This window comes from Herbiconiux oxytropis (assembly GCF_024979315.1).
Lineage (GTDB): Bacteria > Actinomycetota > Actinomycetes > Actinomycetales > Microbacteriaceae > Herbiconiux > Herbiconiux oxytropis.
Genome location: NZ_JANLCK010000018.1, coordinates 1 through 46,356, shown reverse-complemented (window position 1 = coordinate 46,356; position 46,356 = coordinate 1). Strand labels below are relative to the sequence as shown.

General features: G+C 68.7%; 40 protein-coding genes and 1 pseudogene. 15 read left to right on the top strand and 26 right to left on the bottom strand.

Going from position 1 to position 46,356, the window contains the following annotated elements:
• The first annotated feature begins 153 nt into the window (after positions 1-153).
• Positions 154-1,668, top strand: coding sequence for a glycerol kinase GlpK (gene glpK / locus N1028_RS19135; protein ID WP_259531124.1), 1,515 nt, complete (start codon positions 154-156; stop codon positions 1,666-1,668).
• Here glpK and trpD read toward each other — a convergent pair whose 3' ends face one another.
• On the bottom strand, positions 1,669-2,721 hold the full coding sequence (gene trpD / locus N1028_RS19130) for an anthranilate phosphoribosyltransferase (protein WP_259531123.1): 1,053 nt from the start codon (positions 2,719-2,721) through the stop codon (positions 1,669-1,671).
• A 142-nt stretch (positions 2,722-2,863) separates the two neighbouring features.
• Here trpD and ctaE point away from each other — a divergent pair, with 142 nt between their 5' ends.
• From ctaE to N1028_RS19105, 5 genes are all read left to right on the top strand, one after another.
• The gene (gene ctaE, locus N1028_RS19125; protein ID WP_259531122.1) at positions 2,864-3,454 is read left to right on the top strand and encodes an aa3-type cytochrome oxidase subunit III; all 591 of its coding nucleotides are present in this window, start codon (positions 2,864-2,866) and stop codon (positions 3,452-3,454) included.
• Positions 3,455-3,503: 49 nt separating this feature from the next.
• Positions 3,504-4,298, top strand: a complete 795-nt coding sequence (qcrC, locus tag N1028_RS19120; RefSeq protein ID WP_259531121.1) for a cytochrome bc1 complex diheme cytochrome c subunit — start codon at positions 3,504-3,506, stop codon at positions 4,296-4,298.
• A gap of 54 nt (positions 4,299-4,352) precedes the next feature.
• Positions 4,353-5,423, top strand: a complete 1,071-nt coding sequence (gene qcrA / locus N1028_RS19115) for a cytochrome bc1 complex Rieske iron-sulfur subunit (protein WP_259531120.1) — start codon at positions 4,353-4,355, stop codon at positions 5,421-5,423.
• Positions 5,420-7,141, top strand: a complete 1,722-nt coding sequence (gene qcrB, locus N1028_RS19110) for a cytochrome bc1 complex cytochrome b subunit (RefSeq protein WP_259531119.1) — start codon at positions 5,420-5,422, stop codon at positions 7,139-7,141. The genes qcrA and qcrB overlap by 4 nt, the downstream gene beginning before the upstream one ends.
• Before the next feature lie 199 nt (positions 7,142-7,340).
• Positions 7,341-8,600 (top strand): cell wall-binding repeat-containing protein, encoded by a 1,260-nt coding sequence (locus N1028_RS19105; protein ID WP_259531118.1) that lies wholly within the window; start codon positions 7,341-7,343, stop codon positions 8,598-8,600.
• A 714-nt stretch (positions 8,601-9,314) separates the two neighbouring features.
• Here the strand turns inward: N1028_RS19105 and ctaF are convergent.
• From ctaF to N1028_RS19080, 5 genes are all read right to left on the bottom strand, one after another.
• The gene (gene ctaF / locus N1028_RS19100; RefSeq protein ID WP_259531117.1) at positions 9,315-9,734 is read right to left on the bottom strand and encodes an aa3-type cytochrome oxidase subunit IV; all 420 of its coding nucleotides are present in this window, start codon (positions 9,732-9,734) and stop codon (positions 9,315-9,317) included.
• 3 nt (positions 9,735-9,737) lie between these two features.
• Entirely contained in the window at positions 9,738-11,477 is a 1,740-nt protein-coding gene (ctaD, locus tag N1028_RS19095; RefSeq protein WP_259531116.1) for an aa3-type cytochrome oxidase subunit I, read from the bottom strand.
• Between the two features lie 9 nt (positions 11,478-11,486).
• Entirely contained in the window at positions 11,487-12,365 is an 879-nt protein-coding gene (gene ctaC, locus N1028_RS19090; protein ID WP_259531115.1) for an aa3-type cytochrome oxidase subunit II, read from the bottom strand.
• Positions 12,366-12,523: 158 nt separating this feature from the next.
• Positions 12,524-12,904, bottom strand: coding sequence for a HesB/IscA family protein (locus N1028_RS19085; RefSeq protein ID WP_259531114.1), 381 nt, complete (start codon positions 12,902-12,904; stop codon positions 12,524-12,526).
• A 60-nt stretch (positions 12,905-12,964) separates the two neighbouring features.
• Positions 12,965-14,386 carry a dipeptidase gene (locus N1028_RS19080; protein WP_259531113.1) on the bottom strand — a complete coding sequence of 474 codons (1,422 nt, stop codon included), beginning with the start codon at positions 14,384-14,386 and terminating at the stop codon, positions 12,965-12,967.
• Between the two features lie 36 nt (positions 14,387-14,422).
• Between N1028_RS19080 and N1028_RS19075 the strand changes: the two genes are divergently transcribed.
• Entirely contained in the window at positions 14,423-14,998 is a 576-nt protein-coding gene (locus N1028_RS19075; RefSeq protein WP_259531112.1) for a DUF3043 domain-containing protein, read from the top strand.
• 117 nt (positions 14,999-15,115) lie between these two features.
• Complete coding sequence (locus tag N1028_RS19070) at positions 15,116-15,613, top strand: MarR family winged helix-turn-helix transcriptional regulator (protein WP_259531111.1); 498 nt, start codon at positions 15,116-15,118, stop codon at positions 15,611-15,613.
• On the opposite strand, the gene N1028_RS19065 is transcribed toward N1028_RS19070, so the two are convergent.
• From N1028_RS19065 to N1028_RS19020, 9 genes are all read right to left on the bottom strand, one after another.
• Positions 15,598-16,659: a quinone-dependent dihydroorotate dehydrogenase gene (locus N1028_RS19065; protein WP_259531110.1), complete on the bottom strand. Its 1,062-nt coding sequence runs from the start codon at positions 16,657-16,659 to the stop codon at positions 15,598-15,600. The two genes, N1028_RS19070 and N1028_RS19065, sit on opposite strands and share 16 nt — an antisense overlap.
• A complete protein-coding gene (nrdR, locus tag N1028_RS19060) occupies positions 16,656-17,168 on the bottom strand; it encodes a transcriptional regulator NrdR (RefSeq protein ID WP_259531109.1) in 513 nt (170 codons plus the stop codon). The genes N1028_RS19065 and nrdR overlap by 4 nt, the downstream gene beginning before the upstream one ends.
• Before the next feature lie 58 nt (positions 17,169-17,226).
• On the bottom strand, positions 17,227-18,534 hold the full coding sequence (gene hisD, locus N1028_RS19055; protein WP_259531108.1) for a histidinol dehydrogenase: 1,308 nt from the start codon (positions 18,532-18,534) through the stop codon (positions 17,227-17,229).
• A gap of 349 nt (positions 18,535-18,883) precedes the next feature.
• Entirely contained in the window at positions 18,884-22,348 is a 3,465-nt protein-coding gene (gene dnaE / locus N1028_RS19045; RefSeq protein WP_375163417.1) for a DNA polymerase III subunit alpha, read from the bottom strand.
• A 132-nt stretch (positions 22,349-22,480) separates the two neighbouring features.
• Positions 22,481-23,428: a PDR/VanB family oxidoreductase gene (locus tag N1028_RS19040; RefSeq protein ID WP_259531105.1), complete on the bottom strand. Its 948-nt coding sequence runs from the start codon at positions 23,426-23,428 to the stop codon at positions 22,481-22,483.
• Between the two features lies 1 nt (position 23,429).
• A complete protein-coding gene (locus N1028_RS19035; protein ID WP_259531104.1) occupies positions 23,430-24,053 on the bottom strand; it encodes an MSMEG_1061 family FMN-dependent PPOX-type flavoprotein in 624 nt (207 codons plus the stop codon).
• A 66-nt stretch (positions 24,054-24,119) separates the two neighbouring features.
• On the bottom strand, positions 24,120-24,554 hold the full coding sequence (locus N1028_RS19030; RefSeq protein ID WP_259531103.1) for an Hsp20/alpha crystallin family protein: 435 nt from the start codon (positions 24,552-24,554) through the stop codon (positions 24,120-24,122).
• Between the two features lie 228 nt (positions 24,555-24,782).
• The gene (locus N1028_RS19025; protein WP_259531102.1) at positions 24,783-25,526 is read right to left on the bottom strand and encodes an enhanced serine sensitivity protein SseB C-terminal domain-containing protein; all 744 of its coding nucleotides are present in this window, start codon (positions 25,524-25,526) and stop codon (positions 24,783-24,785) included.
• Positions 25,519-26,223 carry a TetR/AcrR family transcriptional regulator gene (locus N1028_RS19020; protein WP_259531101.1) on the bottom strand — a complete coding sequence of 235 codons (705 nt, stop codon included), beginning with the start codon at positions 26,221-26,223 and terminating at the stop codon, positions 25,519-25,521. Before N1028_RS19020 ends, N1028_RS19025 begins: the two co-directional genes overlap by 8 nt.
• Positions 26,224-26,341: 118 nt before the next feature.
• Here N1028_RS19020 and N1028_RS19015 point away from each other — a divergent pair, with 118 nt between their 5' ends.
• The 4 genes and pseudogenes from N1028_RS19015 (at position 26,342) to N1028_RS19000 (ending at position 30,142) form a co-directional block, all read left to right on the top strand.
• Entirely contained in the window at positions 26,342-27,871 is a 1,530-nt protein-coding gene (locus N1028_RS19015) for an MFS transporter (protein ID WP_259531100.1), read from the top strand.
• 64 nt (positions 27,872-27,935) lie between these two features.
• Positions 27,936-29,027, top strand: a pseudogene (locus N1028_RS19010) (S-(hydroxymethyl)mycothiol dehydrogenase); the annotation flags it as partial.
• Complete coding sequence (locus N1028_RS19005) at positions 29,004-29,654, top strand: MBL fold metallo-hydrolase (protein WP_259531125.1); 651 nt, start codon at positions 29,004-29,006, stop codon at positions 29,652-29,654. The pseudogene N1028_RS19010 and the gene N1028_RS19005, both read left to right, overlap by 24 nt.
• Entirely contained in the window at positions 29,654-30,142 is a 489-nt protein-coding gene (locus tag N1028_RS19000; protein WP_259531099.1) for an SRPBCC family protein, read from the top strand. Before N1028_RS19005 ends, N1028_RS19000 begins: the two co-directional genes overlap by 1 nt.
• Before the next feature lie 9 nt (positions 30,143-30,151).
• On the opposite strand, the gene N1028_RS18995 is transcribed toward N1028_RS19000, so the two are convergent.
• The 7 genes from N1028_RS18995 to N1028_RS18965 form a co-directional block, all read right to left on the bottom strand.
• On the bottom strand, positions 30,152-30,358 hold the full coding sequence (locus tag N1028_RS18995) for a hypothetical protein (RefSeq protein ID WP_259531098.1): 207 nt from the start codon (positions 30,356-30,358) through the stop codon (positions 30,152-30,154).
• Between the two features lie 102 nt (positions 30,359-30,460).
• Positions 30,461-32,455 (bottom strand): cell wall-binding repeat-containing protein, encoded by a 1,995-nt coding sequence (locus N1028_RS18990; RefSeq protein ID WP_259531097.1) that lies wholly within the window; start codon positions 32,453-32,455, stop codon positions 30,461-30,463.
• Between the two features lie 347 nt (positions 32,456-32,802).
• Positions 32,803-35,163: an arylsulfatase gene (locus N1028_RS18985; RefSeq protein ID WP_259531095.1), complete on the bottom strand. Its 2,361-nt coding sequence runs from the start codon at positions 35,161-35,163 to the stop codon at positions 32,803-32,805.
• 29 nt (positions 35,164-35,192) lie between these two features.
• Positions 35,193-36,089, bottom strand: a complete 897-nt coding sequence (locus N1028_RS18980) for a formylglycine-generating enzyme family protein (RefSeq protein ID WP_375163416.1) — start codon at positions 36,087-36,089, stop codon at positions 35,193-35,195.
• 254 nt (positions 36,090-36,343) lie between these two features.
• Positions 36,344-38,056 (bottom strand): SulP family inorganic anion transporter, encoded by a 1,713-nt coding sequence (locus N1028_RS18975; RefSeq protein WP_259531093.1) that lies wholly within the window; start codon positions 38,054-38,056, stop codon positions 36,344-36,346.
• Positions 38,001-39,338 carry a DUF1214 domain-containing protein gene (locus N1028_RS18970; protein ID WP_259531092.1) on the bottom strand — a complete coding sequence of 446 codons (1,338 nt, stop codon included), beginning with the start codon at positions 39,336-39,338 and terminating at the stop codon, positions 38,001-38,003. The genes N1028_RS18975 and N1028_RS18970 overlap by 56 nt, the downstream gene beginning before the upstream one ends.
• A 416-nt stretch (positions 39,339-39,754) precedes the next feature.
• Entirely contained in the window at positions 39,755-40,792 is a 1,038-nt protein-coding gene (locus tag N1028_RS18965; protein ID WP_259531091.1) for an LLM class flavin-dependent oxidoreductase, read from the bottom strand.
• Positions 40,793-40,854: 62 nt separating this feature from the next.
• On the opposite strand from N1028_RS18965, the gene N1028_RS18960 reads away from it, so the two are divergent.
• Positions 40,855-41,043, top strand: a complete 189-nt coding sequence (locus tag N1028_RS18960) for a DNA-binding protein (RefSeq protein ID WP_259531090.1) — start codon at positions 40,855-40,857, stop codon at positions 41,041-41,043.
• A 24-nt stretch (positions 41,044-41,067) separates the two neighbouring features.
• Here the strand turns inward: N1028_RS18960 and N1028_RS18955 are convergent, their stop codons facing one another.
• Positions 41,068-41,394, bottom strand: a complete 327-nt coding sequence (locus N1028_RS18955) for a hypothetical protein (RefSeq protein ID WP_259531089.1) — start codon at positions 41,392-41,394, stop codon at positions 41,068-41,070.
• A 202-nt stretch (positions 41,395-41,596) separates the two neighbouring features.
• Between N1028_RS18955 and N1028_RS18950 the strand changes: the two genes are divergently transcribed.
• Positions 41,597-42,895: an SGNH/GDSL hydrolase family protein gene (locus N1028_RS18950; protein WP_259531088.1), complete on the top strand. Its 1,299-nt coding sequence runs from the start codon at positions 41,597-41,599 to the stop codon at positions 42,893-42,895.
• A gap of 27 nt (positions 42,896-42,922) precedes the next feature.
• Here the strand turns inward: N1028_RS18950 and N1028_RS18945 are convergent, their stop codons facing one another.
• Positions 42,923-43,447 carry a hypothetical protein gene (locus N1028_RS18945; protein WP_259531086.1) on the bottom strand — a complete coding sequence of 175 codons (525 nt, stop codon included), beginning with the start codon at positions 43,445-43,447 and terminating at the stop codon, positions 42,923-42,925.
• A gap of 89 nt (positions 43,448-43,536) precedes the next feature.
• Between N1028_RS18945 and N1028_RS18940 the strand changes: the two genes are divergently transcribed.
• Positions 43,537-44,199, top strand: a complete 663-nt coding sequence (locus N1028_RS18940; RefSeq protein ID WP_259531085.1) for a hypothetical protein — start codon at positions 43,537-43,539, stop codon at positions 44,197-44,199.
• 15 nt (positions 44,200-44,214) lie between these two features.
• On the opposite strand, the gene N1028_RS18935 is transcribed toward N1028_RS18940, so the two are convergent.
• Entirely contained in the window at positions 44,215-45,483 is a 1,269-nt protein-coding gene (locus N1028_RS18935; protein ID WP_259531084.1) for a DUF3500 domain-containing protein, read from the bottom strand.
• Positions 45,484-45,517: 34 nt separating this feature from the next.
• On the bottom strand, positions 45,518-46,356 hold an 839-nt coding region (locus N1028_RS18930; protein WP_259531083.1), incomplete at its 5' end, for a DUF2510 domain-containing protein.

Sequence of the window (46,356 nt, the reverse complement as noted above, 5' to 3'; positions counted from 1 at the left end):
GCCGGTCGTCGGCCCCATCATCGGTGGTGTCCTCGCGGGCCTCGCCGCCATCCCGCTCCTGCCCATCCTCACCTAGCACCACGAGGGCCGGTCCACGACGATGTGGACCGGCCCTCTTCCTGTCCCGGCCACTTGTGAACAAAGGAGTTTGTCATGTCGGACTACATCATCGCGATCGACCAGGGCACGACCAGCACCAGGGCGATCGTCTTCGATCACTCCGGCTCGATCGTCTCCACGGGTCAGCTCGAGCACAAGCAGATCTTCCCCAAGGCCGGCTGGGTCGAGCACGATCCCAAGGAGATCTGGGACAACACCCGCGAGGTCATCGGCCAGGCTCTCTCGAAGGCCAACATCACGCGGCACAACGTGAAGGCCGTCGGCATCACCAATCAGCGCGAGACCGCGGTGGTCTGGGACAAGAACACCGGCGAAGCCGTCTACAACGCCATCGTCTGGCAGGACACCCGCACGCAGGAGATCGTCGACCGCTTCTCGGCCGACGGCGGTGCCGAGCGGTTCAAGGACATCGTGGGTCTGCCCCTGTCCACCTATTTCTCCGGAACGAAGATCGTCTGGATCCTCGAGAACGTCGAGGGTGCCCGCGAGAAGGCCGAGGCCGGCGACCTGCTCTTCGGCACGACCGACAGCTGGGTCACCTGGAACCTCACCGGAGGCGTCGACGGCGGCGTGCACATCACCGACGTCACGAATGCCTCGCGCACCCTCTTCATGGATCTCGAGACGCTCCAGTGGCGCGACGACATCCTCGAGGTCTTCGGTGTGCCGAAGTCGATGCTGCCCGAGATCAAGTCCTCCTCCGAGGTCTACGGCACCGTGCACACGTCGTCTCTTCTGCGCGAGGTCCCCGTCGCGGGGATCCTCGGCGACCAGCAGGCGGCGACTTTCGGCCAGGCCGCCTTCGACGCGGGTGAGGCCAAGAACACCTACGGCACCGGCAACTTCCTCATCTTCAACACGGGCACCGAGATCGTGAAGTCCCAGAACGGCCTCCTCACGACGCTCGGCTACAAGCTCGGCGACGACGCGCCGCGCTACGCGCTCGAGGGTTCGATCGCGGTCACCGGATCGCTCGTGCAGTGGCTGCGCGACAACCTCGGCATCATCTCCTCCGCACCCGAGATCGAGGAGCTCGCCAAGACCGTCGACGACAACGGCGGCGCCTACTTCGTGCCGGCCTTCTCCGGTCTCTTCGCTCCCTACTGGCGATCGGATGCGCGTGGTGCGCTCGTGGGCCTCACCCGCTACGTGAACAAGGGCCACATCGCCCGTGCGGCGCTCGAGGCGACGGCCTTCCAGACCAAGGAGGTGCTCGACGCGGTCAACGCCGACTCCGGGGTGCCGCTGACCGAGCTCAAGGTCGACGGAGGCATGATCGCCAACAACCTGCTCATGCAGTTCCAGGCCGACATCCTCGACGTCCCCGTCGTGCGCCCCGTCGTGGCCGAGACGACCGCCCTCGGTGCGGCCTACGCGGCGGGTCTCGCCGTGGGCTACTGGGCCGACCTCGACGAGCTCCGCGCCAACTGGCAGGAGGACTCCCGCTGGGAGCCCGCCCTCGACTCCGCCGAACGCGACCGCCTCTACCGCAACTGGAAGAAGGCCGTCACGAAGACCCTCGACTGGGTCGACGAAGATGTGAAGTGATCAGCGGTTGCTAGCCGCGATCCAGTCCTCGAGCTTCCGCGCCGCCGCACCCGAGTCGATGGCCTCCGCCGCGATCGTCATCTTCTCGCGGAGGCGGTCGACGATCGTGCGGTCGACCTCGGTGGGGTCGGATGCGAGCTCGAAGGCCACGAGGCCGGCCGCGGCGTTCAGCAGCACCATGTCACGCACGGGGCCCTGCTCCCCCGACACGACCCGGCGCACGACGTCGGCGTTGTAGGCCGCGTCGCCGCCCTTCAGCTGCTCGATGTCGGCACGGGCGATGCCGAGGTCTCGGGGATCGAGGTCGTGCTCCTTGACGGAGCCGCGGGAGACCTCCCAGATGTGGCTGTGGCCGGTCGTCGTGAGCTCGTCGAGTCCGTCGTCGCCGCGGAACACCAAGGCGGTCGCCCCTCGGGTCTGGAACACGCCCACGATCAGGGGCACCCGGTCGAGGTGCGCGACGCCCACGGCCGACGCCTCGGCGCGGGCCGGGTTGCAGAGCGGGCCGAGGAAGTTGAACACCGTCGGCACACCGAGCTCACCGCGCACGGCGGCCGCATTCTTGAAGCCCGGGTGGAACTTCGCGGCGAAGGCGAACGAGATCCCGGTCTCCAGCAGCACCTCCGCCACGCGCTCGGGCTCGATGTCGATGTCGATGCCGAGCGAGCGCATCACGTCGGAGGATCCCGACAGCGAGCTCGCCGCCTTGTTGCCGTGCTTGAGCACCGGCACCCCGCTCGCGGCGGCCACGATCGAGGCCATGGTCGACACGTTCACGGTGCCGAACCGGTCGCCTCCCGTGCCCACGATGTCGAGCACGAACGGGTCGACCCGGATGGGCAGCGCGTGGTCGAGGATGGCATCACGGAACCCGACGATCTCATCGACCGTCTCCCCCTTGGCCCGGAGCGCGACGAGGAATCCCGCCAGCTGGGCTTCCGTCACCTCGCCCAGCATGACCTTGTTCATCGCCCAGCTCGCCTCGGAGATCGAGAGATCGGATCCGGTCAGCAGGTGCGCGATCATGTCGGGCCAGGAATGTGTTTCAGCCATACGAACGATCCTATGGGTCGCTCCTCACGCGGGACACGCCGGTACCGCCACGCAAGGGCGCCGCTGTGCAAAACCAAGCTGGGAAATCGGACATAATGGTCTTGTGACGAGCAGCTCATTGACCCAATCTCAGAGTGCCCCCATGGTCCAGCGCCCCAACATCGTGGCGGTGGGAACCATCGTGTGGCTCGGCAGCGAGGTCATGTTCTTCGCGGGCCTCTTCGCCATCTACTTCACCCTCCGCAGCACCAACCCGGGCGCGTGGGCCGAGCAGGCGTCGATCCTCAACGTGCCGTTCGCGCTGGTGAACACGATCATCCTCGTCATCTCCTCCTTCTGGTGCCAGTTCGCCGTCTTCGCCGCCGAGCGCGGCCAGGCGAAGCGAACGAGCTGGAAGCCGAAGGACTGGGGTGTCACCGAGTGGCTCTTCCTCACGTACGCCTTCGGCGCCATCTTCGTCAGCGGCCAGGTGCTCGAGTACGCGACGCTCGTCTCCGAGGGCATCACGTTCGACGGCGACGCGTACGGCTCGGCCTTCTACCTCACGACCGGATTCCACGCGCTCCACGTGACCGGCGGTCTCATCGCGATGCTGCTCATGCTCGGGCGGGTGTTCGCGGTCAAGAACTTCGGTCACAAAGAGGCGACCTCGATCATCGTGGTGTCGTACTACTGGCACTTCGTCGACGTGGTCTGGATCGGACTGTTCCTCGTGATCTACGTGCTCAAGTAGCGCAGCCCGCACCGATCCACCCGAAGCCCCGAAACAGAGAGTAGAGAGAATGGCCCGCAGGAGCAGGAAAGCCAGCAGACGCCATCCCCTGGCAACTGTCGTGCTGATTGCGATCGGCCTGGTCGTCACCGGCGGAGGATACGCGGCGTTCAGCAGCACCACCACCGCGACCGCCGACACCGAGATCACGAGCCAGGCGGTCATCGACGAGGGCGAGAAGCTCTTCGCCGCGAACTGCGCCACCTGCCACGGCATGAGCCTCGAGGGCACCGATGACGGCCCCGCGCTGATCGGCGTCGGGGCAGCCTCCGTCAACTTCCAGGTGGGCACCGGCCGCATGCCGATGGCCATGCAGGGCCCGCAGGCCATGCAGAAGCCGACCCAGTTCACGGACGAGCAGACCCTCGCCCTCGCGGCCTACGTCGCCTCCATCTCCCCCGGCCCCGCGATCCCTGACGAGAGCCTGCTGCAGGCCGACGGCGACGCGGCCAACGGCGGCGAGCTGTTCCGCATCAACTGCGCCATGTGCCACAACGTCGCCGGTGCCGGTGGAGCGCTCACCGAGGGCAAGTACGCCCCCGAGCTCACTGGAGTGCTCGCCACCCACATCTACGAGGCCATGCTCACCGGTCCGCAGAACATGCCGGTCTTCAACGACGACAACCTCACGCCCGAAGACAAGCGCGACATCATCACCTACCTGAAGTACATCGAGAACAACCCGTCCCCCGGCGGCTACGAGCTCGGTGCCCTCGGGCCGGTCGCCGAAGGTCTGTTCGCCTGGATCTTCGGACTCGGGGCGATCATCGGCCTCATGGTCTGGCTGACCGCGAAGTCGAACTAGCCGCGCACGTGAACACAGGCACAGCACACAACAGCAAGCTCGAAAGGGAAAACAATGGCACATGACGAGGTGAGCGGGCACGATTCTGCCGCTTCAGATTCGTCGGCCGTCGAGACGAGTCGAGCCGCTTCGACCGGCACCGCGGTCATTGCTTCCGATGTGGTGAACCCGGGCGAGCCGCCCCACCGCAAGCGCGTCACGGATCTCGACCCCAAGAAGGCCAAGCACGCCCAGCGCACGGTCTACACGCTGTTCTACCTGTCGATCGCCGGCAGCATCTTCGCCCTCGCGGCCTACATGGCCTTCCCGATCGAAGACGGCGACATCGCGGCGATCCGCCTGAACAACCTGTTCATCGGTGTCGGCTCCGCGCTCGCCCTCTTCGGCATCGGCCTCGGTGCCGTGCACTGGGGCAAGGCGCTGATGGCCGACAAGGAGGGCATCGACGAGCGCCACCCGATCCGCGGCACGCAGGCCACCCGCGACCGCGCGGTCGAGATCTTCCACGAGGCCGACCAGGAGTCGGGCTTCGGTCGTCGCACGCTCATCCGCAACAGCCTCATCGGCGCCCTCGTGGCGTTCCCGCTGCCGGGCCTCGTGCTCTTCCGCGGCTGGGCTCCTCAGGACGAGGATCCCGTGGAGCTGCTCAGCCACACCATGTGGAAGAAGGGCTCACGCCTCACGCTCGACCCGTCGGGCATCCCGGTCAAGGCTTCGGATGTCACGATCGGCTCGGTCTTCCACATCATCCCCGAGGGCCTCAACGAGCGCCACGACCTGCTCGAGCAGAAGGCCAAGGCCGCTGTGCTGCTCATGCGCCTGAACCCCGACGACCTGACGATCAGCCCCGGTCGCGAGGACTGGTCGTACGACGGCATCGTCGCCTACTCCAAGATCTGCACGCACGTCGGCTGCCCCGTGGCGCTGTACGAGCAGCAGACCCACCACCTGCTCTGCCCCTGCCACCAGTCGACCTTCGACGTGACGAAGGAGTGCGAGGTCATCTTCGGACCGGCCAAGCGCCCTCTGCCCCAGCTGCCCATCGAGGTGGACTCCGAGGGCTACCTCGTGGCCCGGAGCGATTTCAACGAGCCTGTCGGCCCTAGCTTCTGGGAGCGTTCATGACCAGCACGATCGACAGGACCGGATCGGGAGACAGCACGCCTGCGGGCGCCGCGGCCGCCACCGACAACGGGCCCGCGAAGCCGAAGAGCGGTGGCTTCACCGCCGCGGCGTCGAACTACCTCGAGGACCGCACGAGCATCTCGGGCGTCGTCAAGGAGTTCGGCCGCAAGATCTTCCCCGACCACTGGTCGTTCATGCTCGGCGAGGTGGCGCTCTACAGCTTCGTCGTCATCATCCTGTCCGGGACGTTCCTGACGTTCTTCTTCCAGGCATCGATGGTCGAGACGCACTACGACGGCGCCTTCGTGCCGATGAAGGGCGTCGAGATGTCGGCGGCCATGGAGTCGGCGCTGCACATCTCGTTCGATGTGCGCGGCGGACTCCTGGTGCGCCAGATCCACCACTGGGCGGCACTGCTGTTCATCGCGGCCATCGGCCTGCACATGCTCCGCGTGTTCTTCACGGGTGCGTTCCGCAAGCCGCGTGAGCTCAACTGGGTCATCGGCTTCCTGCTGTTCGTCCTGGCCATGGCTGAGGGCTTCACGGGCTACTCGCTCCCCGACGACCTGCTCTCGGGCAACGGCCTCCGGATCATCGACGGCCTGATCAAGGGCATCCCGGTGATCGGCACGTGGACCTCGTTCCTGCTGTTCGGCGGAGAGTTCCCTGGCACGGCGATCGTGGGGCGCCTCTACACGCTGCACATCCTGCTGCTGCCGGCGATCCTCGTGGCGTTCCTGGCCCTCCACCTCGTGTTCGTGATCGTGCACAAGCACACGCAGTACGCCGGTGCCGGCCGCACGAACAACAACGTCGTGGGCTACCCGATCCTCCCCGTGTACGCGGCGAAGGCCGGTGGCTTCTTCTTCCTGGTGTTCGGCGTCATCGCCCTCATGGCCTCGTTCTTCACGATCAACCCGATCTGGAACTACGGCCCGTACGACCCCTCACCGGTGTCGGCGGGTACCCAGCCCGACTGGTACATCGGCTTCGCCGACGGCGCCCTGCGATTGATCCCGCCGGGATGGGAGTTCGTCTGGCTCGACCACACCTGGTCGATCAACATCATCGTGCCTGTGATCGCGCTCGTGGGCCTGCTCGCCGCCGTGGCCGCCTACCCCTTCATCGAGGGCTGGGTCACGGGAGACAAGCGCGAGCACCACATCCTCGATCGCCCGCGCAACGCCCCCACCCGCACGGCCATCGGTGCGGCCGGCGTCACCTTCTACGCGGGCCTCTGGGCGGCGGCTTCGTCCGACCTCATGGCGACGCACTTCCAGCTGTCGATCGAGGGCGTCATCCACACCATCCAGGCGTGGGTCGTGCTCGGACCGTTCCTGGCGTTCTTCGTCACGAAGCGCGTGTGCATCGCGCTCATGAAGAAGGACCGCGAGATCGTGCTGCACGGCTTCGAGTCCGGCCGGATCGTGCGACTCCCCGGTGGCGAGTACATCGAGGTGCACGAACAGGTCGACGACTACGAGCGTTGGCGCCTGGTCGACTACGAGGTCTACGAGCCGATCATGCTCCGCCCCAACGCCAAGGGTCAGATCACGCCCGGCATGCGCTTCCGTTCCCGCGTCTCGCGCTGGTTCTTCGAAGACCGCATCGCTCCCGCCCAGCAGCAGGAGCTCGAGTCCGGCCACGGCCACCACGGCACCCACGGCGACGGCACCGACCACTCCCTCGAGGAAGGCCCCGGCCTCACCAAGCCGTAGCCCCACTCCCCCGAAGGGCCCCTCGCACTCCGCGCGAGGGGCCCTTCGGCGTAACTGAGCATGAACTGCTCATAACACCCGCCGCCCCCTCGGCCACAGGCTGTCTGTTGGACCCTTCCACCAACAGAAAGCCCGAACCATGAACTCTCGACCTACCCCCGGACGGCGTCGTTTGACGTCGATGATCGCTGGTCCCGCGTTGACCGGTGTCGTCCTCACCGTTGCGCTGACCGCGCCACAGGCCGCTTCAGCTCTTCCGGGAGCGAACCCGGGCCTGGTGACGTGTCCGCCTCAGATCTCGAAGGTCGGGGTGCCGGTGCAGTTCGACGTTCTCGACGGCGAGTCGGGATCCGGCTACGACGGCACGATCGCGGCGGGTTCACTCCCCGACGGACTGTCGCTCACAAAGGCAGCCAACCAGACACCGAAGATCACCGGCACACCCACGAAGGTGGGCAGCTACCCCTTCACGATGCAGTTCAGGAACAACGTGGGCGGCTTCGGTGAGAAGTCCTGCGTGGCGGACATCGTTCCGACCACCTCGATCGTCGAGCGGATCGACGGCGACACCCGCTACGAGGCGGCTGCAAACATCGCCCTTCAGGTCGCGCCGGGCACAGCAGCAGTTGTCTACATCGCCAGCGGCGAGAACTACTCCGACGCCTTGAGCGCCTCGGCGATCGCCGCACAGCGCGGGGCACCACTGGTTCTCGCACGGTCGACCACGCTTCCGAACTACGTCTACAACGTCGTCAACCACTTCGATCCCGCTCACATCGTGGTGGTCGGAGGCGAGAGCACGCTCAAGCCCGAGCTCATTGAGCAGCTTCAAGACATGCGGAACAACGCAACTGTGACCCGAATCGGCGGCGCAGATCGCTTCGCCGTCTCCCGCAATCTCATCAGCAATCCGATGTTCGGGGCAATGGCCTCCACGAACATCTACGTGGCCAGCGGGCTAAAGTTCCCCGATGCCCTGAGTGCAAGCCCAGCGGCCGCAAAGGTCAAGACGCCAGTACTGCTCGTCAACGGGGAGGCCACGGCCCTGTCCGCAGAGGAGAAGGCCCTCCTGACGTCGCGCGGGGTCACCGCCAGCACCGTGTTCGGGGGTGAGGACACACTTTCGGCCGGGCTTGCAACCGACCTGAAGACGACTACCGGTGCCGTCACGCGAATCGATGGTGATGACCGGTTTGCCGTCTCCGCCAACATCACTGCTGCACACTTCACAGGTCCGATCGACACGGTGTACTTCGCCACGGGAGCGAACTACCCCGACGCCCTCGCTGGCGGCGTCCTGGCGGGCGTCAAGACCGCTCCCGTCCTGCTCACCCGCAAGAGCTGTGTGACGAGCGATGTCGCCGCACAGGTACGAGCGCTCAAACCGAAGCACATCGTGCTCCTGGGCGGCCCCGCGACCCTCGACGCCAACCTCGAGAACCTCCCCGCCTGTTCGTGACCTGCCCAGCAGGCAGCTGACTGCTGCGGGCAGAAAGCCGCCCGCTCCTTCAGAGGGAGCGGGCGCTTTTCTGCGTGGCGGTAAGGGCCTAGCGGGCGAAGTAGCTGCGATAGTACTCGAACGCCCAGCCGACGATGGCGACGAGGATGAGGGGTGTCGAAGCCCATCTCGGGGTCGCCGCTGTCGATGTTGGAGTCGAGGCGGTCTTCGGCCAGCTCGCCGCCCTGCGACTTGTGCACGCGGTCGAGGTAGAACGCGAGGAACGCCTACAGGAAGGACCGCGAAATCGTGCTGCACGGCTCCGAGTCCGGCCCCATCGTTCGACTCCCCGGTGGCGAGTACATCGAGGTGCACGAGCAGTTCGACGACTAACGCAGGGTGTCGGGGGCCGGAGGGTGGGAGCGGGGCGTCGGACCGGTCGCTTCTGGCGGAGACGAGGGAGCCCCGATGGGCGGACGCGGCCTCGTGGATGAATCGGCGGTGATCGCGCGGCGCATCACTCGGATGGAACGCATTGCCTCGATCGTTCGGGCCTCGCGACCAGCGTCGGCGAGTCGTACGACCCAATCGCAGTTTCGGCTGCCACGCCCGGTGCACCTTCTTGCAGCGAATCACCCTAGACGGGCGGCGCACTCACCGTCGGCTCTTCATAGAAGCGGGCAAAGACGAAGGCCCGCCCCTCAGTGAGGGGCGGGCCTTCGATGCAGCGGAAGATCAGCGGGCGAAGTAGCCGCGGTAGTACTCGAAGACCCAGCCGACGATGGCGACGAGGGTGAGGGCTCCGGCGATGAAGCAGATCCAGAAGCCCACAGCGAGACCCAGCATGAGAAGCGCTCCGCCACCCGCGAGGATGATAGGCCACCAGCTCCAGGGGCTGTAGAAGCCCATCTCGGGGTCGCCGTCATCGATGTTGGAGTCGAGGCGGTCTTCGGGCAGCTCGCCCCCCTGCGACTTGTGCACGCGGCCGAGATAGAAGGCGAGGAACGCCGACAGGATGGCCGCGAGGCCGATGCCGAGCGTGCCCACCCACTCGATCTGGCCGTCGAAGTAGAGCAACGACCAGATCGTGTACGCCGCCGTGGCCAGGAGCATGAAGACGAACAGGATCCAGAAGAGATTGGTGTTGGCTCTCATGGGTTACTTGACCTTGCCTTGCGAGACGTCGTAGGTGGGAGCATCCGGAGCATCCTTCGCCGGACCCACACCGACCGGGATGCCGGCCTCGGGGTGGTTCAGGTCGAACGCCGGCGACTCCGAGCGGATGCGAGGGATCGAGGTGAAGTTGTGCCGCGGCGGCGGGCACGAGGTGGCCCACTCGAGCGACCGGCCGTAGCCCCACGGGTCGTTGACCGTGACCTTGGGTGCCTTGCGGGCCGTGACGTACACGTTCAGGAAGAACGGGATCATCGAGGCCGCCAGCACGAACGCACCGATCGTGGAGAGCTGGTTCATCCACTCGTAGCCCTCTTCGGGCTGGTAGGTGGCGTAACGACGTGGCATGCCGATGACGCCCAGCCAGTGCTGGATGAGGAACGTGGTGTGGAAGCCGATGAACAGCAGCCAGAAGTGCCAGTAGCCGAGACGCTCGTTGAGCATCTTGCCGGTCCACTTGGGCCACCAGAAGTAGAAGCCCGAGAACATCGCGAACACGACCGTGCCGAACACCACGTAGTGGAAGTGCGCCACCACGAAGTACGTGTCCGAGACGTGGAAGTCGAGCGGCGGCGACGCGAGGATGACGCCGGTCAGACCACCGAAGGTGAAGGTGATGAGGAAGCCGATGGCCCAGATCATGGGCGTCTCGAACGTGACGGAGCCTCGCCACATCGTGCCGATCCAGTTGAAGATCTTCACACCCGTGGGCACGGCGATCAACATCGTCATCAAGGCGAAGAAGGGCAGCAGCACCGAACCGGTGACGTACATGTGGTGCGCCCACACCGTGACCGACAGGGCCGCGATCGAGATCGTGGCGTAGATCAGCGTCTTGTAGCCGAAGATCGGCTTGCGGCTGAAGACAGGGAACACCTCGGAGACGATGCCGAAGAACGGCAGCGCGATGATGTAGACCTCCGGGTGCCCGAAGAACCAGAACAGGTGCTGCCAGAGGAGCACACCGCCGTTGGCCGCGTCGTAGATGTGGGCGCCGAAGACACGGTCCGAACCGAGTGCGAAGAGCGCGGCGGCCAGCACCGGGAAGGCCATCAGCACGAGGATCGACGTGACCAGGATGTTCCAGGTGAAGATCGGCATCCGGAACATGGTCATGCCCGGGGCACGCAGCGTGATGATCGTGGTGATGAAGTTCACCGCACCGAGGATGGTGCCGAAGCCCGAGAGGCCCAGGCCGAAGACCCAGAGGTTTCCGCCGTCTCCCGGTGTGAACGTGGTCGACGACAACGGTGCGTAGGCGAACCAGCCGAAGGAGGCCGCACCCTGCGGGGTGAGGAAGCCGGAGACCGCGATCAGCGAGCCGAAGAGGAACAGCCAGAACGCGAAGGCGTTCAGTCGCGGGAACGCGACGTCCGGCGCACCGATCTGCAGCGGCATGAGCGCGTTGGCGAAGCCGGCGAACAGCGGCGTCGCGAACATCAGCAGCATGATCGTGCCGTGCATCGTGAAGAGCTGGTTGTACTGGTCCTTGGTCTGCAGCAGCTCCAGGCCCGGCTCGAACAGCTGAGCGCGGATGACGAGGGCCATGACGCCGCCGAGGCAGAAGAAGATGAACGAGGCGATCAGGTACATGTACCCGATGGTCTTGTGGTCGGTGGAGGTGATCCACTTGACCAGGATGTTGCCCTTCCGCCCCACGGTCTTCGAGGGAGTGGGAAGGGGAGCCGGAGTGCCGGCCGACGTCACGTCGACGGTTGCAGTCATGTCGCGTTCCTACTCTTCTTCTTCGTGGTGCTCGGGCGTGCCGATGCCCGGGAGGTTCTGGTTGCGGTCGTACTCGTGGCCGAGCTGACCCTCCTGGCCGGAGTCGCGGAGCGACTGGATGTAGTCGTCGTACTCCTGCTGGGAGACGACCTTCACGTTGAACAGCATCATCGAGTGGTACTCGCCGCAGAGCTCGGCGCACTTGCCGGTGAAGGTTCCCTCGCGCTCGGGCGTGACGTACATGTAGTTCGTCTTGCCGGGCAGCATGTCCTTCTTGTAGAGGAAGTCGATGACCCAGAACGAGTGGATGACGTCGCGCGACTCGAGCTGCACCTCGACGGTCTTGCCGACGGGGAGGTAGAGGGTGGGGATCTCGGACTCGACCAGGTTGCCGTTGGCGTCGTCCGGGTCGTCCTGACCCTGCACCCCGGCGTAGTAGACGTCTTCGTCGACGTAGTTGAAGTCCCATGCCCACTGCTTGCCGAAGACCTGGATGGTGACCTCGGGGTCGTCGTAGGCCGCCTCGATCGCGTCCTGGTCGCGCGCCGTGAAGGCGAAGAAGCCCAGCACCAGGATGAGCGGGACGATCGTGTAGAAGATCTCGATCGGCATGTTGTAGCGCAGCTGAGCCGGAAGGCCGGTCTGCCCCTTGCGGCGGCGGTACACGACGATCGCCCAGATGGTGAGCGCCCAGGTGATGACACCCACGACGAGAAGCACGATCCACGAGGTGACCCAGAGGCCGATGACGCGATCGACGTTGTTCGTGGTGCCGGGCTCGGTGGGAAGCCAGCCCTGGAGCTGGTCCTGCGTGCACCCGGCGAGGACAACTGACAGTACGGCTGCGATCGGTATCGCAGCCCATCGGAGACGTCGGTTAGAGCGCACCACAGACCTTTCGGGAAGCTACACCACAGTGTATTTGACCTTCTCCTAGCCTACTGGGTCGATTTACCCGCCGTTGCCACAGCCACACCGGATCGGCGTCTGGTAGGGCACGCAAAAGGGCCGCCCCGATGTGGGACGGCCCTGATGAGAAGTGCTTTCTAGTGGAACGAATCCCCGCACGCGCAGCTTCCGCCGGCATTCGGGTTGTCGATCGTGAAGCCCTGCTTCTGGATCGTGTCCTCGAAGTCGATGGTGGCGCCCTCGAGGTAGGGAACGCTCATCTTGTCGACGATGACCTCGACGCCGTCGTAGTCGACGACGTTGTCGCCGTCGAGCATGCGCTCGTCGAAGTAGAGCTGGTAGATCAGGCCGGAGCAGCCGCCGGGCTGCACGGCCACGCGCAGGCGCAGGTCGTCGCGACCCTCCTGCTCGAGGAGGTTCTTGACCTTCGTGCCCGCGGCGGGGGTGATGCCGACCTTGTGCGCGGGGGCTTCGACGGTCTGTCCCTCAGCGGGCACAGTCAGTGTCGAGTCGCTCATGTTCACTCCATTCGCTCGGAAGTATGTCGGAAGTCTAACTCCGGCAACCTGGGGCAGAGGTCAGTTATTCCCTGCCCGGTCGTTCATGCGGAGAAGCATGAGCGCCTCGGTGCCGATGGCGCGGTGGAAGACGCCGAGGTGCAGCGACTCGTTCGGGCTGTGCGCCCGCGTGTGGGGGTCTTCGACGCCCGTCACGAGGATCTGCGCCTCGGGGAACACGCGCACGAGGTCGGCGATGAACGGGATCGATCCGCCGATGCCGGCCTCGACGGGCTCGGCACCCCAGGCGTCCCGCATCGCGTCCTTCGCCGCCGTGACCGCCCAGCCGGAGGTGTCGACGAGGAACGGGCTGCCGGTGTCGACGTCGTCGAGTTCGACCTTCGCGCCGAAGGGGGCGTGCGAGCGGATGTGCGCCTCGAGCGCTTCGAAGGCCTCCTGCGGATCCTGACCGGGGGCGATGCGCGCGCTGACGCGGAGCGAGACGCTCGGGACGAGGGTGTTGGAGGCATTGGCCACCGACGGGGCGTCGATGCCCGTGATCGTGATGGCGGGCTGTGCCCAGAGCCGCGAGAGCACGGACCCGGTGCCGATGGGCGAGACTCCCTCGAGGAGGCCGGCCTCGTTCCGGAGCGTCTCGTCGGTGTACTCCGGCGTCTGCATCTCGCGGGAGGTGAGGCCCGCGACGGCCACGGAGCCGTTCTCGTCGTGCAACGAGGCGGCGAGCCGGAAGGCGGCGAGCATCGCGTCGGGCACCGCTCCCCCGAACATGCCCGAGTGCGAGGCGTGCGCGAGGGTCGAGACCGTGAGCCGGAAGGTGACGTTGCCGCGCAAGCTGATGGTGAGCGAAGGGGTCTCGGCGTCCCAGTTGTCGGAGTCGGCCACGACGATGACGTCGGCGGCGAGCTTCTCGCGGTGCACCTCGAGGAAGTTCGCGAACGAGCGCGAGCCGAACTCCTCTTCGCCCTCGATGAAGAGCACGAGACCGAGGTCGAAGTCGTCTCCCGCGACCGACCGGAGCGCCCGCACGGACGCCAGGTGCGAGACCACTCCCGCCTTGTCGTCGGCCGCGCCCCGGCCGTAGAGCCGGTCGCCGCGGACGGTCGGCTCGAACGGCGGCGACTCCCAGTCGGCGTCGTCTCCCTGCGGCTGCACGTCGTGGTGGGCGTAGAGGAGCACGGTCGGACGGCCGTTCCGAGCGGCGCGCGTGGCCAGCACGGCAGGCTGCCCCTTCTCCCCCGTGCCGGTCTCGGCCCGCAGGATCTCGACCGACTCGAAGACACCGGTCTCGCGGGCGAGGCCCGCCACCGCCTCGGCACTCGCCGCCACCTGGGCGGGATCGAAGGCGCTCCAGGACACCGACGGGATGCGCACGAGACCGCTGAGCTCGGCGATGCTCGCCGGCAGCGCCAGCCGCACCTCCTCGGCGAGGCGCTGCTCGCGATCGTCTACCTGGGAGAACGGGGAGCCACTCGGGTCTGTCATGCAGGTAATCTTAAGAGACGAACGAACGAGGACACCGTGGCCAAGAAGACGAGCACCGAGCAGCCCCCCATCGACGCGCCTGTGGAGGAGTCGACGATCGGCAAGGGTCGCGCGACCCCGACCCGCAAGGAGCGGGAGGCCGCGAACGCCAGGCCGCTCGTGCCGAACGACCGCAAAGAGGCGAGTCGCGACTACAAACGCCGCCAGCAGGAGGCGCGCGACAAGGCGCGCATCGGCATGGCCAACGGCGACGATCGCTACCTCCCCGCTCGTGACAAGGGAGCGCAGCGCCGCTATGTGCGCGATTACGTGGACGCGCGTTTCAACATCGGCGAGTTCCTCATCCCGATCATGTTCGTCGTCATCCTGCTCACCCTCGTGCCCCTGCCCGAGGTGCAGTCGGGCGTGATGCTCGGGCTGTACGCTTTCGTGCTGATCGTGGTCGGCGACTGCGTGCTGCTGGGCTTCCGCCTGCTGAAGAAGCTCCGCGAGAAGTTCGGCGCCGACAACATCGAGCGCGGCACGCGCTGGTACGCCACCATGCGCGCCCTGCAGTTCCGTCGACTGCGCCTGCCGAAGCCCCAGGTCAAGCGCGGCCAGTTCCCGAGCTGATCGGGAGGCTCGGCGATCCTGAACCGGGTGCCGACGCGATTGCGGGCCGATCCTCGGGTTCGGGGGTAGCGTACTCACCGAATGGATCGGAAAGCGACGAGGGGCCACGATCGGCTGATGACGGACGACACCACCGTGACCGATTCCGCGAGGCGCGTGCTGGCGGCGATCGCCGACCTCCGCGTGGCCGAACTGAAGATGCTGCGGCGTGAGACGGAGCGGTCGGGCCTGAAGGAGAACGACCTCGCGGCGATGCGCCTGCTGCGCGAGGCCGGCCTCGCCGAGCGACCGATCGGCCCCAAGGACCTCGCTGCCGGCCTCGGCATCACGAGCGCCTCGGTCACCGTGCTCCTCGACCGCCTGGAGAAGCGCGGCCTGGCCACCCGGAGCGCCCGTTCCGAGGATCGGCGGAGCCTCCGCATCGACGCCACCGAGGCCGGGCTCGAGGTGATGGCCTCGCACGACCAGCCCGAGCGGATCCGAGCACTCGCGGAGTCGCTCGATCCGCACGACGCGCACGTGGTCGAGCGCGTCTTCCGCGATCTGGCGGCAGCGGCCGACACCGTCGCGCCCGCCCTCGACGAGGGCTCGGGCGAGCGCTACCGCCGGGCCTGACGCCCCGCCCGCAGCGCCACCAGGCCGCGGTTGATCTGGCGCGCCCACAGCGGGCCGCGGTAGAGGAACGCCGTGTAGCCCTGCACGAGGGTCGCGCCCGCGTCGATGCGCTCCTGCACATCGACCGCCGTGTCGACGCCGCCCACCGAGATGACGCAGAGCTCCGCCGGCACGACGGAGCGGATGAGCACCAGCACCTCGAGGGCACGGGCGGCGAGCGGCGCACCCGAGAGCCCACCGGCTCCGGCGGCCTCCACGACCTCGCGTGAGGTGACGAGGCGCTCGCGCGAGAGTGTCGTGTTGGTCGCGATGATGCCGTCGAGGCCGAGGTCGACGACGAGGGCGGAGACCTTGCGCACCTCCTCGTCGGAGAGGTCGGGCGCGATCTTGACCAGCAGCGGCGTCGGTCCGCATTCGGCCTTGACCGCCTCCAGGAGCGGCGCGAGCCGGTCGATCTCCTGCAGGCCGCGGAGGCCCGGGGTGTTCGGCGACGACACGTTCACCACGAGGTAGTCGGCCATGGGTGCGAGTGCGCGCGTGCTCTGCAGGTAGTCGCTGATCGCATCCTCGACCTCGACCACACGGCTCTTGCCGATGTTGACGCCGATCACGGGTCGCGGATGGCGGAGCGAGCGCGTGCGGGCGAGCCGCAGCGACGCTCCGGACGCTCCTGCGTTGTTGAAACCCATGCGGTTGATGACGGCGCGGTCGGGCACGAGTCGGAACAGCCGCGGGCGCGGGTTGCCCGGCTGCGCTCGCGCCGTGATCGTGCCGACCTCGACGTGGCCGAAGCCGAGGGCGCCGAACCCGCGGATGCCCTTGGCATCCTTGTCGAAGCCCGCGGCCAGCCCGAACGGGGTCGGGAACCGCAGACCGAGCGCCTCGACCGACAGGTCGCCGCCCTGCGCACCCGTGAAGCGGCTCACGAGTCGCTCGAGCCGGAGCGCCGGAATGGCCTCGATGACCGAGAAGGCGAGATGGTGGGCCCGCTCCGGATCCATCTTCGACAGCACGTGCCGGAAGAGGAGTCCGTAGACGCCGCTCACTCGTAGGAACCGGTGGTGTCGCGTGCCTGGGCGGCCGCAGGGCTCTCGTCGTCGTGCGCCTGCTCGTGCTCGACGCGCAGCAGCGTGATGGCGCTCTCGAAGTCGTCGAGCGAGTCGAAGGCCTGGTAGACGCTCGCGAACCGCAGGTAGGCCACCTCGTCGAGCTCGCGGAGGGGCTGCAGGATGGCGAGGCCGATGTCGTTGGCGTCGATCTGCGCCGCGCCGGAGAGTCGCACGGTCTCCTCCACCCGCTGGGCGAGCACCGCGAGGTCGCTGTCGGTGACGGGGCGGCCCTGGCAGGCCTTGCGCACACCGCTCACGATCTTCTCCCGGCTGAACGGCTCGACCACGCCGGAGCGCTTGATCACGCTGAGGCTCGCGGTCTCGGTGGTGCTGAAACGCCGACCGCAGTCAGGGCACTGGCGCCGGCGTCGGATGGCGAGACCGTCGTCGGTCGTGCGGGAGTCGACGACGCGGGAATCGGGGTAGCGGCAGTAGGGACAGTACATGGCACCTCCATGGTAGTGGAGCGCCGAGGCCCTCGGGCGGGAGCGGGGCCCAGGGCGGTCAGCGGGCGAAGCGCGCCGTGACGGCGTCGCCGTGGGCCGGGAGGTTCTCGGCGCTGGAGAGCGCCACGATCCGCGAAGCGACGGCGTCGAGGGCGGATCGGTCGTAGCGCACGATCTGCTGCGGGCGGAGGAACGTGTACGCTCCGAGGCCCGAGGAGAAGCGGGACTGGCCACCGGTGGGGAGCACGTGGTTCGAGCCCGCCAGGTAGTCGCCGAGACTCACGGGCGAATAGGCGCCCACGAAGATCGCGCCGGCGTTGTGGATGAGGCCGAGCGTCGCATCCGGATCGGCCGTCTGCAGCTCGAGGTGCTCGGGGCCGTAGACGTTGCTCACCGCGGCCGCGAGCTCGATGCTGTCGACGAGCACGATGGCCGACTGCGGGCCGTCGAGGGCGATCGCGACGCGCTCGGCGTGCGTCGTGGTGGCCGCGGCGCGCCCGAGGGCCGCCACGACGTTCTGGGCGAGAGCGGCGGAGTCCGTGACGAGGACCGCGGCCGCGAGCTCGTCGTGCTCGGCCTGGCTCACCAGGTCGGCGGCCACGAACTCGGGGTCGGCGCTCTCATCGGCGATGACGAGGATCTCGGTGGGGCCGGCCTCGGAGTCGATGCCGACGACACCGCGCACGAGTCGCTTGGCGGCGGCCACGAAGACGTTGCCGGGGCCCGTGATGACCTGCACGGCCTCGAGGCCGATCTCGTCGACCCCGTAGGCGAGCGCGCCGACGGCTCCCGCTCCCCCGATGGCGTAGACCTCGGTGACGCCGAGGAGACCGGCCGCGCCTAGGATGGTGGGGTGGATGGAGCCGCCGAACTCCTTCTGCGGCGGCGACGCGATCGCGATCGATCCGACACCGGCGAGCTGGGCGGGCACCACGTTCATGACCACGCTCGAGGGGTACACCGCCTTGCCGCCCGGCACGTAGAGGCCCACGCGCTCGACCGGGTGCCAGCGCTGCTCCACCACCGCGCCGTCGGCGAGCGTGGTGGTGCGGGCATCCGGGATCTGGGCGGCGGTGGCCTGCCGCACGCGCACGATGGCCTCGTCGAGCGCCGCGCGCACGGCGGGGTCGAGCCCCACGACGGCCGCATCGATCTCGCTCTGCGGAACGCGCACGTGCTCGGGCACGACCCCGTCGAAGCGCTCGGCCTGATCGCGGAGGGCGACGAGCCCGTCGGCACGGACGGCCTCGAGGAGGGCTGCGGCGGCCTCGGCAGCGACCGACACATCGGTGTCGGGGCGCGGCACGAGGGTGGTGAGCTGAGCTCGGGTGGGCGTCTGGCCGCGGAGGTCGATGGTCTGGATCATGGCGTAACCAGCCTACCCAGTCCGCCGCTGACCTCCTGGTGACGGCATCCAGTTCCGTCCAGGACGAAAGGCGACACCGTGCCCGCGCCCCACCTTCATCACCGCCCCGCCGTGGCATCGCGAGAACGCCGCGGGGGCAACAGGAGGGGGTGGACCCCGCCAGTGTGGGGCTGCACGGCATCAGTCAGGGCGGCTCGACGAGGGGCAGACCGAGAAGTTCGACAGGGAGATGGCTCTCGCTCAAGCCCTCCCCGGATGGCTCCATGAAGACAATCACCACAGACCCCACACCGCCACCGCCGGCAAGACCACCCATCAGCCGGTTGATCAACCTGCCTGGGCAGTACAGCTAGGCGAGGCAGTTCGGGCCGAGCAGCGACTTGAGCTCGCCGAAGAGGTCGGCTGTCACATTGACCCCGAACGGCACCTCGAAGATCCGCACGTTGTCGTTCTTGACGAGGCGCAACCGCACCTCGGTGTCGCCGGAGTGCCGGATGAGCACGTCGTTGAGCGCCTGCACCGTGTCGGTCGTGGCCTTGAACTCGGCGAGCGAGATCTGCAGCGGACCCGACGCGCCCGCGGCCTGACCGAGGTCGGGCTGGAAGAGGCTGAACGCGTGCAGGTTCATGCCGTCGTCTCGGAGCGAGACGCGGCCCCGCACCACCACGATGGCGTCGTTCGTGAGCGCCGGGCCGAACTCCTGATAGGTCTTGCCCATGAACATCGCGGTGATCTCTCCCGCGAAGTCCTCGACCGTGATCATGCCGTACTGGTTGCCCGAGTTCTTGGCCACCCGGTGCTGCACGCTCGTGATGAGGCCCGCGACCGTCACCTGGTCGCCGTCCTGCGTGTGCTCGCTCTCCAGCAGGTCGAGGATCGACGTCGACGCCACCTTCGCGAGCGGGATCTCGAGACCCGCGAGCGGATGGTCCGACACGTACAGCCCGAGCATGTCGCGCTCGAAGGCGAGCTTGTCGCGCTTGGCCCACTCGGGGCGCACGGGGATGTCGTGCACCTCCTCGGGCGCATCCCAGAGCGAGTCGAAGTCGAACCCGACCTGGCCGTTGGCCTCGTTGCGCTTCTGCGACACCGCGTTCTCGATCAGTCCCTCGTGCACCTCGATGAGCGCGCGCCTGGTCGACCCGAGCGAATCGAACGCCCCCGCCTTGATGAGGGACTCGATCGTGCGCTTGTTGGCGGCACCGAGCGGGATCTTCTTCAGGAAGTCGCCGAACGAGGTGAAGGCGCCCTTCTCCTCGCGAGCGGCCTTGATGAGCTCGACCACGTTCATGCCGACGTTCCGCACGGCGCCGAGGCCGAAGCGGATGTCGGTGCCGACGGCCGTGAAGAACCCGATCGACTCGTTGACGTCCGGCGGCAGCACCTTGATGCCCATCCGGCGGCACTCGCTCAGGTACATCGCCATCTTGTCCTTGGAGTCGCCCACGCTCGTCAGCAACGCGGCCATGTACTCGGCCGGATAGTGCGCCTTGAGGTAGGCGGTCCAGTAGGAGATGACGCCGTAGGCCGCCGAGTGCGCCTTGTTGAAGGCGTAGTCGGAGAACGGCAGCAGGATGTCCCAGAGCGTCTTGACCGCTGCCTCGGAGTAGCCGTTGTCGTGCATGCCCTTCGAGAAGCCCTCGTACTGCTTGTCGAGCTCTGACTTCTTCTTCTTGCCCATCGCGCGGCGCAGCAGGTCGGCCTGCGCGAGCGTGAAGCCCGCGAGCTTCTGCGCGATCGACATCACCTGCTCCTGGTACACGATGAGGCCGTAGGTGCCGCCGAGCACCTCGAGCAGCGGCTCGGCGAGCTCGGGGTGGATCGGGGTGATCGGCTGGATGCCGTTCTTCCGCAGCGCGTAGTTGGTGTGCGAGTCGGCACCCATCGGGCCCGGGCGGTAGAGGGCCAGGACAGCCGAGATGTCCTCGAAGTTGTCGGGCTTCATGAGCCTGAGGAGCCCGCGCATGGGCCCGCCGTCGAGCTGGAACACGCCGAGCGTGTCGCCACGGGCGAGCAGGTCGTAGGAGGGCTTGTCGTCGAGCTCGAGATCCTCGAGCACCAGGTCCTCACCCCGGTTCGCGCGGATGTTGTCGAGCGCGTCGTCGATGATCGTGAGGTTCCTGAGCCCCAGGAAGTCCATCTTGATCAGTCCGAGCGACTCCGCGGCGGGGTAGTCGAACTGCGTGACGATCTGGCCGTCCTGCTCGCGCTTCATGATCGGGATGATGTCGATCAGCGGGTCGCTCGACATGATCACGCCGGCCGCGTGCACGCCCCACTGCCGCTTGAGGTTCTCGATGCCGAGCGCGGTGTCGAACACCGTGCGCGCCTCGGGGTCGCTCTCGATGACCGTGCGGATGTCGACGGCCTCCTTGAACCGTGGGTGCGCCTTGTCGAAGATGCCCGAGAGCGGGATGTCCTTGCCCATGATGGGCGGCGGCATCGCCTTCGTGAGCTTCTCGCCCATGCTGAAGGGGAACCCGAGCACCCGGCCGGAGTCCTTCAGCGCCTGCTTGGCCTTGATGGTGCCGTAGGTCACGATCTGCGCCACGCGCTCGTCGCCGTACTTCTCGGTGACGTACTTGATGACCTCGCCGCGGCGACGGTCGTCGAAATCGACGTCGAAGTCGGGCATGGAGACGCGGTCCGGGTTGAGGAAGCGCTCGAAGATGAGGCCGTGCACGAGCGGATCGAGGTCGGTGATCTTCATGGCGTACGCGGCCATGGACCCCGCACCGGAGCCACGGCCCGGGCCCACTCGGATGCCGTTGCGCTTCGACCAGTTGATGAAGTCGGCCACCACGAGGAAGTAGCCGGGGAAGCCCATCTGCTGGATGACCCCGACCTCGTAGTCGGCGCGCTCGCGCACCTCCTGCGTGACCCCGTTCGGGTAGCGCTCCTTGAGCCCCGCCTCGACCTCCTTCTCGAACCAGGTGGCCTCGGTCTCGCCGTCCGGCACCGGATAGCGCGGCATGTAGTTGGCGTTCGTGTCGAAGGCCACCTCGCAGCGCTCGGCGATCAGCAGGGTGTTGTCGCACGCCTCCGGGTAGTCGCGGAAGAGCTGGCGCATCTCGGCGGCGCTCTTGAGGTAGAACTCGTCGGCGTCGAACTTGAACCGGTTCGGATCGGAGAGGGTCGAGCCCGACTGCACGCAGAGCAGGGCTGCGTGGCTCGTGGCGTCGTGCGCGTGCGTGTAGTGCAGGTCGTTGGTGGCCACGAGCGGCAGCTGCAGCTCGTCGGCGAGCTTGAGCAGGTCGGTCATGATGCGGCGCTCGATGTCGAGCCCGTGGTCCATGATCTCGCAGAAGTAGTTCTCGCGGCCGAAGATGTCGCGGAAGTCGGCGGCGGCCTTGACGGCCTCCTTGTACTGCCCCAGCCGCAGCCGGGTCTGCACCTCGCCCGACGGGCATCCGGTGGTGGCGATGAGGCCCTTGCCGTACTGGCTGAGCAGCTCGCGATCCATGCGGGGCTTGAAGTAGTAGCCCTCGATGCTCGCCTTGGAGCTCAGCCGGAACAGGTTGTGCATGCCCTCGGTGCTCTCCGAGAGCAGGGTCATGTGCGTGTAGGCGCCCGCGCCCGAGACGTCGTCCTGCCCGCCGTTGCCCCAGCGCACCCGCGTCTTGTCGCTGCGGTGGGTGCCGGGGGTGAGGTAGGCCTCGGTGCCGATGATGGGCTTGATGCCCGCTTCGGTGGCCGTCTTCCAGAAGTCGAAGGCACCGAAGACGTTGCCGTGGTCGGTGACCGCCACGGCGGGCATGCCCTGCTCCTTGGCCGCTTCGATGAGGGGTTTGACCCTCGCCGCGCCGTCCAGCATCGAGTATTCGCTGTGGACGTGCAGGTGCACGAAGGAGTCGTTCGAGGGCACTGATTCTCCGGCTGTCTCGGCTTGGGTACCAAGTCTAAACGCCGGGCGAGGGCACGTGCGGGCGTGTCGCGGGCACCCGGCTCAGAGGTCGATCGTGAGCTCGGGGGTGAGCGACCGGGAGACGCACGGATACACGGTGGAGGAGGCCTCGTCGGAGGTCAGCGAGTCGCGGTGCTCGGCGTGTCCGGCCACGACGGTGACCGCGCACGCACCGCAGACACCGCGCAGGCAGGAGCCCGGGAGCTCGACCCCGGCGATCTCGAGGGCCTTCAGCATGGTGAGCTCTGCGGGCACCTCGACGGTCTTCTCCGAGCGGGCGCAGACGACCGAGAACGGCTCGTTCGGCCGCACGATCCCCGCCTTCGGCTCGAACCGCTCGAGGTGGAGGCTGCCGGGCGGCCACTCGCGCATGGCCTCCTCGACGGCGTCGGTGAAGCGAGCGGGGCCGCAGACATAGACTGCGAGGCCCGGCTGGAGCGTCGGATGGGCGAGGAGCGCGGGCAGGTCGAGCCTCGGCGCGTGATCGCGCGAGTGCAGGGTGATGTGGTCGCCGAGCTCCTCCAGTTCGCTCCGGAAGGGCAGGCGCTCAGCGCCCCGCACGGCATAGCGCAGCGACCACTCGGCGCCCCGCCGCTCGAGCTCGCGGGCCATCGGCAGGAGCGGTGTGATGCCGATGCCGGCGGCGAGCAGCAGGTAGCGCTCGGCGGGCAGCAGCGGGAACAGGTTGCGGGGCTCGCCGACGTAGACCGTGCGGCCCTCGCGCAGATGGCCGTGGATGTAGAGCGACGCGCCCCGGGAGGGCTCCTCGCGGAGCACCGCGATCCGGTAGCGGAAGCGGTCGCCCGGGTCGCCGCAGAGCGAGTACTGACGCTGCTGCCGGGTGATCAGCTGCACGTCGACGTGCGCTCCCGGCTCCCACGGCGGCAGCGGTTCGCCCCCGGGGTGCTCGAGCTCCAGGCTCAGGATGTCGCTTGACTCCGGGCGGATGCGCGTCACGACGAGCGGCCGCAGCCCCTTGCGGCTCGGCACCTCAGTAGAGCGTCTTGTAGGCGCCGACCATGCCCTCGTCGATCAGCTGCGCGACCTCGGGCGGCAGGCCGGAGGCCTCCGCCCACATGGTGCCCGAGGTCGGGAGCTCGGCCGCGAGATCCTGCATCTCGGGGTCCCAGAGCCCGGAGCGCACGAGCGCCCGCCCGCAGTGCAGGTAGACCTCCTCGATGCGGATGACCGTGGCCACGGACGGCGTCACGTGATCCTGCTCGAGAACGGCGAGGAGCTCCGGGTCGTCGGTGATGTAGGCGCTGCCGTTGATGCGGAGCGTCTCGATCATGCCGGGCACGAAGCAGACGAGGCCGACGTGGCCGTTCTCGAGCACGTTGAGGAACGAGTCGGCGAGCTTGTTGCCGAGCCGGTCGGGCAGGGCGATCGTGCGCTCGTCGAGCACGCGCACGAAGCCCGGATAGTCGCCGCGGGGCGAGCAGTCGAGGTTGCCCGCGGCGTCGGAGGTGGCGAGGCAGAGGAACGGCGAGTGGGCCAGGAACGCGAGGCTGCTGCGGTCGAGATGGTCGAGGATCTTCTCGCTCGTGCCCGGATGCGGGTGGCCGAGCCGCGCGCGCAGGGCCGCCTCGTCGAGTCGCCGGAACTCGGTCTTCACGATCTCGTCCTCACGGGTTCCGAGTGTAGCCGCCCCCGGCGATCCGGCCGGGGGCGGCCCGCGCGGCTAGCTCGTGAGCGTCTTCTGCGCGTCGGCCTCGGCAGACAGGCTCTGCACCGCGATCTTGCGCGGCTTCGCGCGCTCACTGATCGGGATGACCACGCTCAGCACGCCGTTGTCGTAGCTCGCCGAGATGCCGGCGGTGTCGACGCCCTCGCCGATGCTGAACTGGCGCAGGTAGCTGCCGGACGGGCGTTCCTGGGTGAGCCACTTCGCTCCGGCGGCCTCACCGGCGGTGCGCTGGGCACGGATGGTGAGCAGCTGACCGTCGACGTCGATGTCGACCGATCCCGGGTCGACGCCAGGCAGATCGGCGTTCAGCACGTAGCGGTCGGCGTCGCGGTACAGGTCGACGGGCATCACCCGGGGCCCGGGGCGGGACTGCAGCAGCCCGGAGGCGAGTCGGTCGAGCTCGCTGAAGGGGTCAAAGGTCATAGCCATTACGATCAATCTCCTCTCGAGTTGTGGACTTGAGTCACTTCGACTCAACTACGGATATTCTGCCTCCGGTGCGCACCGGATGCCAACTCCCGCGAGCTTGAGATCCGCTGAAAATCCCCAGACGGTCCCGTACTTCTTCCCGATCGGCTGCACCGGGGCCGGGCAAGCTGAAGGTCGAGGGCGAGCGCACCACCCGCGAGCGCACGAAGCGCACGCAGGAAGCGGCGGTCAGCGGCGCCCGAACAGCCCTCGGCGGCGGCGGTGGAACGGCTTCACGGAGCGGAGCAGATGGTCCGCCCCCGGTGCGACGTACATCACATCGATCGGTGCGCTCTGCGAATACACCACGAGCGTCTGAGCGAGATCGCCGCCGAGCGACTCTCGAAGGCCAGGGGCGCCCACGAGCACGAGCAGGTAGCTCTCGTCGACCGAGCCCGCCCCCTCGGGCGTGACCTTCCAGCCGAGCACCGCCTCATCGACCTCGGGGTGGCGCTCCAGGAACGCCACGAGCGCCTCCTTCATGCCGGGCGGCACCCGCGCGGGCTCCCCCACGAGCACCTGCGTCTCGGCCTGGACCATGCGCGGTGTGAGCGTGGCCGCGCCGTCGAGCAACTGGCCGATCTCACCGGGCAGGAAGTTCTTGCCGTGGGCCGAGTGCGGGTTGAGCACGAGGGTGGCCCCGCGCGTCATCTGCCACAGCACGCGGCACGGCAGCGCCAGGAAGCGGCGCTCGAAACTCGGCACCACCTCGAGGGTCTCCGTCAGTCGCGCCTCCGAGGTGTAGAAGGGCTGCACCGACCGGCCGTCGGCGCCGAGCAGGTCGGCGAGTCTCGCCGTGCCATCTCCGGATGCCGTACCCGGCACGATCACGGTGCTCGCGAGCAGCGCCTCCAGAAACGCCGGCGCGGCGATGGGGTCGACCGCGGCGGCAGCGAGCAGCGCCTCGATCTCGGCCGACCCGCGATCAGTCATCGGCGAGCGGCCCGAGCGGCGCCGCCTGCGCTCCGGGGTCGCCGGCGGGCGGCTTCAAGCCCACCGCGGGCAGGACCACTCCGTCGATGATCGCGATCAGGTAGTCGCGGTCGACGGGGCGCTGGGTCACGAGCAGACGGTAGGCGGTCATCGACGGGGCGACCATGGAGATCGTCGCCACGTCGCAGTCGGCCGCGATCTCACCGCGGTCGATGGCGCGCTGGAACAGCCGCCGATTGACCTCGGCGCGAGGCTCGACGATGGCCGAGCTGATGGCCTCGGCGAGCTCCGGCGACCGTGAGATCACCGACATGAGCCCGCCCATCACCCGGAGCTTGCGGTCGGCGTCCTCGACCGCGCGCGGCTTGATCATGGCCACGAGGTCACCCCGCAGGGTTCCGGTATCGGGCAGGTGATCGGCGTCGAGACCCTTCGACTTCATGCAGGCCACGGCGTCGACCACGAGCTCGCCCTTCGAGGGCCAGCGGCGGTAGAGCGTGGCCTTGCCGGCCTTCGCGCGGCCCGCCACCATCTCCATCGTCATGCCGTCGTAGCCCACCTCGGCGAGCACCTCGATGGCGGCGTCGAGGATGTCGGCGTCCCGCGAGTGGTCACGGCGGCGCCCGAGACGGGCGGGGGCGGCATCCGGGGCCGGAACGGCAGCATCCGGAGCGGTCGTGGTGGTCTCGAGCGGCATCGTCGCTGCTCCTCCTCAGGTGTGGGTCGTCGGGCCGGGGGTGTGCACCGATCCTGTCACGAGATGTTTACTGAACCCATGGTATCCGAAACTGGCAAGTTCCGTATATAGTCCTTCCATGCCCGAATCCCCCGCTCCCTCGTCGCGTCGCTGGCTCACCCTCACCACCGTCGCGCTCGCCCAGCTCATGGTCGTGCTCGACGCGACCGTCGTGAACATCGCCCTCCCCTCCGCCCAGGCCGACCTCGGCTTCTCCGACGGCGACCGGCAGTGGATCGTCACCGCCTACTCCCTCGCCTTCGGCAGCCTTCTGCTGCTCGGCGGGCGGCTCTCCGATCTGATGGGCCGCAAACGCGCCTTCATCATCGGACTCATCGGCTTCGCCCTGGCCAGCGCCCTCGGCGGCGCGGCCGACTCGTTCGGTCTGCTCGTGGCCGCCCGCGCGCTGCAGGGCGTCTTCGGCGCACTGCTCGCCCCCACCGCCCTCGCCGTGCTCACGACCACCTTCACCATCCCCAAGGAGCGGGCTCGCGCCTTCGGCATCTTCGGAGCGATCGCCGGCGCGGGCGGGGCGGTCGGCCTCCTCCTCGGCGGCCTCCTCACCGAGAGCTTCAGCTGGCGCTGGAACCTCTACATCAACGTCGTGATCGCCGTCATCGCGATCGTCGGCGCCATCGTCTTCGTCTCGACGCCGAAGCGCGAGGGCGCTCGCCCGAAGCTCGATCTGCCGGGCACGGTGCTCGTCTCCGCAGCGCTGTTCGGCCTGGTCTACGGATTCTCGAACGCCGAGAACAACGGCTGGGACTCCCCGCTCACCTGGGGCATGCTCGCCGGCAGCGTGGTGCTGCTCGTGGCGTTCGTGCTGTGGCAGCGTCGCGCGGCGCATCCGCTGCTCCCCCTCGCGATCGTGCTCGACCGCAACCGGGGTGCGGCCTACACCTCGGTGCTCATCGCCGGCGCGGGGATGTTCGGCATCTTCCTGTTCGTCACCTACTACCTGCAGACCACGCTCGGTTACTCCCCGATCCAGACGGGGCTCGCCTTCCTGCCGATGATCATCCTGCTCGTCACGGCCGCCCAGCTGGGCACGAACATCTTCGTGCCGCGATTCGGGCCGAAGGTGGTCGTGCCGATCGGCATGACGCTCGCGGCGCTCGGGATGGCGTACCTGACGCACCTCGACGTCGGCGCCACCTACGTGAGCGACGTGATGCCGCCGCTCATGATCCTCGGCTTCGCGATGGGCACGATCATGCCCGCGTCGATCCAGACCGCCACTCTGGGCGTCGACCGCCGGTTCGCGGGAGTCGCCTCGGCGACGGTGAACACGAGCCAGCAGGTGGGCGGATCGATCGGCACCGCGCTGCTGAACACCCTCGCCGCCACCGCGGCGGCCGACTACCTGGTGTCGCACCTGCCGGCGGATGCGTCGGCGAATGCCTCGACGGCCGCTGCCGTGGCCGCCGAGGCCGCGGTGCACAGCTACGCCACGGCCTACTGGTGGGGGGCCGCGTTCTTCGCGGTGGGTGCTGTCATCGCCGCCCTGCTCTTCCGGCGCAGGGGCGACGGCGTCACAGTCGGCGTCGCGCTTCCGGACGCACGCGAGGCGGACAGCGCGATGCAGGATGCGCCGGTGCTCGGCCACTGAGCGACTGCGCGAGGGCGCGGGTAGGGTGAGACACGATCCGCCCGCCCCACCCCGAGGAGTAGCCGTGCCCACGAACGTCACCGGTGTCATCGCCCGCGCGAAAGGGGCGCCCGTCGAGCTCACGACGATCATCATCCCCGACCCCGGGCCCGGCGAGGCGGTCGTCGACATCGAGACCTGCGGAGTCTGCCACACCGACTACCACTACCGGGAAGGCGGGATCAGCGACGACTTCCCGTTCCTGCTCGGGCACGAGGCCGCAGGCCGGGTGAGCGCCGTGGGCGAGGGCGTGACCAACGTGGAGGTCGGCGACTTCGTGGTGCTCAACTGGCGAGCGGTCTGCGGGGAATGCCGGGCGTGCCTGCGCGCCGAGCCGTGGTACTGCTTCAACACGTTCAACGCCACCCAGAAGATGACCCTCGAGGATGGCACCGAGCTCAGCCCCGCGCTCGGCATCGGCGCCTTCGCCGAGAAGACCCTCGTGCACGCCAAGCAGTGCACGAAGGTCGACCCGGCCGCCGATGCCGCCGCCGTCGGCCTCCTCGGCTGCGGCATCATGGCCGGTCTCGGGGCGGCGATGAACACGGGCGGTGTGGGCCGCGGCGACTCCGTCGCCGTGATCGGCTGCGGCGGCGTCGGCACCGCCGCGGTCGTCGGCTCGGCTCTCGCGGGCGCCACCACGGTGATCGCGATCGACCGCGATCCGAAGAAGCTCGACGCCGCACGCCGGCTCGGAGCCACGCACGCGATCGACTCGAGCAGCCTCGACGAGCACGGCGTCGTGGCGGCCGTGCAGGAGCTCACCGGAGGCTTCGGCGCCGACGTCGTGATCGACGCGGTGGGCCGCCCCGAGACCTGGCGGCAGGCGTTCTATGCCCGCGACCTCGCCGGAACCGTCGTGCTCGTGGGGGTGCCGACGCCCGACATGCAGCTCTCCATCCCCCTCCTCGACGTCTTCGGCCGGGGTGGCTCGCTGAAGTCGAGCTGGTACGGCGACTGCCTGCCCGAGCGCGACTTCCCGATGCTCACCGACCTGTTCCTGCAGGGCCGGCTTCCGCTCGACGAGTTCGTGACCGAGCGGATCGGCATCCGGGACATCGAGAAGGCCTTCGGCAGCATGGCGAGCGGCGACGTGCTGCGCTCGGTGGTGGTGCTCTGCGCCCGCATCGACCACGTCGTCACGAGCGGCACCTTCAGCCTCGACGGCGGCACCTGGGACGTCGACAACAACGTCTGGATCGTCGGCGACGACTCCGAGTGCGTCGTGATCGACGCCGCCCACGACGCCGCCGCGATCCTCGCGGCCATCGGAGACCGCTCCGTCCGGGCGATTCTCCTCACCCACGCACACGACGACCACATCGATGCGGCGGCGGAGCTGCAGGCGGCCACAGGCGCGCCCGTGCTGCTGAACCAGGGCGACCGGATGCTCTGGGACGCGGTCTACCCGTCCGCTCCCCCGACCGGCACCCTCTCCGACGGCCAGATCGTGGAGGTCGCCGGGATCGCGCTCGAGGTGCTGCACACCCCGGGCCACTCCCCCGGTGCCGTGTGCCTCTCCGCCCCCGGCCTGCAGACGGTCTTCTCGGGGGACACCCTCTTCCAGGGCGGGCCGGGGGCCACCGGTCGCTCGTTCAGCGACTTCCCTACGATCATCGAGTCCATCTCCGCGAAGCTGCTCACCCTCCCGGCCGAGACGGTCGTGCGCACGGGCCACGGCGACACCACCACGATCGGAGCGGAGGCGCCGCACCTCGAGGAGTGGATCGCCCGGGGGCACTGATGCCCGTCGTCGAGTCGCGCTGCGTCGTGCCGGTGAGCGCCGAGGTGGCGTTCGCCGTGTCGCAGACGACGGGCTCGGTGCGCCTGCGCTGGGACCCGTTCATCCGACGACAGAACCTCATGGACGGAGCGACCACGCCCGCCAAGGGCGTGCGGACCTTCACGGTGCAGCGCTTCGGGTTGCGGATGGTGAGCGAGTACGTCTCGTACAATCCGCCTTCGAACGTCGGGATGAAGATGACGAAGGGGTCGTGGTTCTTCGAGCGGCTCGGCGGCGGGTGGAGGTTCACGCCCGTCGAGGGCGATCCCGGGAGCACCTTGGCTGTCTGGCGCTACAACTTCTCCTGCAAGCCGCGGTGGCTGGCCCCCTTGGCCGAGCGGATCGGCGCCGTGATCCTGCAGCGCGACATCGACCGGCGCATCCGGGGTTTCGCTCGCGGGTGCGAGGATCCGGTGGTGCTGGCGCACGTCGGCGGCGCGGCGGCGTAGGCCTCGGGGTCAGAAGCTCCCGCCGGCTCCGAAGCCGCTGCGGTCCACGTGGCGGATGGCCTCGGCGGTTCGACCGTGCTCGGGCCGATTGGGGGCGTCGCGGGGGTCGAGGTGCGAGCTGTAGTCGCCGCTCCGGCGGTGGCGCACCGCGAGGGCTACGCCGATCCCGACGATGATGGCGGCGACCACCAGCAGGATGATCCAGATCGGTTCCATGTCCGTCGTCCTCCCACGATCGATGTTCCGTGCTTCCACTCTTCCGTCGATCGGTGCGCCCTGTGCCGATGCACACCGGATGCCCAGACGGGTGGCGTCACCTCACGGGCACACGTAGAGGGACTCGACTGCTCGCGCCACGCTGCTGGTGCCACCCACGACGACGACCTTCGACGCCCCGAGAGCGACGATGTCGGTGACCACGTCCAGCGGCACGCACTGGCCGTTAACTAGGTACAGCGGTGCGTGCTGCAAACCCGCACGGGCCCCCACCGCCAGCCCGTCGGAGAAGTTCTTGCCGGTCGCGAGGAACACCGTATCGGCCTGGGTGAAGGAGCCACGGTTGAGCGCGATCGCGGCGGAGTACCGATCGGGGCCGGACAGCCTGGTCACGGCGATGCCGGCGCCGAGCGAGGCGGCCACACCGGCCGACACCGATGCCTCGCCGCCCACGATCGTGACGGCTGTCGCACCGAGATCCGACAGCGCGTCGCGGGTGCCCGGATCGGCCGATGTCGCAAGCCCTCTCGTGAGGAGCACGGGTGCTCCTGTCGATCCGGCGGCCGCGCCCGCGGACAGCGCATCCGGATACGTCGTGCCGGTCACGACGAAGGCGTTCGACGAGCCCGCCGGGAAGGCATGAGCCACCACGGCCCGCGACACGGCGTACCGGTCCGGCCCGCCCAGACGTGTGGCCGGTGCCAGAGTGCGGAGTTCACGCAGCACGGCGTCGCTCACGCTCACGGCACCGCCGACGACCACAATCGATGCCGGATGCAGTCGCGAGATCTCCGCCTTCACCGGCGCGGGAAGGCGATCCGAGGGGGTGAGCAGCAGGGCTCCGCCCTCTGCCGCCGCCGCCGGGCCGGCGGAGAGGGCGTCTGCGAAGGTCTTGCCGGCCGCCACGTAGACGACGGGTGCGCCCGTGGCCGCATCCGGGAACTGGGCTCTCGAGTTCGCGACGGCGACGGCGTAGCGGTCCTGGCCGTCCACCCGGGAGGCGGCGACGCCGGGGAGGGTCACCGTCGGTGAGATCCGGCCGGTGGAGGCGCGGAGCACCCCGGGCGCCGACACCATCTGATACGTCGTGATGGTGTGGCCGACGTCGGCGAGGGTGATCGGGTAGTCGAGCGCGCCCTCCCGCGTGGCTGGTCGCCCCGAGCTCTCCCAGAGGATTCGGGTGTTCGTGGGCGACGGCGTCCACGTGGCGGGAGTGTAGGTCAGCGTCGACCCCGGAACGGGGACGCCGGAGAGTGCGGCGGGGGTGAGCTCCTTCATGCCGGTGACCGTCGTCGAGACGCAGCCGAGCCCGGCCGGGAGGTTGCCGGGATAGTTGTAGTACGGCTGCGCCCACACGCACACCTTGTACGAGCCCGGACGATCGATCGGGAAAGTCTGCTCGAATCCGCGCACGCCGGCGAGGCCCGGGCGCGAGGCCTGGATGTCGGGTCGCGCGAGACTCGATGATCCCGGGATCACCTTCGAGTAGTTGTAGCTCGGATCGGCGTCGGTGTGGTCGAGGTTGAACGACAACCAGTTGTCCTGCGGCACCCAGGTGTCGGCGACCCAACCACGGACGCGGATGGCTGTGGAGTCGGGCGAGAGCTCGGCCGTGAGGGATTCCGCGGCACCCGAGAGCATCTCGGCGTCGACCTGCACCGATCTGCATCCGACGACCTCGGCGCGCCACCTGGCGCAGAAGCGGTAGGTTCCCGCCTGGCCGGGGTAGCCGAGCGTCGCCTGGAAGCCGTGGTTCGGGCCGGCTTCCGGGTAGGCGGCGGCAACATCCGGGCGCGACAGCCCCGCCCGGTTGTCGTGGGACCCGTACCAGGTCGCCGAACCGTCGGGCCGCAGCACCTGCCATGACCCGCTGTCCGGCATCAGGGCCGCCCCGGGGTTCTGGGTGTCGTACATCCAACCGGTCGCCACGATCCCTTGACCGGGCACGACCACGAGCGAGTCGAGCGAACCGCGCGCGAAGCTCGTGACCGCGATCGGATCGAACGGCACCGTGTCTGCCCGCGCGGGCGCGGCGCCCACGAGCACGAGCCCGCTGGTCATGAGCAGAGCCGCGAAGGCGGCGATGGTACGGCGCACGGGAATTCCCCCTCGCCCCTCCACTCCGGCGGTGGAGACGGCCCGGGGCTCGTCCAGTATGCCTCACCCGTCGAACAGCGGCGCCGACTGCTTCGGCGGTGCCGCCGCACCGGAGCCGACTAGCGCCAGCCGAGGGCCGGGGCCACCTCCGTGAGGATGGACTCGATGACGTGGGCGTTGTAGTCGACGCCGAGCTGGTTGGGGACGTTCAGGTTGCATCGGCCTCGTGACACACCACACACCATACGCTCGGGGCTGGTCTCCGTGCTCAGAAGTCCGGGATTAGCAGTGCCTCGACGTCAGCGGCGGCCGTCGGCGTAGGTGCATTCCGAGACCGGAGTCGGGATTCAATCGCGGTGGAATCCAGCCTCGAGTTCTCTGTGATGGTCGACGACTGCGTCATCGCCCGGGGTCAGGACGACGGTCGCGATGGTCGCCCCCGTCAGTGGGAAGGGTGAGCTGTAGTCGCCGGAGACGGGTTGGCCGCGGTCGCGGCCGATGTTGACGCCCTCACCGTTCAGGGAGAAGTAGGCGGGCTGGATGCGGATGTCGGCCCGGGCGGCTTCGGTTCCGTCGACAGTGAGGATGACCGGCCCGGACGGCGAAGGCCCCTCGTGTCCGGTCTTGAGGAAATCGACGGTGAGGATATGGCCACCGACCAGAAGGGGCCCGCTTCCCTCAATACGCTGTTCCCGTTCGCCGAGCCAGTTGTAGACGTAGACGGGCACCCCGTCGCGGAGGTAGAGCGCGTGGCCCCCGAAGCGGCCGCCGGCGGAGAAGATGACGCCGTCCGCCCCGGCATCCTGCACGGTGATGGACGCTTCGATGCGGAACGACGTGTTGATCATCTGGAACGACCGCTCGGGCACTTCCGAGCCGCCCGGGTACAGGGTGAGGCTCGCACCGAAATCGAACAGCTCAGGGGCGTCGGCGGCAGCCGTGGCGGCGATCTCGGCGACGCTGCGGTCTTCGAGCGGGTAGCCGTGGTAGATCTCGGCCTGGTCCTCCCAGAGTCGTTTCAGCTCGGCGAGCTTCTCAGGCTCGGTACTGCTCAGGTCGTGCAGCTGATTGCGGTCGGAGTCGAGGTGGTAGAGGGTCCACCGGTCCTGGTCGAAGTGGCTCCAGCCGCTGGGGGTCGCGGCGTGAATGGTGCTGGCCTGCCACCCCTCTGCCCACATCGCCCTGGTGCCGAACATCGAGTAGAACTGGGTCTTCTTCGGCTGCTCGGCCACCGCATCCTTGACCACGGCGGCGTGGCTGACGCCCTCGAGCGGGGTCTGCGGCACATGCCGGACGGTGTCGGGCGGGGTGATGTCGAGCAGGTCGTAGAGGGTGGGGGCGAGATCGGTGACGTGGATGTACCCGTCACGGGTGCCGCCGGGCTCGATGCCGCCAGCCGGCCACGAGATGATCAGCGGGTCGGCGGTGCCGCCCTCCCAGGAGGCGTGCGTCTTGTACATCTTGAAGGGGGTGTTGAACGCTGTGGCCCACCCGTTGGAGTAGTGCGGGTGCGTGGTCTCGAGACCCAGCTCGTCGACGAGCAGGGCGTTCTTCTCGGGGTTCTCGGGCACGCCGTTGTACCAGCGGTTCTCGTTCACCGATCCCGAGGGCCCGCCTTCGGCCGACGCCCCGTTGTCCGAGAGGGTGACGATGATGGTGTTGTCCGCCTGCCCGGTGGCCTCGAGGTGATCGAGGATGCGGCCGACCTGGTCGTCGGTGTAGCTGGCGAATCCGGCGTACACCTCGGCCTGCCGCACGAAGAGAGTGCGCTCGGCATCGGTGAGTGCCTCCCACGGCTTGACGATCTCGGAGGCCGGCCACGGCTTGCCGTCGGCGCTCGTCTCATCCGCCATCGGGTTGAGTGGCGGCAGCACCGTGTCGGCCGGCACCAGGCCCAGCTCGATCTGCCGCGCCAGAGTCGTCTCCCGGTACAGCTCGTACCCGTCGTCGAAGACACCCTTGTACCGATCCGACCAGTCTTTGAACACGTGGTGCGGGGCGTGGCAGGCGCCCGGAGCGAAGTAGAGGAACCAGGGCTTGCCCGGGGCCGTGCTGGCCGAGTCGATCAGGAATTCGACGGCTTTGTCGGTGAGGTCTTTCGACAGGTGGTATCCCTCGGCCGGGGTGGCCGGGGGTTCGATCTGGTGGTTGTCGTACCAGAGGTCGGGGTACCACTGGTCGGTGAGGCCGCCGAGGAACCCGTAGAACCGGTCGAAGCCCCGCCCGAGCGGCCAGGTGCGCTTCGAGGCACCCATCGACATCTCGGTAGCGGGCGACAGGTGCCACTTGCCGACGGCCAGCGTGTTGTATCCGGCCTCGCGCAGCACCTCGGAGATGAACCCGTTCTCGGCCGGGATCAGGCAGGAGGAGTTCGGGAATCCCGACGCCATCTCGCCGATGACACTCATTCCGTTCGAGGTCGCGTTGCGGCCGGTGAGCAGGCTCGCGCGGGTCGGCGAGCAGAGCGCCGTCGTGTGGAACTGCGAGAACTGGATGCCTCGCGCCGCCAAGCGGTCCATGTTCGGCATCCGGATGCGGCCACCGAACCGTTCCCACGAGCCGAAACCCATGTCGTCCCAGATGATGAACAGCACGTTCGGCGCGCCCGGCTTCGCCTGCGGTTCGACGTACGGCGCCCAATCGGGAACTGAATCCCGGATGTCGTGCGCGATCTTCCCCTGGAACTCCGCCATCTGCTTGCCCCTCATCTCGACGACAAAACTCACACTAACGATGATCAGGCATCCGCGACAGCGTCGGAGGCACAGCGGAAACCGATGTGCGTCATCGCCGTGTCCTCCGCCTGCGGGGAGCGCGCCGCCGGCCGGTACCGCAGGCAGTACTCCGGCGCGCAAAGATGCGATCCGCCTTTCAAGACTCGACGCGGCATGCGCGACCCCGGCTCAGCACTGGCTGCCGCTAGGAGGCTCGGTCGTCCGCCGTCGGCAACCGCACGTTCGCCGACATCGGGGGGCAGGTGGCGGGGCGCGTAGTAGTCGGTCGTCCACTCCCACACGTTGCCGGTCACGTCGAAGAGCCCGAACCCGTTCGGCGGGAACGTGCCCACTGGCGAGGTGCCGACGAAGCCGGCAGCGCCATCGTTGCGGTACGGGAAGCGGCCCTGCCACTGATTCACCATCAGGCGCCCGCCGGGCTGTTCGTCGTCGCCCCACGCGAATCGGGCGCCTTCCAGGCCCCCTCGGGCGGCGTACTCGAACTCCGCCTCGGTCGGCAGGCGCCGGCCCGCCCACTCGGCATACGCGGCCGCATCGAGAAAGCTGACCTGAACCACCGGATGCTCAGGCCGGTCCCGCTCCGCATCGACCCCGGCTTCAGGGCCGAGCGGGTGCCGCCATGAGGCACCGGGTACCCACCGCCACCACTGGCGCCAGTCGCGCAGATCGACCGGCCCAGACGTGGGCGTGAACACCATCGCCCCAGGAACGAGGTCGGCCGGATCGGCACCGGGAAAATCCTCCGGATCCAGCGTGCGCTCTGCAACAGTGACGTAGCCGGTGTCACGCACGAACGCCGCGAATTGCCGGTTCGTGACCGGATGGTCCTCGATCTGGAACGCCTCCACGCGCCGGACGTGCACCGGCCCTTCATCGGGATAGTGCCCCGCCGAGCCCATCCGGAACTCGCCTGCAGGGATGGGCACAAGCCGAGTCGGTTCTGAGGTCACGGTCCGAGTCTACGGACGCGGAACGATGGGGTCGTGGCGGTGTTGTGCTCGAGCCAGGCGCGTAGCTCGCGGAGGGGTCCGGTCATGCGTCGGGTGGCGAGCAGGAACCCGACGACCGGGCCCGCGATGATCGTGATCGGACTGACCGCGACGCCGATGGCGAGCGGAAGCACCGCTCCGATGACTGAACCGACGATGATCTCCTATCGGTCGGCCAGCGCTTCGAGCGCAGCGCGGTTGCTGGGATAGACGGTCTCGTCGGTGAGAACGCCCAGGACGCGCATTCTGTCGACCAGACCAGGGCGAGCACGGCTGAACGCCAACCCGACCCCCTCGTCGTGAAGCCAACGCAGGAGCGACTCGAGGGTCTCAGCGGCCGTGACGTCAACGTCCGTGACCGCCTCCAGATCGAGCACGAGGTGCCTCACCGAACCGGCCGGCACGGCGCCGATCGCCCGCTTGACGGTGTCGGAGAAGACCGCGCTGTTGGCGAAGAACAGCGGCGCGGCCAGCCGGATGACGAGCACACCGGGCGCGGTCGTTGTGCCGATGGCCGCCGTTGACAGCAGGGCCGACCCCGGGTCATCGTCGGCGAGCACGTCGATGGGCGGGTTCGCCGCCCGCTTCGCCAGATTGATCAATGCGAGCACGAACGAGATCAGGATGCCGGGGATGGCCCCGATGAACAGTGTCGCGAGAAAACACGCGGCACCGATCGCGAATTCGAACCGGTCGCGCTTCCACAGCATCCTGAACTCCCGGATGCCGAGCAGCGGCAGGATGGCCACCGCCACCACGGCGCCGATGGCGGGCGAGGGGATGTGCTCGAGCAGCGCGGTACCGAACACCAGCAGCAGGAGAGTGCCGACAGCGGCGACGAGGGTGGGCAGCTGGGTGCGGGAGCCCGCCTGATCCATGGCGGCGGTGCGAGAGGTGGAGGAGCCGACGGCGAAGCTGCCCGACGCGCCAGACGCGATGTTGGCCGCCCCGAAGGCGAGCAGGTCGCGATTCGGCGAGGTGGTGTAGCCGTTCTTCTCGGCGTAGCTGCGGGCGACGAGCAGCCCCTCCGCCATCGTGACCAGGGTCAAAGCGATTGCCGACGGCACGAGTGCAAGCCAGGTCGCGAGGTCGAGCACCGGCCAGGTGAGGGACGGCGGACCGGCCTCGACCTGGCCCAGCACCGACACTCCGGCCACCTCCAGGCCGGTTGTGACCACCACCACGGTGGCCAGGACAAGCACGACGAGCGCCCACGGCACCGCGCGGGCAAGCCGCCGCCCGGCAAGCAGCACGCCGACGGCCAGCACCGAGATGAGCACCGACCAGCCGTTGACTCCACCCAGCCCTCCGATCAGATCTGCGACCTTTCCGACGAACTCGCCGCCGGAGTCGATCTTCACGCCGAGCATCTTCGCGACCTGCGACACCATGATGTCGAGCGCGAGCCCGCCCACGAACCCCACCAGAATCGGTTTCGAGAGGAACGCGGCGAGGAATCCGAGCTTGAAAACTGCCGCAGCGACGAACAGAAGACCCGAGATGACCGCCTGCGCGAGCGCCATCGACGCGTAGCCGGTGCTGCCGGCGACCGCGAGCCCGCCGACCGACGACGCCACCAGCGCCGCGGCCGCGGCATCCGGTGACGCCACGACCTGCCTCGACGACACGACGAGGGTGTAGATGATCGCCGGCACCACCAACGCGTACAGCCCCGCAGTCGGCGCAAGACCGGCGATCTGGGCATAGCCGATGTTCAGCGGAACCGCGATCGCCAACAGGGTCACCCCTGCGAGCACCTCCCCGGCAGCATTCCTCCGGGTCACGCCGGAGAGTGGGCGAATCACGCGCAGACGACCAGGACTACGAAACGCGCACGACGTCTTCGAGCTGGAACGTCTTCTCCAGAAGCCCGGCACTGACGCCGTAGAAGCGGAACATGAGCTCAAAGGTCGTCGAATCGCCGGTGTCGATCCAGTTCGCCTCGAGCCCCGCCGGCGGTGTGGGGCCGAAGTACACGTCGATCGACCCGTCGTCGTTGAAGGTCAGCCCAGGGGCGATCGAGGCCACGGAGTACTTCGTGTTGCCGCGGATGAAGGTGTGGTCGTCGCCGTCGTACATGGCTACCGACCAGTACTGCGACACCGGCACCCCGGCCGGCACACGCATCCGGTAGTTCAGATCGGAGCGGAGCAGCTCCCCGTCGGAGTCACGCAGGTTCACCAGGTAGAACTGGCCGCTGCCGATGCGCTTCAACCCGATGAACGCCATGTGATAGATCACACCCCGACAGGTGTAGGGGTACACCTGGTCATCGGCAAAGTTGCTTCCCTGGGCGGCAGCGAAGTCGGCTGTGGCGGGGAAGAACCACTGCCGACCCTCATAGAACACCGGCTCATGCTGGTAGTCATCCCGCAACCAGTCGTGCGCGTCATCGAGCGCCGACTCCAGGAGCGCCACACGATCCGCATCAGGCTCGAACGCCTCGCCGCGCACGATCCCGATGGAGGCGAGGATGTCGGCGAACGGGCGGTCGCGCGGCAGCCACGATTCGACCTGCACGACCCGATCCAGGGCCTCCCAGAACCGCATGTCGTACGGGATTCGGGTGTCGACCTCGACTCCCTGCAGGTCTCGCCGCGGAGTCTCGGGCGGGTCTGCGGCCTCGGCCAAAGGGTAGATGCGGATGCCCTCACAGAACTCCAACGCCCGGTCGACCGCCTCCTGCGTGGCCTCGGGCAACACCGTGCGCAGCAGCGCGTAGACGCGGCGCACGTCAGACTGCAGCACGATGAACCCGTCGGGCACGTCACCGTCGTAGCCGGGCGGGAGGATGAGGTACCGGCCACCCTCGCCCTTGTCGGCGCCGTACCGGCCCACGTCCTCGAGGGGCACCTGCCAGATGGTGCAGACATTGCCGTTCAGCTGAAAATCACCCTGCCCCGGCGGGATCTCAAGCACCAGCGGGCCATCGGCGCCCGGATCCATGAACGCCATGTAGTACAGCAAGTCGGGGTTCGGGGTGAGGGTCTGGTTGCGCCAGTCGAGAAGGCCCGACCAGTACAGGAACTCGTTGCCACCGTCCGGCGACATCATCGACCGCATGATCTCGAAGTTCACCGCCGGCATGGCCCACACCGCCGCCTCCACTGCGCGTCGCCGCAGCCCCGCCGTGACAATCTGCTCGTGCGTGTCCGTCATGTGCCCCACCCCTGTCGCCTGAACCTAGGGCCGACTGTATCGCCGGTGACGAGGCCGCACCAGTCAGGTCCCGCGCGGCTATCTCGACGGGGGCGAATAGACAGAGGGACCGTCATTACAGGGCGACACCACTTCTGGAAGTCGGCCTCCACAAGAGTGGCAGCGAAAAAACCAGTCGGATCGCGACAAGCCCTCTGCGAGCTGACGATTTGCGCGGATAGACCATGGCCAGTTACCGCTTCGTCCTACAGTGTGGTGTCTCAGGACCCGTGGTTGCATCTCCGTAATGCGGGTGGCGTTCGCGTTACCTTGAAGCACGGCAACGATCGGCCGGTGACGCAGAGACGGTCAACGCCGGAGTTCGGAGGGCCGCACGCAATCGCGTTTTGGGCGCCGCATCACCGCCTGGTGCTGCCTTAACGCCATCCCAATGCAGGCGCCACATACCGCAGGATGTTGTCGAGAACCGATGTGTTATAAGCAACGCCCAGCTGGTTGGGGACCGTGAGGAGGAGGGTGTCGGCCTCGGCGATCGCCTCGTCCTCAGCCAGCTGCTTCACCAGGCGCTCGGGCTCGGCGGCGTAGCTGCGGCCGAAGATGGCGCGCATGCTCGCGTCGATGTTGCCGATCTGATCGCGGCTCTCGCCCTCGCCGCCGAAGTAAGCCCGGTCGAGGTCGTTCGTGATGGCGAAGATGCTGCGGCTCACCGAGACCCGCGGCGTGTGCGCGTGGCCGGCCTCCGCCCAGGCGTCGCGGAACTCGCGGATCTGCGCCGCCTGCTGCACGTGGAACGGCTCGCCCGTCTCATCGGCCTTGAGCGTCGAGGACTGCAGGTTCATGCCGAGCCCGGCGGCCCAGCGTGCGGTCGCGTTCGAGGCCGCACCCCACCAGATCCGCTCGCGCAGCCCCTCGGAGTGCGGCTCGATGCGGAGGAGTCCGGGCGGGTTCGGGAACATCGGCCGCGGGTTGGGCTCGGCGAAGCCCTCGCCCTTCAGCACCTCGAGCAGCACCTTGGTGTGCTCGCGCGCCAGATCGGCGTCGTCCTGCCCCTCGGCCGGGCGGTAGCCGAAGTAGCGCCAGCCCTCGATGACCTGCTCGGGTGAGCCACGGCTGATGCCGAGCTGCAGCCTGCCGCCCGAGATGAGATCGGCGGCGCCCGCGTCCTCCGCCATGTAGAGCGGGTTCTCGTAGCGCATGTCGATCACGCCCGTGCCGATCTCGATCGTCTTCGTGCGGGCTCCGACCGCCGCGAGCAGCGGGAACGGCGAGCCGAGCTGGCGGGCGAAGTGGTGCACGCGGAAGTAGGCGCCGTCGGCCCCCAGCTCCTCGGCCGCCACGGCGAGGTCGATCGACTGCAGGAGGTTCTCTCCGGCACTGCGGGTCTTCGACTGCGGCGACGGCGTCCAGTGCCCGAAGGAGAGGAAGCCGATGCTCTTGCGATTCGTAGCGGTCACGGCCTCTGCAACGCCCGCCGCCCGATCCGCATTCCCGCTCGCGGAACCGGTATCGTGCCGGTATGGCTGCGCCCACTCCCCTGCCGAAGACCGGAGCTCCCGCGCGGGCGGCCCTGGCCGCGGTCGGCATCCGGAGCCTCGACGACCTCGAGGGAGTCGACCTCGACGGCCTCCTCGGGCTGCACGGCGTCGGCCCGAAAGCGGTCCGCGTGCTGCGCGCCGCCCTGGCCGAGCGTGCGGCGGACGCCTGATCGGCAGCCGGGTCGACGGTCGGGTCAGGCCGTGAGGACCGCCGCCACGAGGAGGACGGCGACCGCGGCGAAGGTCAGGAGGGTGATGGAGTAGCCGCGGCTCCAGGAGCGGCGCGGGAAGGCCAGCGGCAGCACCACGGCCGTGAGGAAGCCCGCCACGACCGCCGCCGCCGCTCCGAAGAGGAGGCCGTACCCGTGCGGATCCTGCGACCCGAGGCCGAAACGGCTGCTGAAGGCCACCCAGGCGGTGAGGAGGAACACGAGACCGGTGCCCGCCGCGACGACTCCGGCGAGGACCCGCACCACGAGGATGCCCGCTCCCGCCCCCTGCGACTCGCCCGGTGTGCTCATGCGGCCACTCTAGGCCCCACCCACCGGCAGAGCGGGTGACGGCTGCGTATGCTCGGCGGCATCGACGGAGTTCGGCCGACTTGGTCGGCGTCGACGGAGTTCCAGGCTGCCTATCCGGCAGACCTCCGTCGATTCACCACCTCGGGTCGCGGATGAGGCCGGGGCCCGGGTCAAGGGGTGATGCCGGCGTTACGCTGGGGGCGTGAAGCGCATCGATGCAGGGGGCCTCGTGGTCGGGGTGGTCATGGCGGCACTCGTTCTGGGCGGAGGGGCGTTCGGAGGGGCGGCGGCGGTCGCCGCTCCCGGGCCCTCGCCCGACGACTCCCCCGCCGGCAAGACCTATGTCGCGCTCGGCGACTCGTACTCGGCCGGGTTCGGGATCACGCCCTACGGCGACGAACCGGCTCCCGGGTGCTTCCAGGCCGACCAGAACTACCCGCACCTCGTGGCCGAGTCGCTCGGCCTCGTGCTGGAGGACCGCACCTGCAGCGGCGCCGTGACGGCGAACATCCGCGACACCCCTCAGCCGACCATCACGGGCGCCGGCACCGCCCCTGTGCAGTCGGACGCCCTCAGCGCCGACACCGACATCGTGACGGTCACCATCGGCGGCAACGACCTCGGGTTCGCCGACGTCGCACAGACCTGCGTGGCCGAGAGCGCCCAGGGGCCGCTGCTGATCGACGTGCTCGGCGCCGACCTGGCCAACTGCAAGCAGTTCTACGCCCCCGTCGTCGACGGCATCGAACTCGACCGGCTGAAGTACCTGCTCGACAACACCGTGACGCCCGCGCTCGATGAGACCTTCGCGCTCATCCGGGAGAAGGCGCCGAACGCGGAGGTGTTCGTGATCGGCTACCCCGCCATCACCCCGGATGCCGCGAACCAGCCTGAGGGCGGGTGCTACTCGTCGCCGCTCGGCACGGGACCGAACCCGTTCGAACCGCCGTTCCCCGAGAACGCGTTCCCGTTCACCGAGGTCGACACCCTCTACCTGCACGGCACCGAGGCGCGACTCGACGCCGCGATCGGAGCGTCGGCCGAGGCCCACGGCGCCCACTACATCTCGACCCTCCCCCTCACCCAGACGCACTCGGCGTGCGCCCCGGACGGCGAGGCATTCATCAACGGGATCACCCTCACCAGCACCGGCGGCACCCCCACGCCGGACCCCGGTCTGTTCGTGGCGCTCGGCGCCCTGCACCCGAACGAGGCGGGCGTGGGATTCCTCGCCGAGCAGGTGTCGTCGGCCGTCACGGAGGCGTTGGCGGGAGACGGTGGTGGCGACGGTGATCCTGAGCCGACGGCAACGGCCACCGCGTCGGCGACGCCCGTCCCCGCTCCGGATGCCGCGGCACCCGGAGCGCCGTCGGGGCGCGACTCAGGGCTCGCCGCCACGGGTTCGGAAGCGGCCATCGCCGGTGCCGCTGCGGCCGCGCTGCTCGTGGCGGGGCTGGTGGCCGTCGTCATCCGTCGGCGCCGGCACGCGCAGCACCACTAGGCGTCAGGCCGGGCCTCGGCCAGGCCGCTAGCGCGAACCCTGTCTCGGCCGGTTCCTCCACCCGGTGAGCTGGTCGAACCGCTTGAGCGTGAACGGGGCGTCCTTGTCGATCGGCGTCACGCGCGAGTCGAGCGTGCCCCCGACGACGGCTGCAGCGGACCGGGCCGCCGCGCTCACGCGCTTGGCGACGAGGCCGACGGTTCCGCCCTCGCCGCGGAAGCCCCAGACCGTGCCCGTGAGGAGTCTCGACCCGCTCCCGTCGGCCTCGACGACCGCCGGGACCGCGCAGCGGGCGAAGCGGCGGCGCGCGCCGAGCAGGGCTGCGAGCGGGATGACCTCGATCAGCAGCCCGGTCCAGTTCGAGGCCGAGTCGTCGCCGATCTCGCCGAACCGGAGCATCCGGTGCCCATCGGCGTAGGTGCCGGGATCGATCGTGAAGCCCTCGGCCTCGAGCGCGGTGAGGAACGCCGTGAGGGTCGTCGCCGGATCCTGCGGCGAGCGGAGCTCGTGGAAGCGGACCATCGAACCGAGCGAGAACGCGTGATCGGACATGCGTCAATCCTGGCAGTCGTGACAGATGTCACACGAAGCGGTGACTGTGCTCCCTCGTGGCCGCGGCGACGCTCCGGTGGAATAGGGACATGATCGAGGAACTGGACGAGTGGCGGTCACGACGCGCGGCGAAGCGGGTGAAGCCCGGAGACGGGCGGCCGCTCAAGCCGTTCCGCTGGTGGCAGCTGCTCTCGCGATCGGTGCTGTCGGTCGAGGTGGCGGTGGGCGACGGGACGACCTCGGTGTTCACGGTCGAGGTGAACCACCTCGGAGACAAGGAGTCGGGCGAGGTGATGGCCGGGCTCTACCGGGACGGGCGGCACATCGCCGAGTCGCGGACGCCCGCCGCCTTCTCCGTGCCGGGCGGCACCATCGAGGTGGCGACGTCGGGTTTCGGGCTGAAGCGCTGCCACCTCGTGGCGCTCGATGGCACCGAGCGGCAGCTGACACCCGATCCGCGCTCGGCCGAGGGGCGCCGGGCTCGGCTCGCCCGCGACCACCCGGCCGCGAGCCGCGGGATCGGGGCGGCCGCGGTGGCGGTGCTCGTGGCGAGTGTGGCGCTGCTCGTGCCGCAGCTTCTCGCGCTGCTCACCCGCATCCCGCCGGTGGCCGAGAACCTCGGGGTGTTCGTCTCACCCGTGCAGCTGCCGGTCTGGGCGAACACCGCCCTCACGATCGCCGCGGCGACCGCGAGCACCGAGCGCGCTCTGCGGCTCCGCTATCACTGGCTGCTCGACGGCGCGGGCAACTGAGCCCGCGCCGCCTGGTCAGCTGCCGCCAGGGCCGCCGGCCCCTCCGCCGGCCATGCCGGTGGCGGCCTGCTGCGTCACGCTGTTCGCGTAGTCGTCGGTGGGATCGCGGTAGATGGTGTGCACGTGGCCCCAGCCCGAGGTGCTGACGCCCTCGACGTCGGCGCCCGCCGATCCGTTCTGGGCCTGGAAGGCGACATAGACATCAGGGCCCGAGATCGAGAAGGAGATCCCGTCGCCGGCGCTCATGTCGTAGGTGGTCTCGCCCGACCAGGCGACCACCGTGGTGTCCAGGGTCGCCTCGATCTCGGCGAGCTCGGCGGCGGTGGTCTGCTCGTCGGCCATCCCCGCCCAGTTCGCGATGAGGTCGAGCAGAAGCTGGCTCTGCCCATCGGTCAGGTCGGCCCCGGTGAGGCCCGCCCCGGTCGCGAAGTCGCACGTGTCGCCGGGAGCGCACATGCTCACGTCTCCCGACGTCAGAGTCGCCTGCTGCTCGGCCGTGAGGCTGTCGAAGAACGCGAACGCTTCGGTGTAGATGCCGTCGAAGGGCTGAACCTCCGTGCCGTCGGCCGCCGTGTAGACGGCGGGCTGCACCCCCAGGTGGGTGGGGGCGAAGGTGATGGCGCCGGCGCCCGACTCCCCGGAGCCGTCGAGGGTCGCGTTGATGCCGAGGTGGTGGCCGCCGAACTGCACCTCGTAGGCGCTCGAGTCGGTGGGGTCGCCGAAGAAGGCGATGGAGTACTGGCCGAGCGACTCCTCGGTGCTGCTGGAGTTATCGAGCAGGTACTCGTCGCCGCCCATGATGCCCAGCACCGTGGCGTAGGCGTCGTCGCTCAGGAGCGACTCCAGCACGGCGAGGGCCGCCGTCTGCTGCTCCTCGGAGAGGTCGGTGAGGTTGAGCCCGGCGCGCTCGACGAAGGTCACCGGAAAGTTCGACCACGACGTGGTCTTCGTCTCGTCGTCGTAGTCGTAGAGCACGGCTTCGCGCTGCTCGTCGGTCAGCGTGGCGAGGAAGGCCTCGGCCGCGGCGGTCGTGGCCGAGATGGTCTCGGCGGTGGTCGTGGCATCCGTGGTCGAGATCGTGGCGGCGTCGGTGAGGCCCGTGGAGCTCGAGCTGGAGCCATCGGCGGCCGAGCTCGTCGAGTCGGCGTCGGACCCGGCGTCGGATCCGGCGACGGAGGCGCAGCCGCTGAGAGCGAGACCGCCGATGAGCAGTGTCGAGGTGAGCCAGAGCGCCGTGCGGCGGCGGGGTGGGCGGATGCCGGTGGGTTCGTGGGTGTCGTTCATGGAGACGACGGTACGAACCCTGTCTTTCGGTCGGCTATGGCGCTCCTATGCCCTGGCCATGAGACGCGGGAGCCTTGTTCTGCGGCGGATCGGTGGGCAGGAGGAGGATGCGGCGCTGGTACCTGGTGAGGAGCAGGATGACCAGGCCGAGCACCGCGATGAGGACACCGCCGATGATCACGATCACTCCGATGGCGGCCCACAGTGAATCCGCTGCCACGACGAGGAGGATGATCCCCGCGAGCAGTGCGAGCACGCCGAGGCCCACCAGGATCCAGCTCATGATGAGGAGCACCCGGTAGGCGCGTGCGCCCTGGAACGAGGGACGCACCCCGTAGATCGTGCCGGTGTACTGGGACCAGCGTGTGCCCGTCCACCACCGGGTGAAACGCGGCGCGACGGGGAACCATCCCGCGCCGGGGCCCTCCTCCTCGCCGGGCAGCGGGCGCACGGCGTCGATGACGACCGCGTCGCCGGTGGGAGCCGGGATGCGCCGCACGGCCTGCGACTGCGCGGCGATCGCGAACCACAAGGCGGCGAGAGCCAGAGTGGCGATGCCGTTCGGGGACACGATGGACCCCAGAGCTCCGAGCAGGAACTGCAGAGCCGCCAGCCCGAGGAAGATGCCTCCGAAGGCCCAGGCGGCGCCGGGCTGCTCGGTGGTGGCCCAGTCGGATCCCGGGACGCCGTTCTTGACGCGGAGTCCGGTCCAGCGCCTGCCGTCCCACCAGCGCAGCACGTCGCCCGGCGCGGGGTACCAGCCGAGCGGCGGGCCCTGCGGCGCGTGCGGGGTTTGCGGCGCGTACGGCGCCTGCGGTGCCCGCATCAGGGGCGCCGCCACCGCGGCGGCCGGCGCGCTCGCCGCCGCCACCG

Coding starts and splice junctions, on each gene's coding strand:
- glpK (WP_259531124.1), top strand. CDS start 154: ATGTCGGACTACATCATCGCGATCGACCAGGGCACGACCAGCACCAGG.
- trpD (WP_259531123.1), bottom strand. CDS start 2,721: ATGGCTGAAACACATTCCTGGCCCGACATGATCGCGCACCTGCTGACC.
- ctaE (WP_259531122.1), top strand. CDS start 2,864: ATGGTCCAGCGCCCCAACATCGTGGCGGTGGGAACCATCGTGTGGCTC.
- qcrC (WP_259531121.1), top strand. CDS start 3,504: ATGGCCCGCAGGAGCAGGAAAGCCAGCAGACGCCATCCCCTGGCAACT.
- qcrA (WP_259531120.1), top strand. CDS start 4,353: ATGGCACATGACGAGGTGAGCGGGCACGATTCTGCCGCTTCAGATTCG.
- qcrB (WP_259531119.1), top strand. CDS start 5,420: ATGACCAGCACGATCGACAGGACCGGATCGGGAGACAGCACGCCTGCG.
- ctaF (WP_259531117.1), bottom strand. CDS start 9,734: ATGAGAGCCAACACCAATCTCTTCTGGATCCTGTTCGTCTTCATGCTC.
- ctaD (WP_259531116.1), bottom strand. CDS start 11,477: ATGACTGCAACCGTCGACGTGACGTCGGCCGGCACTCCGGCTCCCCTT.
- N1028_RS19085 (WP_259531114.1), bottom strand. CDS start 12,904: ATGAGCGACTCGACACTGACTGTGCCCGCTGAGGGACAGACCGTCGAA.
- N1028_RS19080 (WP_259531113.1), bottom strand. CDS start 14,386: ATGACAGACCCGAGTGGCTCCCCGTTCTCCCAGGTAGACGATCGCGAG.
- N1028_RS19070 (WP_259531111.1), top strand. CDS start 15,116: ATGACGGACGACACCACCGTGACCGATTCCGCGAGGCGCGTGCTGGCG.
- nrdR (WP_259531109.1), bottom strand. CDS start 17,168: ATGTACTGTCCCTACTGCCGCTACCCCGATTCCCGCGTCGTCGACTCC.
- hisD (WP_259531108.1), bottom strand. CDS start 18,534: ATGATCCAGACCATCGACCTCCGCGGCCAGACGCCCACCCGAGCTCAG.
- dnaE (WP_375163417.1), bottom strand. CDS start 22,348: ATGCTGGACGGCGCGGCGAGGGTCAAACCCCTCATCGAAGCGGCCAAG.
- N1028_RS19030 (WP_259531103.1), bottom strand. CDS start 24,554: ATGGCTATGACCTTTGACCCCTTCAGCGAGCTCGACCGACTCGCCTCC.
- N1028_RS19025 (WP_259531102.1), bottom strand. CDS start 25,526: ATGACTGATCGCGGGTCGGCCGAGATCGAGGCGCTGCTCGCTGCCGCC.
- N1028_RS19020 (WP_259531101.1), bottom strand. CDS start 26,223: ATGCCGCTCGAGACCACCACGACCGCTCCGGATGCTGCCGTTCCGGCC.
- N1028_RS19015 (WP_259531100.1), top strand. CDS start 26,342: ATGCCCGAATCCCCCGCTCCCTCGTCGCGTCGCTGGCTCACCCTCACC.
- N1028_RS19000 (WP_259531099.1), top strand. CDS start 29,654: ATGCCCGTCGTCGAGTCGCGCTGCGTCGTGCCGGTGAGCGCCGAGGTG.
- N1028_RS18995 (WP_259531098.1), bottom strand. CDS start 30,358: ATGGAACCGATCTGGATCATCCTGCTGGTGGTCGCCGCCATCATCGTC.
- N1028_RS18985 (WP_259531095.1), bottom strand. CDS start 35,163: ATGAGGGGCAAGCAGATGGCGGAGTTCCAGGGGAAGATCGCGCACGAC.
- N1028_RS18980 (WP_375163416.1), bottom strand. CDS start 36,089: ATGGGCTCGGCGGGGCACTATCCCGATGAAGGGCCGGTGCACGTCCGG.
- N1028_RS18970 (WP_259531092.1), bottom strand. CDS start 39,338: ATGACGGACACGCACGAGCAGATTGTCACGGCGGGGCTGCGGCGACGC.
- N1028_RS18960 (WP_259531090.1), top strand. CDS start 40,855: ATGGCTGCGCCCACTCCCCTGCCGAAGACCGGAGCTCCCGCGCGGGCG.
- N1028_RS18955 (WP_259531089.1), bottom strand. CDS start 41,394: ATGAGCACACCGGGCGAGTCGCAGGGGGCGGGAGCGGGCATCCTCGTG.
- N1028_RS18945 (WP_259531086.1), bottom strand. CDS start 43,447: ATGTCCGATCACGCGTTCTCGCTCGGTTCGATGGTCCGCTTCCACGAG.
- N1028_RS18940 (WP_259531085.1), top strand. CDS start 43,537: ATGATCGAGGAACTGGACGAGTGGCGGTCACGACGCGCGGCGAAGCGG.
- N1028_RS18935 (WP_259531084.1), bottom strand. CDS start 45,483: ATGAACGACACCCACGAACCCACCGGCATCCGCCCACCCCGCCGCCGC.